This window comes from Halomonas salsilacus (assembly GCF_051216275.1).
Lineage (GTDB): Bacteria > Pseudomonadota > Gammaproteobacteria > Pseudomonadales > Halomonadaceae > Halomonas.
In genome coordinates, this window is sequence record NZ_JBPKAQ010000002.1 from 388,782 (window position 1) to 444,836 (window position 56,055).

Sequence of the window (56,055 nt, forward strand, 5' to 3'; positions counted from 1 at the left end):
GCGCCAAGCTGGCCGACTTCCAGGCCACCCGACGCCTGCTGGTGGAGCAGCGCGACAAGATCGCCGCGCTCTGAGCCACCGCTTCACTGGCTCCACCCCGCTCGGCGGGCCGCTGCCGCATCGGCTTTGGGTCTTGGCTCAGTTGGCCTTTCGCCAGCCGCCCAGCACCCGCTGATCGGGGCCGAAGAAGACCAGCCGGTCGTGGTCGATCAGGTAGCGGTAAGCGGTCTCCAGCATGCCGGAGACGCGGGCCGCGTCCTCGCCCTGGGGGCAGGCGCGCCGAGTGGTGGCCAGCTGCGAGAACTCGATGCGCTGGCTCTCGCCCAGGCGCACCCGCCCGTTCATCTCGTTGCAGCCGTCGCTGCCGGTGACCCGGCCATCGGAAGAGATGCGAAACCAGGCCGGCTCGGACAGCGAGAGCCGCTCATCGGTGCCCACCAGCAGCAGATTCCAGCGCTGCTCCACCACCGGCCCCGACAGGCTCGCCTCGCGTTCATCCAGTGGCGCATCGGGGCGCCCCCCACAGGCCGCCAGCAGGGTAGCGGCGGCCATCAACAGGCCCAGTTGGGCCACAAGCGTCGTCTTCATCTGCTGTCGATCTTCCTTGTCACGTGGCTGGCAACTCACCAGCTGCCGGTGTTTTCCATGGAGGCCCAGGGCTCCCGGGCGGGGAGCGCCTCCCCCTTCTGCAGCAGCTCCACCGAGATGCCATCGGGGCTTCTGACAAAGGCCATGTGGCCGTCCCGGGGCGGACGATTGATGGTCACCCCGCCCGCCTGGAGCTTCTCGCACAGGGCGTAGATATCCTCCACCCGATAGGCCAGGTGGCCGAAATTGCGTCCGCCGCTGTACTCTTCCGGGTCCCAGTTCCAGGTCAGTTCCAGCTCCGGGGCCTTGAGCTCGGCGGAACGCGTCTCGTCCTCGGGGGCGGCCAGGAAGACCAGGGTGAAGCGCCCCTTGTCATTCTCCCTGCGGCGCACCTCCTTCATGCCCAGCAGATCGCAGTAGAAGCGCAGCGAGGCGTCGAGGTCGCTGACGCGCACCATGGTGTGCAGATACTGCATGGCCAACTCCTTGTCGTTTATAGCGAAACTGTCTAGTGGAACGGGGCGTTACTGGCGCCCCTCGACTATCGCTGAGTCAGTTCGGATCAGGGATGTACTCGTTGAAGATCTCCGGCGTGCGGTCGTCCCGATGCCAGCCCAGCACCCGGTAGTCATCGACACGGCCGGTCTCCATGCCCGGTGAGCCGTGGGGCATGCCCGGCACGGCCAGACCCGCCACGTCCGGGCGCTCCTCCAGCAGGCGGTCGATGTCCGCCGCCGGCACATGGCCCTCGATCACATAGCCATCAACCATGGCGGTATGGCAGGAGGCGAGCTCGGGGGTGAGGCCCTGCTCGAGCTTGATCTCGCGCATCTCGCGGGTCTTGTGGCGCTCCACCGTGAAGCCCTCGGCCTCCAGGTGGTCGGCCCAGGCGCCGCAGCAGCCGCAGTTGGGGTCCTGGTACATTTCGACCACGGGCCGCTCTGCCCAGGCGGGGGCAGCCAGCAGCGCCAGCAGGGCGCCGGCGACCAGGGGGCTAACCATTCTCTTCATGACAGGCACTCCGCGGTGTAGGGTGATGGCACCATTGTCGGCATCGACAGGGCCCTTGCCAAGGGCCTGGATCAAGACAGCTCGCGACGGGGAGCCCCAGCATGAGCCACTACTGTGACCTGGCCCCGGGCCATCCGTTTCACGGACCCTACCACGACCACGAGTACGGTTTCCCGGTCGCCGACGACGAGGCCCTGTTCGAACGCCTGGCCCTGGAGATCAATCAGGCGGGGCTATCCTGGCTGACGGTGCTGAAGAAGCGCGTCGCCTTCCGGGACGCCTTAGACGGCTTCGCCATCGACCGGGTCGCCGACTATGGCGAGGCTGAACGGGCGCGGCTGATGGCGGACGCCGGCATCATCCGCAATCGCCTGAAGGTCGACGCGGTGATCCACAACGCCCGGGTAGTCCAGTCCCTGCGCGACGAGCACGGCAGTCTGCGCACCTGGCTCGACCACCACCATCCGCTGCGCCACAGCGACTGGGTCAAGCTCTTCAAGCGCACCTTCCGCTTCACCGGGCCGAAGATTACCGGCGAATTCCTGATGAGCACGGGCTATCTGCCGGGTGCCCACTGTGACGACTGCCCGGTGCAGGCGCGTATTCTCGCGGCTGCACCGCCCTGGGCTCAGACCCGAGAGGTGTAACGGGGAACTGTCACCCCGCGCATGGCATCATAGCCGGGCACTCTCTGCGAGGAACGACTCCCGATGGATTCGATTACCCAGGCCGCCCTGGGGGCCGCCATAGGCGGCGCCGTGCTGGGCTGCCGACTGGGCCGCAAGGCGGTGCTGATCGGCGCCGTGCTCGGCACCCTGCCCGACCTCGACGTGGTCATCGACTACGGCGACGCCGTGGCCAACGTCACCGAGCACCGCGGCTTCTCCCACTCGCTCTTCGTGCTGACCGGGGTGGCCACGCTCCTGGCACTGCTCTCGGCGCGCTTGGCCCCGGCTCGGGATATCACCCTGGGCCGCTGGTGGGCCTTCTTCGGCCTGTGCCTGCTCACCCACCCGCTGCTGGATGCCTTGACCACCTACGGCACTCAGCTCCTGTGGCCGCTGGACGTACCGCCCGCGGCATACCCCATCGTCTTCATCATCGATCCGCTTTACACCCTGCCGCTGCTGGTCGGCACCGGCGTGGCGCTGGCCACCGGCGACGGCCGACGCGGCCCGACCTGGGGGCTGGCGCTGGCCAGCGCCTACCTGGTGTTCGCCTTCGGTGCCAAGCAGCTGGTGGAGCATCGCCTGGAGCCGGTACTGGCCGAGCGGGGGCTTGCCGAGGCTCCGCGGCTGGTCCAGCCCACCCCCTTCAACACCCTGCTGTGGCGGGTCACGGTGGTGGACGGCGACGAGCACCACGAGCTGCTGGTGGGGGTGCTGGACGGCGACACCCCGCCGCTGGTGGAGACCTACCGCCGCGGCGCCGAGCTGGAGGAGGTGGCACTGGAGAGCCCGCGCGGCCGGCGGCTGGACTGGTTCGCCGGCCCCTTCCTGCGCTACGAGACCCGTGAGCTCGATGGGCGCAAGACACTGGTAGTGACCGACCTACGGCTGGGCTTTCCCGGCTTTCACCCCTTCGCCTTCACCCTGGCCACCCGCGAGGGGGACGCCTGGCAACCGGTCAAGGTCTCCGAACAGCTTACCGCCCCCTCGCGAGGCAACCGGGAGGCGCTGTCGCGGCTGGCCGGCCGTATCCTGACCCCGGAGCCGGCGCTCTGTACCAGCGCGTTCGTCGGCGCCGGCTGGGTACTCGACACCCCGGAGCGGTGCTGATCTGGAGCCGATGCCGAACAACGCAGCGGGGCGACCATCTGGTCGCCCCGCTGCGTGCAATGCTGTCAACTACCGCGATGGCGCCTGCCGGCTCAGAGGCGATCGGCCAGGCCGTCGATGGCCTGACGGGCCTCCTTGAGCGCCGCGGCACGCGTGCCCTCGCCCATGTTGAGCCCCTCGGCGAAGACAGTATCCACCTCGGTGATGCCCATCATCCCCAGCATCAGCTTGAGGTGCGGGGTCTGGGTGTCCTTCTCGGTGCCGGCATACTGGCCACCGCGTGCCGCCAGGATGACCGCACGCTTAGCCTCCACCAGACTCTGGGGGCCCTTCTCGGTGTAGCGGAAGGTCACGCCGGCGCGCATCACACGATCGAACCAGGCCTTGAGCTGGCTGGGAATGCCGAAGTTGTACATCGGCACCGCCAGCACCACCACGTCGTGGGCCATCAACTCATCGATCAGCTCATCGGAACGGGCGGCCAGCTCACGCTGCTCGGCGCTGCGCTTGTCGGCAGTCACCTGCCAGCTCCCAAGCTCCGCCAATTCCAGGTGAGGCAGCGCGTTGGCCACTAGATCGCGGTGGGTCACCTCGACGCCGTCGCGGCCCTGAGCCTGGGCGATGAAGTGCTCGGCCAGGCCCTTGGACTGGCCGTTTTCGCCGAGGATGGAAGAGGTAATCACGAGGGTACGAGTGGTCATGGCGATCTCCTTGAAGAGGAATCAGGACAATGACCGCCATGATAGATGGATTTTTTGCCATGAAAAGCGCAAAAATCCGCACCCCACTTTCGATAAAAACGAAAACCACCCCTTACGGGGTGATGCCCTGGCCGCAGCCGCGATACTGCTCGCCGTCAATACTCAGAGTGACCCTTGCCGGAAAGGGCTCGCCGCTCATGTCGTCCAGGCAGGCGCCGGCCTCGATGCGCAGCTCGAAGGGGGTGTCGCCGCGGCCGCTGGCCAGCACCACGCGGCCCGCCTCGTTGTCCAGGGCGGCGACTCGATAGGGCAGCGTCTGCTCACGGGTGCCGTAGTCCAGGGTGAGGGTCGCCTCGGGGCGATCATGGGCCAGATGCACCATCCAGCCCGGCTCGTTGCCGCGCCCCTGGAACATCACCCCGGGGCGCTGCTGGCGGGTGAGCGCCTGGCGTTGCATGTAGACCTGGCACTCCAGCCGCCCCCGGGGGGTCTCCACGATGGCCGAATCGCCCTTGTTCCAGAAGCTGACCTGGCTCCCCTCATAGCGAGCGCCGCTGGCCACCACAGCGGGCTGAAGCCGCCAGGCGCCGTGGGCCGACCAGAGGCGCAGCTCGTCGCCCTCCGGGAGGGCCGTGACCAGCGCCTGGTTCGGATGACACTGCCAGGAGGTGAAGGACTCGGCGCCGCCCGGAAAGAGCGTCGAGGGCAGCAGCGGGGCGTGTCCCTGCGGGGTGATCGGCGACGGCGAGGTGGCGGTGGCGCAGCCGCCCAGCAGCAGGGTCAAGCCGAAGGCGGCGGGGGCGAGAAGGCGGGACATGGCATCTCCTTGCGAGGGTCAGAGTTCCTTGATCCGCCGAGCATAGCAGCCGCCGGTGTCGGCCGCTGCCTGCCACGGCTCAACGCTGACGGAGCCCTTTTTCGCCACCCTGTTCCGCCACCGTTTTCCACAACACTAATTCCGACACCCTCCCCTCGGCCCGGCTCGCCGCCCTTGCGCCCCTTGCCGGCCTAGCCGAAGCGTCGGCGCAGCCGGTGCGCCGCCTCCATCATGTTGGTCAGGGCCGGCTCCACCTCCTCCCAGCGGCGAGTCTTGAGGCCGCAGTCGGGATTGACCCACAGCCGCTCCGCCGGGATGCGCTCGGCGGCCTTCTCCATCAACCCCACCATCCAGTCGACCTCGGGCACGTTCGGCGAGTGAATATCGTAGACGCCGGGGCCGATCTCGTTGGGGTAGGCGAAGTCCTGGAAGACATCGAGCAGTTCCATGTCCGAACGCGAGGTCTCGATGGTGATGACGTCGGCGTCCAGGGCGGCAATCGACTCGATGATGTCGTTGAACTCCGAGTAGCACATGTGGGTATGGACCTGGGTCTCGTCGCCCACCCCGGCTGCGGCCAGCCGAAAGCCATCCACCGCCCATCCCAGGTAGCCCGGCCACTCGCTCCTGCGCAGCGGCAGCCCCTCGCGAAGCGCCGGCTCGTCGATCTGGATGGCGCGGATGCCGGCCGCCTCCAGGTCGAGCACCTCATCACGCAGGGCGAGCGCGATCTGCCGACAGGTGGTCTCGCGGGGCTGGTCGTCTCGCACGAAGGCCCACTGCAGCATGGTGACGGGGCCGGTGAGCATGCCCTTCATGGGCCTGTTGGTGAGCGATTGGGCGTACTGGCTCCAGCGCACCGTCATGGGGCCCCGGCGGCTGACGTCGCCAACGATCACCGGCGGCTTGACGCAGCGCGAGCCGTAGCTCTGCACCCAGCCGAAGCGGGTGAAGGCGTAGCCGTCGAGCCGCTCGCCGAAGTACTCCACCATGTCGTTGCGCTCGGGCTCGCCGTGCACCAGCATGTCGAGGCCCAAGGCCTCCTGGCGCGCTACCGCGTGGGCGATCTCCTCGCGCATCCGTGCCTCGTAGGCGTCTTCGGAGAGCTCACCGGCCTTGTGGGCGCGGCGTGCGGCGCGGATCTCGTCGGTCTGGGGGAAGGAGCCGATGGTGGTGGTGGGAAAGAGCGGCAGGCCCAGCGCCCGGCGCTGGGCCAGGGCGCGCGTCGGGTAGGGGCTCGCGCGCTCGAGGTCAAGCGGTTCGATGCCCGCCAGGCGACCGGCCACGTCGGGGCGATGGAGGTGCGGCGAGTTCCGCCGTGCGTGCAAGGCCAGGGTCGCGGCCTCCAGGCGCTGACAGTCGACCTCGCGGGCACGACCGTCGAGCAGGTGCGCCAGGGTCACCGTCTCGTCGAGCTTCTGGCGGGCGAAGGCAAGCCAGCTCCGGAGTTCCGGGTCGAGCTCGGTCTCGCGCTCGAGATCCACCGGCACATGCAGCAGCGAGCAGGAGGGCGCGATCCATAACCGTTCGCCGAGCCGGATCCGCGCCTGGGCCAGGCGCTCGCGCAGCAGCGCCAGGTCGGCGCGCCAGACGTTGCGACCGTCGATGGCGCCCACCGAGAGCACCTTGTAGGCGGGCAGCCGGTCGAGCACCGCGGCGAGCTGCTCGGGGGCGCGCACCGCATCGATATGCAGCCCCGCCACCGGCAGGTTGGCGGCGAGGCTCAGGTTGTCACCCAGGCCGCCAAAGTAGCTGGCCAGCAGCAGCTTCACCGGGGCCCGGCCGAGCACGCTGTAGGCGGCCTCATAGGCCTGCTGCCACTCCCGGGGCAGTTCCTGCACCAGGGCCGGCTCCTCGAGCTGCACCCACTTCACGCCCTGCTCGGCAAGGCGCGCCAGCAGCTCGCCATAGACCGGCAGCAGGGTCTCGAGCAGGCTCAGGCGATCCAGGCCTGCGTCGCGGGCCTTCCCCAGCCACAGCCAGGTGAGCGGGCCAAGCAGGGTCACCTTCACAGCATGGCCCAGCGCCCGAGCCTCGGCCACCTGATCGAAGAGGCGCGAGCTGGCCAGCCGGAAGGCCTGGCCGGCGTGGAGCTCCGGCACCAGGTAGTGGTAGTTGGTATCGAAATACTTGGTCATCTCGCAGGCGGCGGCGGGCTCACCACTGGGCGCCCGGCCGCGAGCCATGCGGAAGGCGGTATCCAGGCCCACCTCGCCCATGGCCAGTTCGGCCCCGGCGGCGAAGCGCGCCGGCACCGCCCCCAGGGTCACCGAGAGGTCTAGCACCTGGTCGTAGAAGGCGAAGTCGCCCACCGTTACCAGGTCGAGCCCCGCCGCACGCTGGTCGTCCCAGTGGCGGGCGCGCAGATCGCGTCCCACGGCCTCCAGCGCCTCTCGGGACAGCGCCCCCTGCCAGTATGCCTCCATCGCGCGCTTGAGTTCGCGATCGGCACCGATGCGCGGATACCCGACAACATGAGAAATACTCATTGAAAAAACCTTTATGGATGAATTATCCAACAAAGTCTGGCTGGCCATGCAGGGTGAATCAAACTAAACTTCTTAATCTTTAAAATGAAAATGGCTCACTCAGCATGCTCGAACTGCGACACCTCCGAACCCTGGTCGCATTGCGCGACGCCGGCTCCCTCGTCGAGGCGGCGGAGCGGGTCCACCTGACCCAGTCCGCCCTCTCCCACCAGATCAAGGACCTGGAGGAGCGCCTCGACAACCCGCTGTTCGTGCGCAAGACCCGACCGGTGGAGTTCACCCGCGCCGGCCAGCGGCTGCTGATCCTGGCCGAGCAGGTGCTGCCGCTGGTGCGCATGGCCGAGCGCGACCTGGCGCGGCTGGCCGGCAACGAACAGGGCCGGTTGCACATGGCCATCGAGTGCCACAGCTGCTTCCAATGGCTGATGCCCAGCGTCGACCATTTCCGCGACCACTGGCCGGAGGTGGAGATCGACATCCCCGGTGGCCACCACTTCGACCCGCTCCCGGCCCTGGCCCGGGAGCAGCTCGACCTGGTGATCACCGCCGACCCCCAGCCACTGGCCGGCATCCACTACGAGCCACTGTTCCGCTTTGAGGGGCTGCTGGCGGTGGCCCGCCAGCATCGCCTGGCCGGCAAGGCGTTCGTGACCCCGGAGGCGCTGGCCGAGGAGACCCTGATCACCTACCCGGTGGAGCACTCGCGGCTGGATGTCTTCACCCAGTTCCTGGACCCGGCCGGCGTTCGCCCCAGGGAGATCCGCACCGCCGAGCTGACCATCATGATGATGCAGCTGGTGGCCAGCGGACGCGGGGTCAGCGCGCTGCCCAACTGGGCCCTGACCGAATACCTGGAGCGTGACTACGTGAAGGCGGTCGCACTGGGTGAGAAGGGGGTATGGAGCACGCTGTTCGCGGCGATCCGCGAGGAGACCCGCGAGGCCCCGTGGATGGAGGACTTTCTGCGCACCGCCCGGGAGACCTCCTTCGCGGTGCTGGAGGGGATCAAGCCGGCGTAGGTCCCCGGGCCTGGCCCTGGCCGGGGCGCTGGGGCAGCAGCAGGGTAAAGCGAGCACCACCGAGCTCGGGGCTCTCGTCCACCGCCACGCTACCCCCGTGCCAGAGCATCACCTTCTGCACGATGGAGAGCCCCAGCCCATAGCCACCCGAGCTACGGGTGCGGCTGTCGTCCAGCCGTGCGAAGGGCTTGAAGATCACCTGCCGCTCGCCGGCCGGCACCCCGGGGCCATCGTCTTCCACGTCGATTCGCAGCAGTCGGGGCTCGGCCTCCACGCGGATCACCACCCGACTGCGGGCGTGGCGGCAGGCGTTGGCCACCAGGTTCTGCACCGCCCGCTGCAGGTAGCGCGCTTCGGCCAGCGCCTCTACCTCAGGGCCCTCGGCGAGTGCGATGGTCAGGTGCCCGTGCAGCGGCGCCAGCGCGGCGATTACCCGCTCCACCATGGCCCGACACTCCACCAGGCTGGCCTGCATCTCGCGACCGTTGACTGCATCGCTGCCCAGACGGGCATAGGTGAGGATCTCGTCGACCAGGCCGTCCAGCTCCTCGATATCACCGTCGATGCCCTGCAGCTGGCGACGGATCGCCGGGTCGTCGGTCATGTCGTCGACCATCTGCACGGCGAAGCGGATGCGTGCCACCGGCGTACGCAACTCGTGGGAGACCGCCCGGATCATGTCCTGCTGGGCCCTCAGCAGCGCCTGCACCTGGGCGGCCATGCCGTTGAAGGCCATGCCCAGCCGGCCCAGGAAGTCGCCGCTCTCCACCTTGACCCGGGTATCGAGCCGGCCGGCGGCGATACGCGTGGCCGCCAGCTCCAGTCTTGCCATTCGCGCCTCGACGCCGCGCACGATCAGGTAGATGGTCGCCCCGAGCACCGCAAGCAGAATGAGCACCACCAGCAGCTGCAGCGAGCCCGGGACCGGCTCGAAGGCCTCCACCGGTCCGATGGTCATCCAACTGGCCTCGCCGCCGCCGGGCAGCGCCAGGTACATGGCCATGGCCCAGCGCCCGGGAAAGAGCCGGATCACCACCTCGCCATCGCCCAGGCGGCTGAGCTGATAGGGGTCCAGCCCCGCTGGCGGGGCATCGCCGAGCTCGACCGGGATGCTGCCCCCGACCACCCGCGACAGCCGTGCGCGACGTTCGCCGGGCGGGCTCTCGGTGAGCCACTCAGCGAGCAGCTCGGTGAGCCCGCGCAGCTGAGGCTCGCTGAGGCTGGCGAGATCCACCTGCAGCAGGTTCTCACCGCCGGGCAGCAGCTTCTGCAGGCGCCAGCCGCTCCCCTCGCGCTCCTGCACCAGCACCTTGCCGCGCTCCAGCCGCAGGCGGGTGAAGTAGCCCAGGGAGGTGGAGTGGGCGGGCAGCACGGAGGGGGTCAGGTCGAGACGGCGGGCCTGGGCCTCGAGCCAGTCGGCATGGGAATCGACCGGCAGGGCCTCCAGGCGCTGGGCGAGCAGCCGCATGGGCACCTCGGCGAGGAGCTCTCGATGGTGCTCGCGGCGCACCTGGTCGACCATGGCCACGCCCACCAGGGCGAGGCCGAAGGTCAGCAGCAGGGCAAGCGCCAGCAGCACATAGACGCGCAGGAAGGTGCTGTCGCCCAGGACCCGCCGCATGGCTCAGCTCTCCTTGACGAAGAGGTAGCCCTTGCTGCGCACCGTCTTGATGCGGTGCGGCTGGTTGGGATCGTCACCGACCTTGGGCCGGATGCGCGACACCCGCACATCGATGGATCGGTCCTGACCGTCGTACTTGATGCCGCGCAGTTGGGAGAAGATCTCCTCGCGGGTCAGCACCCGGCCGGCATTGCTGGCCAACAGCCACAGCAGGTCGAACTCGGCGCTGGTGAGATCGATGCGCTCGCCGTCCAGCCACGCCTCGCGGGTGGCACTGTCGATCTCCAGATTCCCGAAGGTGAGCCGCGGTTCCTCCGTGGTCGCCGCGGCCTCCGCGCTCTCGGCGCGACGCAGCAGCGCCCGCATGCGCGCCAGGAGTACCCGGGGCTGCACCGGCTTGGGCACGTAGTCGTCGGCGCCCATCTCCAGGCCCAGCACCTGATCCATATCGTCGGTGCGTGCGGTGAGCATCAGGATCGGCCCCGGATAATCGCCGCGCGCGCGCCGACAGATCGACAGGCCGTCCTCGCCGGGCAGCATCAGGTCGAGTATCACCAGGTCCGGCTGCAGCGCCAGGATCCGTTCCACGCCCCGGGCGCCGTCGGCCTCCAGAGTGACGCGGAAGCCGTTGGCCTGGAGGTAATCGCGGGTCAGGTCGGCCAGGCGTTCATCATCCTCGATGATCAGCACATGATCCTGTTCCCCGGGGTACAAGCTCTCGTCCATCCTCAAGTTCCATCCTGACGGGCAGGTGATCGGGAAGGCGGGGCCTGAGGCCATACCGCCATTGGCTAAAGGATACCCGAAATCCACCGGCGCGCCTGCCTGTCGTCATGCGGCGACGGCGATGTAGCGCCGCGAGGGAGAGTGGTTCCCCAGGAAGATCACAGCCCATCCACAGAGTTATCCACTTGAAGCCTTCCGCAACACACATTATCTTGTGTCTCCAGGTGATAATAGATACCACATCATGTGAAAGCGACCTTTGAGCCCCTTCCTTTCACAGGCGCTCTTCACCGCCAGTCAGCGCTGCTTCTCGACCATCAGACAGGGACAACGTCACCATGCCATCCCCTACCCCTCTGGATATGCCGTCCGTCACCTTCACCGCCCCGCGGCGCCTGCGTGTCATCAAGCGCACCGGTGACGTGGTGCCCTTCGATGCCGACAAGATCGCCGTGGCGATGCGCAAGGCGTTCATCGCCGTGGAGGGCGACAACGCCGACGCCTCCTCCCGGGTACGCGACGTCGTGCAACACGCCACCGCGGCCATCGAGCAGGCCTTCCTGCGCCGCCTGCCCGACGGCGGCACCCTGCACATCGAGGACATCCAGGACCAGGTGGAACTGGCCCTGATGCGCGCCGGCGAACAGAAGGTCGCCCGCGCCTACGTGCTCTACCGGGAGGCCCACGCCCGCGCCCGCGACGCGACCGGCGATATCACCAGGCCCCACCCCACCCTCAATGTCACCCTGGCCGATGGCACCAGGCGCCCGCTGGACCTTGGCCGCATCGAGACCCTGGTGCATGACGCCTGCGAAGGCCTCGACAACGTCGAGCCCGGCCGCATCGTCGAGGAGTCGCTCAGGAACCTCTACGACGGGGTCAGCGTCGACGGCGTCTCCCAGGCGCTGATGATGACCGCCCGCACCCTGGTGGAGAAGGAACCCGACTACACCTATGTCACCGCGCGCCTGCTGCAGGACAACCTGCGCCGCGAGGCGCTCGCCTTCCTAGGCATTGCCGAGGAGGCCACCTACCGAGAGATGGCCGAGTTCTACCGACCGGCCTTCGAGGCCTACGTGGCTCGCGGGATCGAGTATGAGCAGCTCGACCCCCGCCTGGCCGAGTTCGACCTCGCGCGCCTGGGCGAGGCCCTGGATCATACCCGCGACAACGCCTTTACCTACCTGGGACTTCAGACCCTCTACGACCGCTACTTCCTGCACCGCGACGAGGTTCGCTTTGAACTGCCCCAGGTGATGTTCATGCGCGTGGCCATGGGCCTGGCGCTCAACGAGTCCGATCGTGAGGCGCGAGCCATCGAGTTCTACGAGCTGCTCTCCCGCTTCGACTATATGGCCTCCACCCCGACCCTGTTCAACGCGGGCACCCTGCGCAGCCAGCTCTCCTCGTGCTATTTGACCACCGTGCCCGACGACCTGGATGGCATCTACAGCGCCATCCGCGACAACGCCCTGCTCTCCAAGTGGGCCGGTGGGCTCGGCAACGACTGGACCCCGGTGCGGGCGCTCGGCGCCTGGATCAAGGGCACCAACGGCAGGAGCCAGGGCGTGGTGCCCTTCCTCAAGGTGGTCAACGATACCGCCGTGGCCGTGAATCAGGGCGGCAAGCGCAAGGGGGCCGTGTGCGCCTATCTGGAGAGCTGGCACCTGGACATCGAGGAGTTCCTCGAACTGCGCAAGAACACCGGCGACGACCGCCGCCGCGCCCATGACATGAACACCGCCAACTGGGTGCCGGACCTGTTCATGAAGCGGGTCTTCGAGGATGGCGAATGGACGCTCTTCTCGCCCTCCAGCTGCCCGGATCTTCACGACCTCTATGGCGCCGCCTTCGAGCAGCGCTATGAGGCGTACGAGGCGATGACCCGCTCGGGCGAGCTTTCGCTGTTCAAGCGGGTGCGCGCCAAGGACCTGTGGCGCCGGATGCTGTCGATGCTGTTCGAGACCGGCCACCCCTGGATCACCTTCAAGGACCCCTGCAACCTGAGAAGTCCTCAGCAGCACGCCGGTGTGGTGCACTCCTCCAACCTGTGCACCGAGATCACCCTGAACACCTCGGCCGACGAGATCGCGGTGTGCAATCTCGGCTCGATCAACCTGGCCCAGCACGTGGTGGATGGCGTCTTCGATGGCGAAAAGCTGAGGCGCACCGTGCGCACCGCGGTACGCATGCTCGACAACGTCATCGACATCAACTATTACGCGGTGCCCCAGGCCAGGAACTCCAACCTCAGGCACCGCCCGGTGGGGCTAGGCATCATGGGCTTCCAGGACGCCCTCTATGCCCTGGACATCGCCTATGCCAGTGAGGAGGCCGTGGAATTCGCCGACCGCTCCATGGAGCTGGTCAGCTACCACGCCATCGAGGCCTCCTCCGACCTGGCCGCCGAGCGCGGCCGCTACGAGAGCTTCGAGGGTTCCCTGTGGAGCCAGGGCGTGCTGCCCATCGACTCCCTCGAGAGGCTGAAGCAGGAGCGCGGCGAGCAGTACCTGAAGGTGGACACCTCCGCCACCCAGGCGTGGGATCGCCTGCGCGGCAAGGTCACCGGTCAGGGCATGCGCAACTCCAACGTGATGGCCATTGCCCCCACCGCGACCATCTCCAACATCTGCGGCGTGACCCAGTCCATCGAGCCGACCTACCAGAACCTCTACGTGAAATCGAACCTCTCCGGCGAGTTCACCGTAGTCAACGCCTGCCTGGTGCACGACCTCAAGGCCCACGGCCTGTGGGACGAGGTGATGATCAACGACCTCAAGTACTACGACGGCTCGGTGCAACCCATCGAGCGCGTCCCTGCCGACCTCAAGGCCAAGTACGCCACCGCCTTCGAGGTGGAGCCGAAGTGGCTGGTGGAGGCCGCCGCGCGGCGCCAGAAGTGGATCGACCAGGCCCAGTCGCTGAACCTCTATATCCAGGGGGTCTCCGGCAAGAAGCTCGACGTGACCTACCGCATGGCGTGGCTGCGCGGTCTCAAGACCACCTACTACCTGCGCGCCCTGGGCGCCACCGCGGTGGAGAAGTCTACCGTGGCGCGTGGCAGCCTCAACGCGGTGAGCAATGCCGCACCGGAGCAGGCGCCGACCGCCAGTCCGGCCCCGGCGGCAGCCGAGCCGCGGGGCGTGGAGGACTTCCTGACCGGCAGGGCCGGCTCGGGCTCGCGGGCACCGAGTGCCTCGGATATCGACGAGTTGGGCTGTGAGGCCTGCCAGTAACGCCCCTACGCCATGAGAACACCGCCGGAGCGCAGCGAAGCTGGGCTCCCCACAGGACATCCGGACCATCACCGGGAGAAAGACAGATGCTGAACTGGAACGAATTCCACGAAGACGAAAGCGGCGTCGCCGAAGCGCCGGCCACTGCCCAGCCACCCAGGGCCGAACCAGCGCCGACCACCGAGGCAGAAGCCGAGAGCCGCGGCGGCTACCAGGTCGCCGAGGGCGACCGCCTGGAGCGCGCCCGCAAGTCGCTGGAGGCGCTTGACGTGGCCGCCGGCCTCGAGGAGCTGGAGATGGGCGCAGCGCGAATCCAGGTTGACGACAAGCAGATGATCAACGCCCGCGCCGACTTGAACCAGCTCGTGCCCTTCAAGTACGAGTGGGCCTGGCAGAAGTACCTGGACGGCAGCGCCAACCACTGGATGCCCCAGGAAGTGAACATGAACGCCGACATCGCCCTGTGGAAGCGCCAGGACGGTCTGACCGCGGACGAGCGGCGCATCGTCGAGCGCAGCCTTGGCTACTTCTCCACCGCCGATTCCCTGGTGGCCAACAACCTGGTGCTGGCTCTCTACCGGCTGATCACCAACCCGGAGTGCCGCCAGTACCTGCTGCGCCAGGCGTTCGAGGAGGCGATCCATACCCACGCTTACCAGTATTGCGTGGAGTCGCTGGGCATGGACGAGGGTGCTGTCTTCAACATGTACCGCGAGGTGCCTTCGGTGGCCGCCAAGTCCGCCTGGAGCCTCAAGCACACCCAGTCGCTGGCGCGCGCCGATTTCCAGACCGGCACCCCGGAGACCGACCAGGAGCTGTTGCGTAACCTGGTGGCCTTCTACTGCGTCACCGAGGGCATCTTCTTCTACTGCGGCTTCAGCCAGATCCTCTCCATGGGGCGGCGCAACAAGATGACCGGCGTGGCCGAGCAGTTCCAGTACATCCTGCGCGACGAGTCCATGCACCTGAACTTCGGCGTGGACATGATCAACCAGATCAAGATCGAGAACCCCCACCTCTGGACCCCCGAGTTCCAGGACGAGGTGACCCAGATGATCCTCGAGGGCACCGAGCTCGAGATCGCCTACGCCCGGGACACCATGCCCCGCGGCGTGCTGGGCATGAACGCGGCGATCATGGAGGAGTATCTCCATTTCATCGGCAACCGTCGCCTGGCCCAGATCGGCCTCAAGGAGCAGTATCCCGGCGCCCAGAACCCCTTCCCGTGGATGAGCGAGATCATCGACCTGCGCAAGGAGAAGAACTTCTTCGAGACCCGCGTCACCGAGTACCAGGTGGGCGGCGCCCTGAGCTGGGACTGACCCCCTCCCCATGATGTGCCCGGCCGTGTCGTGTCGCCGGGACGGACCGCATCGACGTACCGCATCGACATAAAAGGGCCGCCCGAAGGCGGCCCTGTTCGTCTCAAGCCAGCACCCTGGCTATCCCTTGGGTCCCATCAGTAACCAGATGATCAGCCCCACCAGCGGGAAGAACAGCAGCACGAGTATCCATATCAACTTGGCTACGCCACCGGCCGAGCTCTTGGCCACTTTGACGACGGCCCAGATCACGATGATCAACCAGATCAGGCCCAGCAGGCCACCTACTTCGATTCCCATTCGACGTCTCCTTGTCCATTCCCTGTCGGCGCAGTGCCGTTTCTCGAAATGTCGTTTATAGAGTTAGCACAGCGGCGGCGAAGCACACAATCGCGGTCTGTAGCGATTTGTCAGCCGCTGTAACCGAAATCGCTCAGTCGACCAGCAGGTGGCCCACCTTCACGTAGATCAACGCACCCTCCTCTTCGGTGAAGGGCGCATGGTGGCTCTGGTGGGGGCTGCGCAGCCAGCTGCCGGCCGGATAGGCCCCGTGCTCGTCGTGGAAGGTCCCCTCCAGCACCAGAATCTCCTCGCCGCCCCAGTGGGCGTGGGGCTGGAAGTGGGTGTTGGGTGCCCAGCGCACCAGGGCCACATGCTTGCCTTCGAAATCGTGAAGCGGGAGCACCTCGAGCCCCTCCACCAGCCCGGGATGCCACTCGGCCGCCCGGGTATCTATGACCCTCTGCTCGGTGTCTCCGGGAGAGAACTGGTGCAGCTTGACCAGAAGCGTCGCCCCCTGCTCGCCCACCCGGGGCGCATGGTGGGTGCCGATGGGGTTGCGCAGGTAGCTGCCCGCCGGGTAGGTGCCGTGCTCGTCGGCGAACTCCCCTTCCAGCACCAGGATCTCCTCGCCGCCACCGTGCTCGTGGGACGGGAAGGTAGTGTTGGGCGCATAGCGCACCAGCGAGGTGGCGCGCGCCACCTCATCGCCGATGCGGTCGAGCATCATCCGCTCGACCCCCCGCATGGGCGAATCGACCCAGCGGTAGTCCCCGGGGGTGACCACCACCCGCTGGTCGAAGTCGGCATTGAGTCGCATGACAATCTCCCGTATGGGCCCGATCAGGGCCCTGTCGTGTCGGTCGGACTCCCTGGGTCGGCTGGCGTTCCCGGCAACCGCCACCAGTCCGGCAGCCGTGACCACACCTCGCGATGAGCGAAGCGGTCATCCATCAGCACCAGGGTACCGCGATCCTCGGGGCCGCGGATCACCCGGCCGGCGGCCTGCACCACCTTGATCAGCCCGGGGATCCGGTAGGCGTAGTCGTCGCCGCAACCGAAGCGCGCCTGCAGCCGCGCCTTGAGGGCTTCGTTGAAGTCGTCGAAGGGCGGCAGCCCCAGGGTGGCGATGAAGGCGCCGATCAGCCGCTCCCCCGGCAGGTCGATGCCCTCGGCGAAGGCGCCGCCCAGCACCGCGAAGCCGATGCCCGCCCCGCCCGAGGTGAAGCGGGCCAGGAAGGCGTCGCGGTCGGGCTCACCCATGCCGCGCACCTGGGCCCAGACAGGGATCGACGGGTGCGCCTCGGCGAAGGCCGACCGCGCCCGCTCCAGGTAGGCGAAGCTGCTGAAGAAGGCCAGGTAGTGGCCGGGGCGGCGGCGATATTGGTCGGCCAGTTGGGCGACGATGGGTGCCACCGAGGCCTCACGGTCGCGCAACCGAGTGGAGATGTCGGTGCGTAGGCGCACCTCGAGCTGCTCGGCGGCAAACGGCGAGGCCACCGACTGCCAGACGGTCTTGGCCGGCAGTCCCAGCAGGTCCCGATGGTAGCCGGGCGGGGCCAGGGTCGCCGAGAAGAGCACCGCGGCATGGGCCGCCCGAAAGCGCGGGGCGAGGAAGTCCGCCGGCACCAGATTGCGCAGCCCCAGCACCGCACGGCCGCGCCCGTGGCGGGCCAGGTCACACAGCGAGTGGTCACCGAAGGTCTCCGCCAGGCGGGTGAAGGCCAGCGCCTCGAAGAGCAGCTCCTGCAACTCGGGGCTGGCCTGTTCGGGATACTCGCCCAGATGATCGGTGATGGCGCTGGCCGCCCCCTGCAGGGCGCCGACCATGGCGTCCGGCAAGCCGTCGAGCACGCGGTAGGCCAGGCGTCCCGCCTCACCTGTCTTTCTCGCGTCCGCCTCGGCGAGACCCGCCTCCCTGACCAGCGCCTGCCACTGCCGTGCCAGGCGCCCCAGCGGCCTAGCCAGCGCCGGCGCCGCCGAGCGGCGCAGGCGGGCCAGCCGACGCTGGTCGAGCTCGGCGCTGTACATGCCACGGGCTCGCTCCACCAGGTTGTGGGCCTCGTCCACCAGCAGGCCGACCCGCCAGCGGTTGGCCTTGGCCAGGCCGTGAAGCAGCGCATTGGCGTCGAACCAGTGGTTGACGTCCCCGACCACCAGATCGCACCAGCGCGCCAGCTCCTGACCCAGGTAGTAGGGGCAGACGCCGTGTTCGACCGCCACCCGACGCAGCGATTCGCGGTCGAGCCAGCCAAGGTCGACGGCCGCCTGGCGCGCCGCCGGCAGACGGTCGTAGAAGCCCGCCGCCAGCGGACAGGCCTCGCCATGGCAGGCCCGGCCGGGGTACTCGCAGGCCTTCTCACGGGCGGTCAACTCCAGTACCCGTAGCGGCAGCCTCTCCGGCACTTCCCCCGGAGCCTTCTCGTCGGGCAGCGCTCCCCCTTCATCGCCCGACCCCGCGCCTGGTTCGGCGCCCGAGCCCGCGGCTGGTTCGGCGCTCGATCCCGCGCCCAGCTGACGCAGCGCCTCCAGGGCAAGCGCACGACCCGGGGTCTTCATGGTCAGGTAGGCGAGGCGGTCGAGGCCGTGGCGGGGCATGGCCGTGAGCAGCGGAAAGAGGGTGCCCAGGGTCTTGCCGATGCCGGTGGACGCCTGGGTCAGCAGGCAACGGCCGGTGGCAGCCGCCTTGTAGGCGCCCTCGGCCAGCGCCCGCTGGCCGGGGCGGAAGTCCGCATGGGGAAAGGCGAGTCCCCGCAGGGCGACATCCCGCCGCTCGCGGTGGCACGCTTCCTGCTCGGCCCAGGCCCGATAGCGCCGGCACAGCGATGCCAGGAAGACCTCGAGCTCGGCGGCCTCGACGCGCTGCTCCAGGCGTGTCTCGCGCCCGCTGCCCACCTCCAGATAGACCAGCGCCAGGGTAATGTCGGGCAGGTTTCGCTCGGCGCACAGCAGCGCGCCGTAGGCCTTGGCCTGGGCCCAGTGCAGGGCTCGCTGGTTGTCGGCCATGCGCACGAGATCGCCGCGATGGGTCTTGACCTCCTCCAGGCAGTGGGCCTCGGGGTCATAGCCGTCGGCGCGGCCGCTGACACTCAGCCCCTCGATCTCGCCACTCAGCGCCACCTCGTGCTCATAGCCTTCCCTCCGTCGACGTGCCACCTCGGCGTGTCCGGCGATGCCCTCCTCGGCGCTGGGGGCGGGGGTGAACCGGTGATCGAGATCCCCCTCCCGAGCGGTGAAGTCGCACAGGGTGCGCACTGCCACACGATGGCACGGCGCTTCGCTCATGCCTCCTGCGCCGCCCAGCGCACCTGGCAGACCGCGGCGGGGATGCCCTGCTCATGGAAGAAGGCGAGCCAGCGGCGCTGGTTGTCCTGCAGGCGGTCGCCCGGCCCCTTCACCTCGATGAGCCGATAGCGCGGCTCCCCCCGTGGCGCCTCGGGCCTAAACTGGATCAGGTCCGGCAGGCCGGCCCGGTTGGCCTTCGGGTCGCCCAGCAGCCGCTCGCAGCAGGCGCGCAGATGGGTGGGTGACAGGCATTCCAGCGCCAGCTCGAGCAGCGCCTCGTCGAGCGCCCCCCAGTGCACGAAGGGATTGGCGAGCCCCTGCTTCTCCCGCCAGGTGGCCAGGATCGCCTGACGGTGGCGGCCGTCGTCCAGAAGCGCCAGGCAGCCATCGAAGAGCTCGCGGCGGCGGGCCACGAAGTCCTCCCGGTACAGGTCCACCGGGCCGCTGTGGAAGGGGTGGAAGAAGGCGCCGGGCAGCGGCGCGAAGAGCGCCTCCCAGCAGAGCAGGCCGAACAGCCCGGTGAGCAGGGTATTCTCCACGTAGGCCACCGGGGCCTCGTCGCGATGCAGGTGCTCGCACACCGCCCACTCCACAGGCTGGGGTCCCGGCAGGCAGAGCTCGATCCGCTCGGGGGTGGGCGCCACGTCCCGCGGCAACGCCGCCTGGCCCAGTCGACGCCGCAGCCGGGGGCGCAGCCGCGCCAGCGCCTGGGCCTCCGCTTCTCCCGGCGACGCCGTGGCCAGGGCCTCGGTCAATTCATGGGCATCGGCATGCCGCCCCTGGCGCTCCAGCAGGCGAAGGTGACGGATTCTCGCCTCCGGGCTGCCGGCATCCACCGGCCAGCCCGCCTCGCCATAGAGGGTCAGGGCGAGCTCGGCCTGCCCTGCCCGCTCGGCCTGGCGGCCCAGGGCCACGCCGAGCCGCTGTCGGCGCGCTGCGAGCCAGGCGTTGTCCGCCGGCACCGGGGGCAACGCGCCGGCCAGCGCTGCCACCGGCTCGTCGGCATCAAGCCGCTCGCGCAGCCGGTGCAGGGCCAGGTAGGCGTCCACCTCTTCGCGACGCTGGAAGGCCCGCGACTCGACGCTGAAGGACACCCGTTCGAAGCGCTGCACCCCGAGCTCCGCGAGCACGAACTCGGCCCAGTCCTGGCGCAGGTTGCCGAAGAACATCAGACGCAGCCGGTCGCAGGTGGCCATCACGGTCAGCCGCACCACCCGGTCTGGCGCCGCCGGCCACCACTCGGCCTGGGAACGTGCCTCGAGGCGCCTCGGTACCAGGGCTTCAAACAGTGCAGCCTTGCCCAGCGAGGCCGGCATCCCGGCGGCACGAACCTCCTCGGCCAGCGCAAGTCGCAACTCGGGCAGGCGCAACTGCGCAAAGAGTTCGTCCAGCGTCATCGTGGGGGCGCCATCGACCAGGCCGGCGGTCTCCAGCGGCGCGAGCGCCAGCTCGCTCTCGCCGATCTCCGGGTAGTCGAGGCGCGAGGTACGAAAGTGCTCGCCACGGCGCATCACCATGCGCACCAGCAGCGCCCGGGGGGCCCGGGGCAGCTCGTCGAAGGCGGCTAGAAAACGTCGTTCCTCCTCGCCCAGCAGGTCGCCGTGGCGCTCGACTACCCAGCCCAGCACGAAGGTGAAGTTCGTCAGGTAGTAGAAGGGATCGTCGAGGGAGGCGGCAACCGGCATGGCTTACAGCCCTTTGGCCAGTTCGGCGATCACCTGGGCGGCGGGCACCTCGCGACAGCGGCTGGCGTTCTGGCCGGCCCACAGCGGCGAGAAGTCGCCGAGCCCGAGGGCCTCGGCGGCGGCACGCAGCGGGGCGATGGCGGCAGTGGCCAGAGGGAAGGCGGGGGCGGTGTCGCTCATGGGCCCCAGTTCGCGCATCAGCCGGGTAACGATGCCGCGGGCCGGGCGGCCGCTGTAGAGGTGGGTGAGCGCCGTGTGGCGGGCGGCCTCGCTCATCAGCGCCCGGCGGTGAATGGCCGAGATGCTCGACTCGGGGCAGCACAGAAAGGCCGTGCCCACCTGCACCGCGTCGGCGCCCAAGGCCCGTGCCGCCGCCACGCCCCGGGCATCGGCGATGCCCCCGGCGGCGATCAGCGGCACGCCCACCGCCGCGCGCACCTGGGGCAGCAGGGCGAAGGAGCCCACCTGGGTGGTGAGTTCGTCGGTGAGGAACATGCCGCGGTGGCCGCCCGCCTCCAGGCCCTGGACGATGATGGCATCGGCACCATTGTCCGCGAGCCACTCGGCCTCGGCCACCGTAGTGGCTGAGGAGAGCACCACGGCGCCCCAGCCCTTGACCCGCTCGAGCAGCGCGGCCTCCGGCAGGCCGAAGTGGAAGCTCACCACCTCCGGGCGGAAGGGCTCGATTGCATCGCAGGCCGCTGCATCGAAAGGGCGCCGACCGGGACCCTCGGGCACGGCGTCGATGTCCAGACCGAACTCGGCATACCAAGGGGCAAGGGCCTCATGCCAGCGCGCCATGGCGGCGGGGTCCGGTTCGGGCGGGGCATGGCAGAAGAAGTTGATGTTGATCGGAGCGGAAGTGGCACTGCGGATGACGGTGAGCTCCTTGGCCATGGCCAAAGGCGACAGCATGGCGCAGGGCAGCGCGCCGAGGCCGCCGGCTCGGGCCACGGCGACGGCCAGCTCGCTGCCCTGGGCCCCGGCCATGGGAGCCTGGAGAATGGGTAGTGCCATACCGAGGGTGTCGTTCAGGCTCATCGTGTTTCTCCCGGATCGTTTGGGTCAGCGGCATCCCCATCAGGGCGCCAGGGCCGCTGGTTCCCCAGGGTATCGGCCGCGAAGGCGCCGCGCTCGCCGAGGGGCTTGGGCTCACCGGTGGTGGTATCGCGGTGGGTCTGACGTTCCATTTCACTGTTGATCTCGGCCCCCAGCAAGACAACGAAGGCCGATAGCCAGAACCACATCATCAACACCACTACCGCGCCCAGCGAGCCGTAGAGCTCGCCGAGGTTTGCCACATGGCGAACATAGAGCGACAGCCCGCCGGACCCCAGCAGCCACAGCAGGATCGCAATGACGGTGCCGACACTGACCCACTCCCAGCGCGCGGACGTTCGATTGGGACCGAAGCGATAGAGCAAGGCGATGGTGAACATCATCACCAGCAACAGCACCGGCCAGCGCAACAGCCCGATCTGGTAGGTTAAAGAATCGTCCAGGCCGAGCGTGGCGACGGCCAGCGGGAAAAACGCAACGATGGCGATCGTGATCAGGGTCAACATGATCAGGCCGACGGTCATGGCGGCGACCACCAGGGCCCGCTTGAGAAATCCGCGTGACCCCTTCTCGCCATAGACGGCGTTCAGGCCGGTGATGACTCCCTGCACCCCTTTGGAGGCGACGAACATCGCCACGATCAGACTGACAAGCGCCGTCAAGCTGAGGCCGGTACCGGTGCTCTCGCCAATCTTGCGGGCCTGCTCATCGATCAGGCTCGCAACATCGGGTGGCAAATGGCGGGATATCTCGCCGATCTGGCGAGTCATCTCGTGGGGGTCGAACGCCAGCGCCCACAGCGAGATGATCGCAGCGATGGCGGGAAACAACGAGAGCAGGGAATAGAAGGCGATGCCGGCTGCCAGCAGGGTGACGCGATCGCTGGCCAGCGACTGACGAACCCGCCACAGGATATCGAGCCAACCGACACCAGGGATTTGCTCAGGCTTTTCGGCGCGACGGCCGCGAGGTCGGTCGGTCATGAATACCTCAGTCAATGCGTGCCGGATGAAGGATCATGCGGGCGTCGCGGATCTCGATGTCGAAGCGGTTGAGGAAGCTCATGCCGAGCAGCGCCACCTCGCCTTCCATGCCGGGGCTGATGGAGCCGCGCACCTCATTCGCCGCGAAGCCACCGAGGCGCACCTCGTCGAGGGTAGTGAGATCGCCGCGCACCCGACCGTTGGCGGTGTTGAACCAGGCGCTGCCGGTCGCCTCCAGCCCCAACCGCTCGGCCAGCGCCGCGGAGACGGCCACGTAGGTGGCACCGGTATCGAGCAGGAACTCCACCGGCTCGCCGTTGATGCGCCCGGTGGCCAGGAAGTGCCCGGCCCGGTTGCGCTCCAGCACTACCGAACTCTCGCCGCTCACGGCGTTGACCAGATGGGCATTGGGGTTGCGCTGGTCCTCCAGGTAACCGTGGAACCACCAGGTCCCGGCGCCGATCAACAGCATCCAGAACAGCAACATCATGCCGAGCCCGGTGCGCCGGACCGCTCTGTTGTCATCGTTCATGGCACGCCTCCCCGGCCATTGATGATCACGCCCATACCCGCATTGACACCCGACACCCCGCTGTCTGTACTGAACGCCGTCCGCTCGCTTACCCGGTCAACCACAAGGATAACGCCCCATGCAGGACAGCACTCAATTTTCGACCCCCGCCAGCGCCCATCATTCCCTCGCTGCCGGCGCCTGCCTCGGCGCCGCGCTGTTGCTGGCCAGCATCGCCCATGCCGGGGACGGCCTGGTGGAGAAGCAGGTCTTCGAGATGGCTGAGTACACCACCCGCGGCGGCGAGACCATCGCCCCGCTGGCGGTGGGCTGGGAGGCCTACGGCACCCTCAACGAGGCCCGGGACAACGCCATCCTGATCACCCACTTCTTCTCGGGTACCAGTCAGGCAGCCGGCCGCTACGCCGAGGAGGGGCCGGCCGGCTACTGGGACAGCATCATCGGACCCGGCAAGCCGTTGGATACCGACGAGTATTACATCATCGCCTCGGATACCCTGGTCAACCTCAACGCCCATGACCCGAACGTCACCACCACCGGCCCGGCGTCGATTCGCCCCGAGACCGGCGAGCCCTGGGGCCTGGACTTCCCCGTGGTCACCATCGGCGACTTCGTCGACGTCCAGAAGGCCCTGCTGGAGAGCCAGGGCATCAAGCGGTTGCACGCCGTGATGGGGGCCTCCATGGGGGCGCTGCAGGCCTTTGAGTGGGCCAGCAGCTATCCCGAGCGGGTCGAGCGGGTGATCCCGGTGATCGGCGCCGGCGAGGCCGACCCCTGGCTGCTGGCCACGCTCGGCGCCTGGTCCGCGCCGATCCGCCTGGACGCCAACTGGAACGGCGGCGACTACTACGACGGTGAGCCGCCGCTGGATGGCCTTCGCGAGGCGCTCAAGCTGGTCACCCTCAACGCCAACCACTGGCAGTGGGCCAACGAGACCTTCGACCGCAGCTGGGCCGAGGAGGACGCCGACCCGGCCCGGGACCTCCACGCCCGCTACGCCATCGAGCAGACCCTGGACGACATCGCCGCGGCCCGTGCCGAGATTGCCGATGCCAACCACCTGCTCTACCTGGTGCGGGCCAACCAGACCTTCATGACGGGCTACGGCGAGGGCCTGGAGGCGGGACTGGCGGCCATCGAGGCGCCGACGCTGATGCTCTACAGCGAGGACGACCTGGTCTTCGCCCCCCAGAGCGTGCGACGCACCGCCGAGCTGGTCGCCGCCGACGGTACCCCGGTGGAACTGATTCCGCTTTCGGGTACCCGGGGCCACCTGGACGGCGTTCTCTCCCTCGACCAGGCCGGCGAGGCGCTGAGCGACTTCCTGGCGAGGTAACGGGACCACGGAGGCACTCTCCATGACGCGGTCACTGGGAGCCAGATTCGTCTACCCTCCCAGTGATCGCAGCACGAGATAGCACCCCGCGGCCAGCAGCCCGATGAAGAAGATACGGCGGAAGGCCGCCTCCGACAGCCGTCGCCGCAACTGCTGGCCCAGCCGCATGCCAAGAAGTGCAGGGGCCAGGGCCAGGGCGGAGAGGCCCAGCAACTCGGCGGAAAGCAGGCCTTCACCGCCCATGGCCAGTCCCAGGCTCAGGGTGGCCAGGGTGAAGAGAATCCCCATGGCCTGAATCAACTGGTTCCGCGGCAGGCCCAGAGATTGCAGGTAGGCGACGCCGGGGAACACCGAGGAGCCGGTCATGCCGGTCAGCAGGCCATTGCCCAGGCCGCTCGCCACCCCGGCCCGGCGTTCATCGGCGACCGGCAGCCTGACGTTGATCTGCACGAGATTGAGCAGCGCATAGCCGATGATCAGCCCTCCCAGCAGCAGCGACAGCCAGCGGGCATCGACCCGGGCCAGCACCATCACCCCGGGCCAGACGGCTACCACGGAGCAGAGCAGGAAGGGCCAGAGCCGACGCAGGCTGTCCCTGAGATAACCGCCCACCAGCGCCTGCCAGAGGTTGGTGACGATGGTCGGAACCAGCAGCAGCGCCATGGCCGACTGCAGCCCCAGCGTCGCGGTCAGCAGCGCCAGCGACACCGTCGGCATGCCCATGCCGATGATGCCCTTGACCCCGCCGGCCAACAGGAAGGTAGCGGTGACGAGCAGGAGGATCAGCGGGTCGCCCATCACGGACGTCCCTCAGCGGCCATTACGCGCCTCCCACTCCACCGCCGCCTGCTGGCCCCGAGCCTGGTCGACAAACAGGCAGATCAGGATGGCGGCGATGAACAGCGCCGCGCAGAGCAGGATCGAGGCCTGCAGGCCCACCACCGTCTGCAGCAGACCCAGAGCCACGATCCCGAACACCCCGGCCAGCTTGTTGGCCAGGCCCCAGAAGCCGAAGAACTCGGCGGCCTTGCGCCGCGGCGAGAAGAGCCCCACCAGGGCGCGGCTGGCCGACTGGCTGGAGCCCAGCGAGAGCCCCGCCAGGCAGCCCACGAAGAGGAAGAGGTGCTGGGCCTCCCAGGCTAGCCCGAAGCGCTCGTTGAGGAAGGCGGTGACCTCCGGCGTGGCCCAGATGGCGATGATCGCCGCCACCCACAGGACCAGGGTGAACAGGTAGGTCACCTTAGTGCCGATGCGATCCTGGAGGAAGCCGAAGCCCAGCGCCCCCGCGGCGGCGGTGATCTGCACGATGATGAACATAAAGTTTCGGATCGACTCGTCCCAGCCGATCACCTGGGCGCCGTAGATGAAGGCGAAGGCGATGATGATGTAGACCCCCGCCATGGAGAACAGCAGCGATACCAGGAAGATGCCCAGGTCGCGGAAACGCCGGAGCTCATGCAGGGTGGTGGAGACCCGTTCCCAGGCGATCTCCCGATAGGGCTTGCCCGGTGGCTGGGGCGTGCCGTACTCCTTGACCCACAGGAAGGTGGGAATGGCGGTGACCAGGAAGAAGGCCGCCGCGAAGGGGCCCACCCAGCGAATGCGCTCGAAGTTCTCGGCGGTGGCCTCGCCCAGCGCCACCAGGGTGAAGCCCGCGGCGAATAGCCCGCCCACGTAGCCCAGCGCCCAGCCAAAGCCGGAGATCTTGCCCAGGTCCTCCGGCGGGCCCAGGTCGGGCAGGAAGGCGGCGATGAAGGACTCGCCCATGGAGTAAGCATAGTTGGAGACCACGATCAGTAGCAGGCCCAGCACCACATAGCCCGGCGCCACGAAGTAGAGCATGGCGGTGGTGGCCACGGTGGCCAGGTAGCTGACGAACAGGAAGCGCTTCTTGGCGGCCTGGTAGTCCATCACCGCCCCGCACAGGGGGCCGGTCACCACCACCAGCAGGTAACTGACCGCCAGGGCCAGGCTCCAAAGGAAGTTGGCCAGCCGGTAGCCGTCGTCGCGGTCGCCGACGATCACCGTGGTGAACAGCTCGCCGAACACCACGGTGATGATCAGCAGGGTGTAGGCCTGGTTGGCGAAGTCGAACATCGCCCAGCCGAAGATCTCCTTGCGCGAGGCACGGATCCGCGGCGTCGTGTCGCTGGTCAGGGGGGGCATGGGTCTTTCCTTGCGGGTCAAGACGGCAAGCCTATCAGCATGCGCCGCGGGCGCACCATCCAGGGCCACCGAGGGGTGCGACGCGCCTCAGCGGCAGAGCCGGAAGCCGCGCATGCCGAAATGAAAGTGGTCGGCATGGGCAGCATTGTAGTCGGGCCCCAGCACGTTGCCGAAGAGGTCGCAGGCGCCGTCACGGGCCTGGCGGAGGAACTCGCCCCGTTCGCCCTCCTCGTCCCAGTGGTCCAGCAGGCGAATCTCGCGGCCGTCGGCCAGGTGGAAGGCGGCCACATCCAGCGCCTCGGCGGTGGCATGCTCGCTGAGCCGACCCTCCTTCCGCCCATAGACATTGCGGCAGGCAAAGCTGCCCAGGTGCTCCACCCTCGCCACTTGGCTGCCCAGCACCGCTTCTGCGGCGGGCTGCAGCCGCTGCCGCTCGTAGATCGTCCACGCCAGCGCCAGCGGACACCGGGCCGCGAAGCTGGCATTGAAGTCGACGCCACTGCCCTGGACACGCACTACGTTCTCCAGCGGGCAGCCTTCGACCGGCTCGTGATCGTCCAGCGGTGTATAGCGAAGGCCACCCTCCGGCACCGCCTTCAGCACCGACAGGCAGCCCTCGCGATCGTCGGCCAGGCGTCGCAGCTTCCACCGCGTCAACGGCGTCAAGGGGTCATCGACATGGAGGGGCACAGCGGGATGCCAGTGGTGCGGAATCGCGGACTCGAAGCGCCACCAGGCCAGCGTCATGGCGCCGGCCAGCAGCAGAAGGATCAGCAGTCCGCGCATCGACCCGACGAGCGCCTAGACGAGATCACGGGGAATAATCTCGTCCCAGGTTCGCGCATAAATACGAGTATCGCCCTCCCAGGCATCCAGGGTGGCGCGAATCCGGAAATTGTCCGAGTCGCTGGTCAGCCGGGTGCGGGTCAGGGTATGCACTTCCCAGTCGCCACGCTTGAAGCTGCGCTGCCATTCCGTCCAGCCGCTGACGCTGTCGTAGTTACCGTAGGAGTACTGATAACGCTCGGTGACCCGGGCGGCGATCTCCAGATCGATGTCATCGATCCGGTAGCGTCCCTCGTCGTTGATCACCTCCAGGGTGGTGCGATCATTGGCCATGTCGCGGATCACCTGCCAGGTCTCCTGGGTCGGCTGCAGCAGGGTCTTGGCCAGCGGCGGCGCGCCCTCGGGCTCGGCGAAGGCCGGCAGTGAGGCTTCCTCCGCGGGTCGCGGCGCCCGCACCGGCAGCACCAGGCGGCTCTGCGCCGGCCAGACGGTGATGCGCGCAGGCTGCGGGGCCGGCCAGGCCAGCGGCCAGTAGCTGGTGGAGAGCGACAGGCGAATGGCGTGGCCGGGGGCGAACTGCTGGGCGATGTGCTTGAGCGGGATTCGCACCCGGTAGCGCTTCCCCGGCGCCAGGGGTTCGGGAAACTCGTCGCTGTTGCGGTGGGTGAGATTGAGCAGCCCGAAGGAAACCCGTGTGGCCTTGTCGTCTTCGGCGATGTCCGAGAGGCGCAGCGCGACCATGGCCACGGGCTGGTCGGCGGCGAGTTCGAGCTCGACCATCGGCGACCCGCAGATCTCCAAAGGTGCGTCCAGGCGAGGTGTCTGAAAGATCAGCGAACCGCCATCCTCGTCACGCTGGTCATGGGGCAGGTCCGGCGGGGCGTTGTAGGAGCACCACTTGCCGGCATAGAGCCCCACCGAGAGCGGCGAGCGAATGTCCAGCGTCGCATCGTCGTCCTTGCCGTCGGCTTCGGGAAAGAGGTCATGGCCGGCGGTGAGTCGGAACGAGCTGGGCAGGATGTTCGGCGATGGCCACTCCGGCTCGGCGACCCAGCGTCCAGGGCGCTCCTTGTAACGCGCCGAGGGCGGCACCGACTCCTGCATCCACAGGCGCAGCATCGGTTCCTCCATGATGCCGGTCTCCTCCCCCTTCAACCACTGGTCCCACCAGCGCAGCGACTCCTGCAGGAAACCGATCGCCGGGCCCGGCACCCCCAGGTGGGGGTACTTGTGGGCCCAGGGCCCCACCAACCCCTTGCGCGGCACGTCGATCCCTTCCAGAAGGCGGAAGACGGCATTGCAGTAGCCGTCGGCCCAGCCGCTGATGGCGTAGACCGGGCACTGGATAGCCGAGTAGTCCTCGCACACCGAACCGTGCTTCCAGTAGTCGTCGCGGCGCTGGTGCTCCAGCCACTGGGCGAGCCACAGACCACTGCCGTCCAGCCGCTCCAGCCACATCTCGCGCCAGCGCTCCCCCACCAGGTCGGGATCCGGCGGGCAGGCGTTGCCATCGAACATGGTCGAGGCCCAGGAGAGGTTGTCGCCCAGCAGGCAGCCGCCCATGTGGTGGATGTCGTCGGCGTAGCGATCGTCGGTGAAGCATATCGCAATCACCGCCTTGAGCTGCGGGGGACGCAGGGCGGCGATCTGCAGGCCGTTGAAGCCACCCCAGGAGATGCCGATCATGCCGACGTCACCGGTGCACCAGGGCTGGGCCTCGAGCCAAGTGAGGATCTCCAGGCCATCCTCCAGTTCGCTGGGCAGGTACTCGTCGGTGAGCACCCCGTCGGACTCCCCGGTGCCGCGGATATCGACCCGCACCCCGGCGTAGCCGTGGCCGGCCCAGTAGGGGTGCATCTGCACGTCGCGCTCGGCGGTGAGGTCGCGCTTGCGATAGGGGAGATACTCGAGAATGGCCGGCACAGGATGGCGGACGGCATCCACCGGGCGCCAGATCCTGGCCGCCAGGTGGGTGCCGTCCGCCAGGGGAATCCAGGTCTCCTCCTCCTGCACTTGGCGGGGAAAATCGCTGACGATACGCATGGGCCTGTCTTCCTTTTACGTGTGGTCTTGCGTGTCGCTTACGGAAACCTCAGCCCTGGATGTCGTCGAACTCGAAGGCCAGGCGTGCCACCAGCCGGTCATAATCGGCCAGTAGCTGCTNGCCTGTCTTCCTTTTACGTGTGGTCTTGCGTGTCGCTTACGGAAACCTCAGCCCTGGATGTCGTCGAACTCGAAGGCCAGGCGTGCCACCAGCCGGTCATAATCGGCCAGTAGCTGCTCGGCCGATGACGCGCCCAGATAGATATCCGCCAGCGCAAAACTGTAGGCGTCCTGTTCGGGCAGCGTGGAGAGGCGCTGACCCTCGACCACCTGCACCTCAATCATGCAGCCGGGGAAATCGGCCTCCACGGCGGCGAGTTCCTCGCAGGTGGGCACTCGGGTTACCACCGCATCCGTGAAGAACACCCGATGGAAGAACTTGGCCGCCATGGGAAACTGGCCGTCGCGATGGGGCATCTCGGGCCGCTGCCCCAACCCCAGGTCGACGGTGATCTGCTGGTGACTGACGCCATCGACCTTCGCGAAGAGATCGCAATGGGACTGGGCGATGCGGGTATTGATTTCCAGCAGCCAGATGCGTCCCTGCACCTCGTCCCAGAAGTACTCGACGTTGAAGGCAGAATTGTCGTAACCGATATGGCGCATGACGGTATCGGTCAGCTCGACCATGGTGGCCTGGATATCGTCGGGCAGCCCGGAAGGGTAGCGGTAGTGGAAGAAGCTCAGCACCTTCGGGTAACGCAGCGAGTCGACGATACCGTAGCTGACCACCTCGCCCTCGAAGACATAGCCCTCCAGCGTGCACTGCCAGCCGCCGATGATTTCTTCGGCCATGCAGAAGTGGCCGTCCACGGCGGCGATTTCCGGGGGCAGGCGGGCATGCTCGAGCACCGTGTTGAAGGGATCGGCGATGGTGCCGATGGAGTCACGCAGCTGCGCGATGGCCTGATAGAAATCTTCCGGGGTGTCGATGCGAAAGCCCAGCCGCGAGCCGGACGACTTGATTGGCTTGACGAAGAAGGGGAAATAGAGCCCTGCCTCGCCGATACGCATCATCGCCTCGTCATCGAAGGGATCGAAGGCAGTGAACTTGGGGATATGGTCGGGGATCACCTCGCGCTGGACTCGGCGACTCCAGTACTTGTGCTCGCACTTGAGCAGACTTTCCAGCGAGGTGCTGCGGATACCGAAGCGTTCGCAGAGAATCGGCAGCATGGTCGAGACCGGAAAATCCATGTAGCCGACGATGGCATCGATGGCGCCGTCGAAGGCCTCGAGTTCGACCGTGGCCTCCTCGAGCATGGAGGCGATATCGAAGATCTCGGTATCGTAGACGGCTTCCGGCGCGATAAGTCCATGAAAGCGCCAGTTCTCGGCACCGCGCAGCGTCTCGAGTCGCGCCCGATTCAAGTCGTTGAGCCCTATCACGAAGATATTCTTGCTGTCCGTCATCATGAGTTTCCTTGGGTCGCTTTCGGGAAATGCGATGGTGCAAGATCACTATACTTGTTCAGCGTAGCCCAGTAGCAGAGAACCAGACCGAACCGTACTGGAGACATCGCCATGAGCAGCCGCGACGAATTCGTCAAAGAAATGAAGGATAGGCTCGACGAGTGGAATGCCGAGATCGACGAGTTGAGCGCCAAGGCCCGCCAGGCCAGTGACGAGGCCAGGGTCAAGTACCAGGAAGACATCGAGCGGCTGAAGAAGCATCAGGCGGAGACGCAGGAGAGGCTCGATGAGCTTCAGCATGCCAGCGAAACGGCCTGGGATACCGTCCGCAAAGGCATGGAGGACTCCTGGGACCTGATGCGCAAGGCCTTCCGGGACGCTTTTTCACATTTCAAGTGAGCCTCGCTTCAAGCAAGTCTCATTTCAACCAAGCCTTATTTCAGGTAGGCATTGTTCCCGCTGCCTTCCCGGAGCCGCTCGATGGAGGCACTACCCTGCCGTGACAGATCGGCCAGGCGGTCGATCTGCTCGTCCAGCCGGGGCAGGGCCTCCTGCCGATAGGTCGAGAGATCGTCGATCGCGCCCATTACCTCGCCGAAGGCCTCCTCGAGCACCTGCATGTCGAGCATCGCGCCGGACGCCCGCTTCTGGATGTCCACGCCTTGCTGACGCAAGGCCTTGGCGGTTCCGCCGATCATCTGGGACGTCGTGGTATTGAGGGCCTCGATACGATCGAGCACCAGGCGCTGGTTGGCCATGGCCATGGCCACGGTGACCGCCACGGTAAGCGCAGAGACCGTCACGTTGATGGCACGGTCCACCCCGCGCATCAATTCCCGGTTATTGCGGATGATGACTTCCAGCGCCAGCACGCCCTGCTGGCTCACCGCCAGTTGCTGTTGTAGATCGACGATGCGCTGGCGCAGCGGGAAGAGCAGTTCCTCCTCCAGGAAGCGACGTCGGGGATCGTCGGCATCGCGAGCCGCGATATCGTCCTTAAGGCGGTTATCGATCAAACGCCCCAGGGCGATCTGGCGGTTCAGCTCGCGCAGGATATCGCCCAGGGCCTTCTGGTCGTCGCTCAGGGTGAGGTTGTCGCGATGCAGCATATCGCGGCCACCTTCCAGGTCGCCAATGATGGCGTCCAGCGCCTGCTGGGCATTCTCGAATTTCTGGAAGTAGCGCTGCAGGCGGCTGTCGACACCGGGAATCATCGAAAGGAAACGATCCAGGACACTCGGCGCCAGACGATGGCGAGAAGGATTGAGCCCGTCCATGCGCCCTCGCAGATCGACGAGCGCCTTGGCCACCGGACCACCCTCGTCGCCCTGGTGAGCCAGCTTGCGCAGCGGCGTCTGCAACATGGCACTGCGATGGGCGGCCTGCTGTTGCAATTCCAGACCCATCTCGTCAACGGCACGCCGCTGACGCATTACCGCGTCTTCGTCACTCTCGCCACCTTCGGCGAGTACCTCCGCGACGAAACGGTCGGCCATGGCTTCGAGCTCGGGATCGATGTCCCGCTCGTCGGGACCGGCCAAATCAGCCCGGGTAGTCTCCAGTTGGCCGGCAATTTCCTCCACCGGCGGTAGCGAGAGGCGACGGTCGCCATCGAATTGCTGGGTCATGGGCACCTCCTGGGTGATAAAAAACCCGTCATGAAAACCATCGTGAAAGCCGTCACGGCATCACCGGCCGACGGATCAATCCTTGCGAGCGTAACGATCGGCACCCTCGACGAAGCGGCGCAGGTCCTCCAGCGCCTTCTCGGCGGTGACCGAAGCTTGGGGGCGGGCCGTCTCGATCTGCGCCATGGCGACGGCGGTGTCGTCGAGCACGGTCAGCGCCGATTCGATACGGGCGGAGTGCGCATCCAGCCGCTGTTCGGTTTCTACTAGCAGATCCAGGCGCCGCACCAGGGCGGCGCGCTCCTCCTCACTCAACCGCTTGCCTTCGCGTGACAGCCGACGACGCACGAAGTTGCCATCCACACTGACCACGCCTCGCGCCTGTGACTCCATGGTGTGCAGGGTATCCACCGCACCGAGACAGACCTCGGCCACCAGGCCGCGTGAGCGCTCGAAGGCCAGTTCGCCGCTGTGGAAACGGCTGCCCAGCACGTCCAGCACATGGCGATAACGGCTGTACAGGCGGTCGGCTTGGATCGCCAGGTCGGGACGATTGACATCCAGCAGGCCCTGCTTGGCCCGACACATCGCCAACACCAGGTCGTCGGCGCCCTGTGGGGGCTTTGCCGGATCGAGCACGGCAAGGCCAGCCTCATGGGCCTCGCGTTCCTGTTGGGCGCGCTGACGCCGCGATTCGGCCGCTGCCAACGCCTGTCGACGCCCCTCCCGACGGCGAGCCAACCACCCACGCAGGGTTCGCTCGACGGGCAGCGCCACGGGAATGGCCACGATGCCCGCCAGCCAGCCAACAAGGCTCGGGCCGAAGCCGCCCCATAGGGAGGTCAGCCAGAGCAACATGCTGATGAAGGGAACCACCAGGCCGTAGCGGACCCAGACCTGCCAGCGGGAGGGGGATTCGAAGGCCAGCGCCAGGCGCGGGTTGGCCAACCCCACCAGCAGCCAGGGTAGGCAGGTCATGAAGAGACCATAGGAAAAGCCCTGCAAGAATCCCAACATGGGGATCGGTATCCTTCATCCGGCGGGGGGAGCTTCGAGTGTAGAGCAACCGGTCGAGCGAGACGACCGTCGTGGGTATGATTGACGTCAGCCCCTGAAGAACGGGAGCAGCAGGGTCAACAGCAACGCCACCCCTCCCACCACCAGCGCCACGATCACGGCGACATCCACCAGACGATCGAGCCAGCGATCGAGCCTGGCACCGCCAGGCAGACGGATACCGCGCCGTGGCTGGCGCCGTCTGGAGGCCCCGCGGCGGGGGCCGCGGGCGCTGGGCATGAGCGACATGGTCGAAGTCCGTTTTTACCATTTCTCTGAGCTTACGGCTTGCGCTGCCGCCAGGCCAGTGGTGGCGGCCCAGGACGGGCCGCGCTACATGCTTTCGCGGCGATTGATGCGACGGTTGACCACATTGGGCGCCCGACGCAGGCGCTCCTCCTCACCCAGCAGCTCCGCCTCGAAGGCGTCGGCGCCCACCGGGGTCTCGCCGTGGCGACGGTAGAGCTGGGTGAGCATCGCCTTGCGGTCGGCGCGCAACTCGCGCACCAGCACGATCACCATGCCGTAGAGGATGAAGGTGAAGGGCAGCGCCGCGAGCACCGAAGCCGACTGCAGCCCGGCAAGGCCGCCGGCGGCGATCAGCGTCAGGCAGATGGCGGCGATCAGCACGCCCCAGATCACCCGCTTGTAGAGCGGCGGGTTGATGGAGCCATTGTCGGTCATCTGGGCCACGATGTAGGAGGCAGAATCCGCCGAAGTGACCAAGAAGATGAAGATCAACAGCATCGCCACCACCGAGAGCAGGCCGCTGAAGGGCATCAGGGCGAACATCTCGAATAGTGCCACGGTGATGTTGGCCTGGGTGGCCGCGGCCAGGCCCACGTCGCCATTCAACTCCATGTGGATGGCCGCACCGCCGAACACACCGATCCACAGGCAGGCCAGCAACGGCGGCACCACCAGAACGCCGAACACGTACTCCTTGATGGTGCGCCCGCGGGAGACCCGCGCCACGAAGGTCCCCACGAAGGGCGACCAGGCGATCACCCAAGCCCAGTAGAAGATGGTCCAGCTGCTCGCCCAGGCGTTGTCGCTGTAGGGCGAGATGCGCAGGCTCATGCCGATGAAGTTCTGCAGGTAGTCACCGAGCCCCAGGGTGATGGTCTCGAGGATGGCCACGGTAGGGCCGGTCACCAGCACGTAGAGCATCAGGCCGATGCATAGGATCATGTTGAGGTTGGAGAGGCGCTTGATGCCCTTGTCCAGGCCCGACCAGGTGGAAGCCATGTAGGCCAGGAACATCACCGAGAGAATCAGGAACTGCCAGAGCACGCTCTCCGGCACGCCGAATACGGCGTTGAGGCCGCCGTTCATCTGCAGCACGCCCAGCCCCAGCGAGGTCGCCACCCCCATCACCGTGGCCACCACGGCGAAGATATCCAGGGCCGGGGCATAGCGGCGCGCGCTGGGGTGCTTGGCGGTCACCGAGGAGAGCACCGAGGAGACCAGCCCGGCCTGGCCCTTGCGGAACTGGAAGTAGGCGATGATCAGGCCCACCACCGCGAAGGCCGCCCACTGGTGGATCCCCCAGTTGAAGTAGCTGTACTGGATCGCATAGCGGGCCGACTCGGTGGTTTCGGCGGTCACATCGCCGTAGGGGGGATCGATGTAGTGGAACATCGGCTCGGCCATGCCGTAGAACACCAGGCCGACGCCGAAGCCGGCCGCCAGCAGCATGCTGACCCAGGAGAAGAAGCTGTAGCTCGGGGTGCTGTCCTGGGGGCCGAGGCGAATCTTGCCGTACTTGCTGAAGGCCAGGCCCAGCAGAAAGATCACGAAACCAAAGACCGAGAACAGGTAGAACCAGCCGAACAGCCGGGTGACCCCGGCCAGGGCGGCGCTGGCGACGCTGCCGAAGCCCTCGGGGAACGCCGCCCCTACGGCCACCAGCGCCAGGATGATGAGTGCAGAGACGGTAAAGACCGTCTTACCTCCGTGGTCTGCCATGCAAGCGCCCTTCTGTGCAGGATTTGTACAAGAAGCACCCTATCAGCTTGTGCCCGCATTTTCATGGCGATGTGCTTGCTCGCCCCAGCGCCCTTCTCGGCCTGGCCGGCGATACGGCATATCGATCTCGGGGGATTGCACGGCGGTCTGGCGGTCCCCATGGTAGGCTTCATCAGCAGGCTAACTTTCTGGAGGTCCCATGCCCCGTCTCGCCGACACGCCCCTCTCCGTCCTCGACCTGGCCCCGATCCGCGAGGGTGGCAGCGCGGCGGACAGCTTCCGGGAGAGTGTCGCCCTGGCACGGCTGACCGAGCGCCTGGGCTTTACCCGCTTCTGGCTCGCCGAGCACCACGGCATCGAAGGCATCGCCAGCGCCGCCACCGCCGTGCTGATCGGCCACGTGGCCGGCGCCACTAAGCGCATCCGGGTGGGCAGCGGTGGCATCATGCTGCCCAACCACCCGCCGCTGGTGATCGCCGAGCAGTTCGGCACCCTGGAGTCCCTCTATCCCGGGCGCATCGACCTGGGCCTGGGCCGCGCGCCGGGCTCCGACGGCGCCACCATGGCCGCCCTGCGCCGGGACCCCTACGCAGGCGTGGAGGACTTCCCTCAGCGCCTCGCGGAGCTGCAGGGCTTTCTCGGCGACGAGCAGCCCGGCCAGCGGGTGCGTGCCGTCCCCGGCCAGGGCACGAAGGTGCCGCTCTGGCTGCTCGGCTCCAGCGGCTACAGCGCCCAGCTGGCGGCCCGTCTCGGCCTGCCCTTCGCCTTCGCCGCCCAGTTCGCCCCCGGCTACCTGTTCGAGGCGCTGCGCCTCTATCGCGACAACTTCCGCCCCTCGGCGGTGCTGGAGAGGCCCCACGCCATGGTCGGCCTGCCGGTGATCGCCGCCGAGAGCGACGCCATGGCCGAGTACCTGGCCACCACCGCGCGGCAGAAGTTCCTGGGCATGATCCGCGGTCAGCGCACCTGCGCGAAGCCGCCGGTGGAGCACCTGGAAATGACACCCATGGAGGAGAGACAATTACAGCAGTTCCTGGGTGCGGCCATCGTCGGTGGCCCCGAGACCGTAGGCGAGGGACTCGAGAGCTTCCTGGAGCAGACCGGCGCCGATGAGCTGATGCTCAACACCGATGTGTTCACCCTGGAGGACCGCCTGAGGAGCTATGAGCTCGTTGCCGAGGCATGGCGTTCATGACCCAGGACGACGCCTCACGGCCGCGCCTGGGCCACCTCCTCGAAGGCGTCCGACGCATGGCCCCGCTGTCGCTGTTCGTGATCGTCTTCGGATTGGCCTTCGGCGTCGCCGCCCTGCAGCAGGGGCTCTCCGGCCTGGAGACGCTGCTGATGAGCGGCCTGGTGTTCGCCGGGGCCGCCCAGTTCGCGACCCTCGAGCTGTGGGGCGACACCATCCCGCTGGTGCCCCTGGTGGCCATCACCCTGGCGATCAACGCCCGCCACCTGCTGATGGGTGCGGCCTTCTACCCCCACCTGCGCGACCTGCCCGCCGGCCGGCGCTACGCCAGCCTGATCCTGCTCAGCGACGCCAACTGGGCCATGGCCATGGGTGGCGGTTCCACCGCGGCGCGGCTGGGCATCCTGGTCGGCGGCGGCCTCGCCCTGTGGACCACCTGGATGATCGGCACCGGCCTGGGCGTGGCCTTCGGCAGCGGCATCGGCGAGCCCGAGCGCTTCGGGCTGGACGCCATCATGGGGTGCTTCCTGCTGGCCATGCTGGTAGGCGACAAGCGCGACCTCTGGGTGCTGCTGCCCTGGGGCGCCGCGGCCCTGGCCGCCCTCGCCTCGATGGCCTGGCTGCCGCCCCACGCCCACGTGATCGTCGGGGCCCTGGCCGGCGGACTGGTGGGCCTGCTGCTGCCTCCCGCGCGCCAGGAGGCCACGCCATGACCCTGACGGCCGCGAACGGCGGCGTGCTGCTGGCCATCGTGATCATGGCGCTGACGACCTACCTGACCCGCGCCGGCGGAGTCTTCGTGATGGCCCGGGTTCCCATTGGTCCGCGCGTCGAGCGCTTCATCAACGCCATGGCCGGCTCGGTGCTGGTGGCGGTGATCACCCCCATGGCGGTGAGCGGCGACGGCGGCGCCCGGGTGGCGCTGGTGGCTACGGCAGTGGTGATGCTGGCCCTGCGCAAGCCGTTGCCGGCCATCACCGCCGGCATCCTGACCGCCGCGCTGTGGCGCCTGGCCGTATCCTGACCCATCATCGGAACGAAGCGCCCCGACCGTTTTCCAAGGGGGTCAGCCCCTGTAGGCGCGCCGCTTGCGGCGGCGGCCTGCTCCGTACCCGACCGGAGAGATCCATGAACGATTCCCGAGGCCCCCAGCGGGATCCCCGCCGAGACCCCCAGGACAACCCCGCCTGGCGTGCCGCCCAGGCGTGGCAGCAGCGCGCCAGACAGACCCAGGGCAGCGGCCTTCTCGGCGGCCTGAAGATGCTGCTGGCCTGGCTGCTGTTCGGCGCCATGATGATCGTCGCCCTGGTGCTGGGGCTGTTCTTCCTCCTGCTGGGCTGGGCACTGATGCCGCTGCTGCGCTACCGGCTGAAGAAGCGCATGGAGCAGATGCGTGCAGACCAGGCCGAGGACGTGGGCAGCGGCTCCCACGCCCAGCAGGCGCACTACCGTGAGACCCGCTACCGCGAGACCCACAGCGCCGACGGGCGCTATCGAGAGCAGCAGGTGCTGGAGGGGGACTTTGAGGTCAAGGGTGATGAGATCGAGGGCAACGCAACCAGGGACAGTGAACTCAAGGACAGTGAACTCAAGGACAGTGAGCGCCGCCGCGACTGACGCTTGCCGTCAGCCTGGCTGGCGCATCACCGCCTCCAGGGCGGCGCGATAGCCCTGGCTGCCGAGCCCGGCGATCACTCCGTCGGCTCGCATCGAGACGTAGGAGTGATGCCGGAAGTTCTCGCGCTGGTGGACGTTGGAGAGGTGCACCTCGATCACCCGCCCCTCGAAGGCGTTGAGGGCATCGAGAATCGCCACCGAGGTATGGGTGTAGGCTGCCGGGTTGATGATGATGGCGTCGGTGTCGTCCAGCCGCGCCGCCTGGATCCAGTCGATCAGTTGGCCCTCGTGGTTGCTCTGCCGGCAGGCGATCGCCCACCCCTCCAGCGCCGCCCGCTCGAAGAGCCCGTTGTCGATGTCCTCGAGGGTCTCGTGGCCATAGATTTCCGGCTGGCGTGTGCCCAGCAGGTTGAGGTTGGGGCCATGCAGTACTAGTACCTTTCGCTGACTCATCAGACAGTCTTCCGCACCGTGTAATCCGAGTATTCAAGAGCGCCATCCACGCGCCTCTCCCCTACCCGACGATTGTGTGTCGCCGCCCCAGGGGTTGCAAGGCAGGTAGCCGAACCCGCTTCCGGGCCACCAAGGGACTAACGTTCGACCCCGCTTCTCGACACTGAAAAATCCAATCTGGTCAGATTCGCCCCCGCACCCGCTGTGAATTACTGCTGGCCTTACCGACAATGCGTGTCAGCAAGGCTACAGCGGAATCTCATATCGCCCGGCTTCATGCCCGGGAGCCCATGAGCCGCCAGTAGCGCCAAGGCCGGCCTCCGGCAACGGGGCCTTGAATTGAGACATGGCATGTTGTCATGACTTCACCTTCAACAAATCCAACAGGTGACCCGATGGATAAGACACGCTTAGCAGGAAAGAACTGCCTGATTACCGGTGCAGCACGCGGCATGGGTGCCGCTGTGGCCGAGCACTATGCCGCCCAGGGCGCGAATGTCTGCGTGGCAGACCTCAACATCGAGGGCTGCGAGGAGGTCGCGCAGCGCATCAACGGCAAGGATGGCGGCAAGGCCATCGCGGTCAAGCTCAACGTGACCGAGAGAGACCAGGTGAAGGCGGCCGTCCAGGCCACCGTCGAAGCCTTCGGCAGCCTCAACGTCATGGTCAACAACGCCGGCATCAACAAGCCGCTGATGTTTCTCGATATCACCGAGGAGAACTGGCACCAGATCATGGATGTCAATGCCCTGGGCTGTCTGTTAGGCATGCAGGAAGCCGCCAAGCAGATGATCGCGCAGGGCAAGGAGAACGGACCCTACAAGATCCTCAACGTGGGTTCCATCCTGTCGCGCCAGGCCTTCGATGATGTGGTGCCCTACTCCTGTAGCAAGCACGCCGTACTGGCCATGATCAACGGGGGTGCCAAGGCGCTGGTCGACCACAACATCACCGTCAACGGCTACGGCCCCGGTGTCGTGCGCACCGAGCTCTGGGAGCAGCTCGACAAGGACCTGGTCAGCATCGGCAAGTTCGACAAGCAGGGCCAGTCCATGGACCAGCTCGCCGAAAAGATGATCCTGATGAAGCGTTACTCCTACCCGGAAGATGTGGTCGGCACCGCCTCCTTCCTGGCCAGCCAGGAATCGGACTACATGACCGGCCAACTGCTGATGATCGATGGCGGCATGATCATGCAGTGATAGCACCGTCAACCCGGCCGATGGATCAGTAGTATCCCTTGTCGCGCATCACCCGATCGGCCCTGTCCTGCGCCATGGACAGGGCCTTCTTGATGGAGCGGCGCCCGTCGAGTACCTCGAAGATCTCGTTCCCGGCGATGGTGATCAGGTCGGTGATACCCGGCACCGGTGGGCGCGGCCAGGCCTGCAGGAGATCCTTTCTCGCCATTTCATCGACGGTTTGTATCAGCGGCGACAGCGCCGAGACCTCCGGGTCCTGGCTGACGCTGAAGCGAGACGTGACCAGGCTACCGTTCAATATATAGAGCTTGGACATGCTTCGGCACGTCAGGTGGCGCAAGGCCGCCCAGGCGGATTCCACTCGCTCTTCCGACAGGTTGGCGGGAATGGCCAGGGAGTAGCCACCGATGGGAACGAAGGGGCGACCGTGGTTACCGACGGTGTGGGGAAGATAGCCGGTGTTCTGCCAGGCCGGCGATGCCTCGTTGAGTTCGAACAACGGGGCAAGCGACGTGTAGGTGTAAGCCATGCCGACCTCACCCGCCGCATAGGATCTGGCACGCTCGTACCAGGACATCTGCAGGATAGTAGGAGGCGAATACGGCAGGATATCCAGCATGTATTCGCAGGCACGGAAGGCGGCATCCGACAGGAACATGGGGCGCAGCTGATCCCCCGCCGCATGCTCGAACTCATAGCTTCCATCGATACGTGGAAGGTTGATGAGCGGCTGACCGAATTTCGCCATCAGGAAGGCAAGGGTATGACCCAATGGCGTTCCCCTGGCCGCATTCCAGGCGATGCCATAGAGCCCCTTGCCGGGATCGTGAATCGCCTTGGCTACCCTGATCAGTTGCTCCGTGGTCGTCGGGGGTCTCAGGCCGGCGCTATCCAGGATGTCCTTGCGATAGCACAGGAGCTCCGGCGTGGTCTGCACCGGTAGACCGTACTGCTTTCCCGCATGGCGGGAACTCTGGATGGCCACCGGGTGGAAGTCGGATAGATCGTACCCATCTCGTTCGATGAAGGGGTCCAGGGGCAACAGCATCTCCTGTGACGCCAACTCTCCGAACCAGGGAAGGTTGCAGGTGATGACGTCATAGCGAGAGTGAGCAAAGCCCGCATTGGCCAGAATCTCCTCGCGCAGGCTGTCGATCGACTTCGCCTTGTTACTGACGCTGACCCCGAAGATCACTTCAAGCTGGCGCTTGAGGTTATGCATCGCCATGAAGGTGGGATCGGCGTGCATCAGGACCCTCAGCCCTCCCTTGAGATCAAGACGTTGAGACAGCACGGCGGGTGGTGATATGACGTCGGAGGACTGGTAGGGCCCGTCCAGGACAATCCGGCTCGTCGCGTCGGATGTCGGGTCCAGCCCCAGGGTATCTCCCAACAGGGCCTTGATCCGGGCTGCATAGTTCTCCCACTCCTCGATCATCCTGCGCGAGGGGTGCAGCGAGACCGTCTTGCCCGACTTCGTCCTGGGGCGGGAAAGGATCAGCCCGCGACTGATGATGCTCTCTATCCCGCGTTTGGCGGTGCCATAGGTGAGCCCGGAGGAATCCGCCAGCGAGGTGGGCGTGGTGAGCCGGCCGGCCAGGTGGTTGCGCATGACGTGAATCATCATGCGCATCTCCCGGTAACCGTGACTCATGCTGAGGGCGTCCTCGGTCTCCGCCTCGTACTTCTCGATGAAGTCGATGAAGCGTGCGAGTTCCGTGTTGGAGAGCTTCGGCATCGGCGTCTCGGACAGCCTGTCGTAGGGGCCCTCCGGATGGCTCTCGTCGAGAAGCTCGTTCATGTTCGCCTCATGTCAGGGATAGGGTAATGCACCAAGATAGCGCCGCCTGCCACACGAGTGTACACGCAGCGCCAACGCGGCTACCCCCAGCCGTCGACGATCAGCCGAATACCCAGCAAAATCAGGAGTATCAGGATGACGCGGAAGAAGAGCTCACCGCTCAGCCGCTTCTGTATGACCAGCCCCAGACGCACCCCCAGCCAGGCCATCGGGATCAGCAGCAGCGCAACGGTGAGGTTCTCGACGTTCAGCAGGCCGAGCATGCCATAGGGCACCAGCTTGACCAGGTTGGTGGCGGCCAGGAAGACCACCGCGGTCGCGAGGAACTGCTCCCGGGTGAGCCGGCGCTGCAGCAGGTAGACATTGAGTGGCGGCCCCCCGGCATGGGCGATGAAGCTGGTGAAGCCGGCGATACCGCCACACAGTCCGCCGATCCAGGTCGGCATGACCCGGCCACGGAAGGGCTTGAGCAGCCCCCACAGGCCGAAGAGGATCGAGAACACTCCCAGCAGCACCTTGAGAAGGTCCTCGTCGACGAGGCCATAGGTCAGGTAGCCGATCGCCACCCCCAGCACCGCCGGAGGAAACATCAGCCACAGGACGGCCCCCACCCGGTGGCGCCACCATGCCTTGAGGCTGAACATATCCATCACGATAAGAAGCGGCAGCATGACGGCCACCGCGAAGGCCGGGCTGGCCTTCAGCGAGATCAGCGGTACCGCCACCACCCCGACGCCGCCGGCGAAGCCCGATTTCGAGATGCCCGTAATCAGCACGGCGAGGATGATCAACACAATGAACTGCCAGTCGTACACCATGCGGGCCCCTGCTCTCTGAGCGCATATAAAAAAAGGGGCCGTGGCGATCACGGCCCAATCGGAGGATGGTATTGTCTCCCCTGAGGGGGATGCTTTATGGGGAGCCAGGGAGTCGACTCCCGGAAGACGGGATTACAGCACCTCGCAGACCTCCTCGAAGGTGAAGCGATCCTGGCGGGGGAAGAGCGCCGAGGCATCGCCGTACCCCAGGTTGCAGAGGAAGTTGCTCTTCACCTTGCCGTCGGGGAAGAACTCCTCATCCACGGCCGCATTGTTGAAGCCCGACATCGGCCCGGCATTCAGCCCAATTGCACGGGCGGCAAGAATGAAGTAGCCCCCCTGGATGGAGCTGTTCCTGAATGCCGTCGTGTTGATGAAGTCCGTCTTGCCCTCGAACAGCGACTTGGCATCCTTGTTGTGGGAAAACATGCGCGGAAGGTGCTGGTAAAACTCGGTATCGTAGCCCAGCACGGCCACCACGGGCGCCTTCATGGTCTTCTCCTGGTTGCCGGGCATCAGTGCCGGCTTGAGGCGCTTCTTGGCCGCCTCGCTCTTCAGGAAGAGCACACGAAGGGGCTGGCAGTTCATGGAGGTCGGGCCGAAATGCATCAGCTGGTACAGCTCGTGCAGCTTCTCATCGCTGACATCCTGATCCGTCCACACGTTGTGGGTGCGCGCCTCGGTGAACAGGGTCTCGATCGCATTTTTATCGATAACGGTCATGTTGCTTTCCTCTTTCTGGATGGTTCTTGATGGATGGTTCTTGATGGATGGTTTCGTCTTGCTGAATGGTGTTGGCGGAATGGTGTCGTCTTGCGATGGGACTAGATGCTCGCCTTCAGGCCGAAGTCGTAGGTCAGATGGCGGAAAGGAACGTCCATCGACCGTCCATCCGGTGCTCGTCCCGGCGGCAGCAGCTCATACTCCCTGACCAGGGAATCCTTGACCCCAAAGACGGCGTCGGAGTCGAGATAGGGGTCGTCCTCGGCAAAGATCTGGGTCACCAGGGTCTCGAAACCCTCGGCCATCAACATGAAGTGCACATGGGCGGGTCGGTAGGGATGTCGACCGGTGATCTCCAGCATCTTGCCGACCGGGCCATCGGTGGGGATCGGGTAGGGTGAAGGGGTCACCGTCCAGAAGGCATAGCGCCCTTGGTCGTCGGTGGTGAACCTGGCCCGCAGCGAGGCGCTCTCGAGTTCCTTCTGGACGTCGTAGAACCCTTCGCTGTCCGACTGCCAGACATCGATCACGACCTTGGCCAGTGGCTCGCCACGACCGTCATGCACCCGCCCCTCCACGAAGAAGGGCTCTCCCTCGACGTTCCAGTCGATCGATTCGCCCTGTGCGACCTCGGGCGGGTCGGCCACATAGAAGGGGCCCAGCACCGTGCTTTCCGACACCATGGGGTCCGAGGTCTGATGATTGATGGCGTCGACCAGCATCGTCACGCCCAGGGTATCGGAGAGCAGGATGAACTCCTGACGCTTGTCGTCGCACATCTGGCCGGTGCGGGTCAGGAAGTCGATGGCCTGGGTCCACTCCTCTTCGGTGGGTTCCACGTCACGGATGAAGGCATGCAGGTGGTTAACCAGGCTGTTCAGCACGCTTTTCAGGCGCTCGTCACTGCAGCCGGCGAACTGTTCGATCACGGCATCCGTGATGTTCACGGCATTCAGGTTTCGCATGTCATCATCCCCTGGCGCCGGCGGCGCCCTCGATGGCCGGCAACCCGGAAAGGCGCTCGGTGTGATGGATAGTGGCGATGTAGTCTTCCTCGCCGTGACCCGTGCCGATCAGCGAGCTGTAGGCCTCGCGCATCTGGGCGGCCAGGGGCACCGAGACACCGTCCCCGTGGGCACAGGCGAGTATCAGGTCGAGGTCCTTGGCCATCTGGGCGGCGGAGAAGGTGGACGTGAAGTCACGATCCTTGAGCGGCTGGGTCTTGTACTTGACCATCGGCGAGCCCACGGCGCTGTCGGCCATCAGGTCCAGCATCGCCTCCCACTGGATGTTGCCCTTGCGGGCCATCGCCAGGGCCTCGCCCATCATCCCCGCGCTCACCGCGATCATCAGGTTGATCGCCAGCTTGGCGTAGCGAGCCTGCTCGTCGTCACCGAGCCAGTACTGGGCCTTGGTGAAGGTGGCCATCACCGGCGCGGCATCATCCAGCGCCTCGCGCGGGCCGGAGACCATGGCCGACAGGGTGCCGGACTCGGCAGCGACGGGATTTCCCGACACCGGGCTGCGCAGGTAGGCGATGCCGCGCGCCTTGGCGGCCGCGGCCACCCTGGCGGAGGCCTCGATGCTGACGGTGCTGGTCTCGATCAGTACGCTGCCGGGGGCCATCTTCTCGACCAGTTTGCCGGCGTCAAGGCAGAGACCCAGCAAGGCCCGGTCATCGGGGATCGAGACAAACACCAGCTTGCAGCCCGCCACGGCTGAAGCCAGGTCCTCGCAGGGGGTGATCCCGGATTCAGACGCCAGCCTCATACGCTCACTGCTCAGGTCAAAGCCGTGAACTCGATGGCCGGCCTTCGCGATTCTTGCCGCCATCGGCAAGCCCAGCTTGCCGAGACCGACCCAGGCTACTTTGGTCGTCGTTGTCATTGTGATATCTCCTCGTGTTGCCGCGCCTGTAGCTCGGCATAGATGCGGCGACCGGAGGCCTCCAACTGGCTGATACCCTCCTCGACGCCTGCCAACAGCCTGCCGTTACGCTTTTGGAATTCACCCGCCACCATGACGCTGTCGACGTTGGCGAGACTGGCCTGCATGACGACGGTCGAGACCGGGTCGCTGACCGGCTGCATGTTCAGCAGGCCGCTGTCCAGCAGCACGATGTCGGCCTGCTTTCCCGGGGTCAGGCTGCCGATGCGCGCCTCCAGGCCCAGGGCGCGCGCGCCATCGAGGGTGATCCACGCCAGCGCCTCGCGGGTGCGGATGGTCGAGGTGACGGGAATGGTCCCCTGCTCACGGCGCGAGGTGTCGTTGTCCAGGGAGCGCTGCATACCCAGCGCCATGCGGGCGACCGTGAACATGTCACCGGAAATCACCGACTCGAGATCCACCCCCAGCGAGACCACACCGCCGTGCCGGCGAACCTGGCCGGTGATCGGGAAGCCATGCCCCTGGGTCATCTCGTTCTCGGGAGCGATGGAAAAGGTCACGCCCTGCTCGCAGAAGCGTGAGAGCTGACCGTCGTCCAGGCTCTGCCCGTGCACGATGTTGATATCCGGCCCCAGCAGCCCCTGCTCCTCGATCACGTCCCAGCCGCCAGGACTGACGGCCTTGCCGCCGCCCTGATGCATGGAGGCTACCAGCCCGAACTCCTTGGCCAGCGCGAAGTCCTCCAGGCTGACCTCCAGCGTGGAGTAGTGGGGGCCCAGGATGGCCATCCCCAGGGTCACCCGGGCGTCGGGATCGTCGAGTTCCCCCTTGAGCAGCCGTTCGACCTCGCCGCGGGGATGGGGGATCTCGCTGAAGTGCGGCTGGCCCGGCTTGGGGTCCGGCTTGGGCGAGCCATGGAAGAACAGCGCACGGATGCCGGACGCCTTGAGCCCGCGCACCGCCGCATCAGTATGCTCGGGGGTGGGGTTGTTGTGGCACCAGTCCCCCAGGGTAGTGGTACCGCAGTTGAGCTGATTGAGCGCTCCCATGCGAGTGGCGATATAGATGTCATCGGGGGTGAAGAGCGTCGCCAGGCCGCGATGCACATGGCCGAAATACTCGAGCAGCGTCCAGTTGGCGGCGACGCCGCGCAGGGCGGTCTGCCAGGTGTGCATATGGGCGTTGACCAGTCCGGGGATCAGGATGCCGCCCCGGCAGTCGACCACCTCGGCCCCCTCCGTTGGGAGGTCATGGCCCACGGCCAGGATCCGGTCATCTTCCACCAGCACCTGGCCATCGCGCAGTTCACCGAGTTCGGGGTCCATGGTCACGACGGTGGCATGGGTCAGCAGGGTCTTCATCGGCTCGCTCCCTCCTCGCTGGCCGGCCGGCGACCGACCAGGGCATGGCTCAGCAGGCGATGGATGCCCTCGGCCTCGACCTCGCGAGGATTCCAGTAGGGGTTCCGGGTGGCGATCTCGGTAGCACGCTCGACATCACTCTGCTTGAAACCAATCGCCTCCAGCGCCGTGGGCGCGCCGACCGCCCGGGCCAGGTCGAAGAGCCCGGCGGCGGGATTCTCGCAGTCCAGCGCCCGGGCGATGCGCAACATCGCCTCGGGGGCCGCCGGGGCGTTGTAGGCCACCGCATGAGGCAGCACGATGGTGTGGGTCTCGGCATGAGGCAGGTCGAAGGAGCCGCCCAGGGTGTGGCAGAGCTTGTGGTGCAGCGACATGCCCACCGCGCCCAGGCAGCTACCGCACAGCCAGGCGCCATACAGGGCGTCGGAACGCGCCTCGGCGTTGGCCGGGTCTGTGGCGATCACCGGCAGGCTCCTGGCCAGCGCCGCGATGCCCTCCTCCGCCATCAGCGAGATCACCGGGTTGCGATCGCGGGCGTAGAGCGCCTCCACCGCATGGGCGATGGCATTGATGCCACTGGTGCCGGACATCCCCGCGGGCAGCGAGAGGGTCAGGTCGACGTCATAGATTACCGTCTCGGGCAGCACGTCCAGGGTGCGCTGGGTGGTCTTGATACCGTCGCGCGTCTCGCCGAGGATCGGCGTCATCTCGGAGCCGGCATAGGTCGTCGGGATGACCACCTGGGGCAGCCCGGTGCGCAGCGCGATGGCCTTGCCCAGGCCAATGGTCGAACCGCCACCGATGGCCACGGTGCAGTCAACACTCAGCTCCTTGACCACCCGCATGGCATCCTCGGTGATCTCGACCGGCGTGTGCATGGCCGCCTCGGCATACAGGCCGACCCCACGCGCTCCGAGTTGCTCCAGCACCGCGCGTGCCTGGTCCTGCTGCTGGGGGGTCGCCAGCACCAGGGCTCGACGGCATCCAAGCTGCTCGATTTCCCCAGCGAGGCACGACAGGGTTCCCTGGCCGAATACCACACGCGATGGCAGGCCATGATAGACAAAGGGTTGCATGGTTCTGTCCTCAGACATTGAAGGTGCATGTCGGCGCCCCGCTGGGCGCCGCGAGGGCGGCAGGCAAACCCGCCTAGCCGGTAGCTACCGCCGGCGATGGCTTACCCATTCCGGTAATTGCCTGCACCAGCTCGTCCTCGCTGACACTGTCGCCGTCGAACTCGGCGGTGACCCGGCCGTCGTACATGGCGATGATGCGATTGCTCAGGCCGAGCACTTCCGGCATCTCCGAGGAGATCACCAGCACCGCGTAGCCCGACTTGGCGAGATCCTTGACCAGGGCGTGAATCTCCGCCTTGGAGCCGACATCGATCCCGCGGGTCGGCTCGTCGAGGATCAGCAGCTTGGGATGGGTATGCAGCCACTTGCCGATGACGATCTTCTGCTGGTTGCCGCCACTCAGGTTGCCGACCTTCTGGCGCCAGCTGGGCGTCTTGATCTTCATCGCCTGGTGGTACTTGTCGTAGACGCTGCGCTCGGCTGCGCCCTGCATGAAGCCCATCGAGGAGACGGTGCTCAGCCCGGCCAGGGTCATGTTGTCCCGGCAGTTCATGCCCAGAATCAGCCCCTGGTCCTTGCGATCCTCCGGGACCAGAGCGATACCTGCGGCCACGGCGTCGTGGGTGTTGCGAAAGTTCACCACCTCACCATCCAGCACCACCTCACCCGCCAGGGGAGTGCGTAGCCCGAAGATGGTCTCGGCCACCTCGGAGCGGCCCGCCCCCACCAGGCCGTACATGCCGACGATCTCGCCCTTGCGGACGTTGAAGCTGACATCCTCGAAGATCCGCTTCACCGTGAGGTTGCGCAGCTCGAGCATGTTCTCGCCGAATTCGGTGGGCTTGCTGGCATGGTCGAGTTCCAGGCTGCGGCCGATCATCATCCGCGTGACCTCGTCCTCGTGGGTGTCGCAGGTATTCACCGTGCCGGTGTACTCGCCATCACGTAGCACCGAGATGCGATGGGAGAGGTAGAAGATTTCGTCCATGCGGTGCGAGATGTAGACGATCCCCACCCCCTGCTCGCAGAGCGAGTGGATCACGTCGTAGAGCACCGGCTTCTCGTGGTCGGTCAGCGACGCCGTGGGCTCGTCGAACACCACTACGCGGGGGGTGAAGACCAGCGCCCGGCCAATTTCGACCATCTGCTTCTTGGCGATCGACAGCGAGCCCACCAGGTCATCGTGATGGAAGCTGCACTTGAGGGTCTCGAGGATCCTGTTGGTGTCCTCGCGCAGCTTGCGCCAGTCGACCCGGTTGCCCCACTTCTTCGGCAGGCTGCCGAGGAAGATGTTCTCGGCCACCGTCATCTCCGGCACCAGCGACTGCTCCTGGTGGATCAGTACTACCCCGGCGCGCTTGGCATGCTTGGGATTCTCGAAGGCCATCTCCTCACCCCCGAGCACGATCGTCCCCTCGTTGGCCTGGTGCTTGCCCGCCAGCACCTTCATCAGGGTCGACTTCCCGGCACCGTTCTCGCCGAGAAGGGCATGGACCTCGCCGGGGCGAACATCGAAGTCGACCTTGTTGAGTGCCACCACCCCGGGAAAGCGCTTGGTGATGCCTTCGAGCTTGAGGACCGGGTCGGCATCGATCGGCTGGCGTTGGCCAGTGCTGGCTTGGACGGAAGTCATATCCGCACCTCCTTGGTCGACGGCACATTGAGTTTCTTGTCGATGATCAGCACCGAGATCAGGATCACGCCGAGCACGACCAGCACATAGAAGGCCGGCACCTGCATCAGATTCATGCCGTTGCGCAGGATGCCGATGGCCAGTACGCCCCCCAGGGTGCCGACGATGCTGCCGTAGCCGCCGGTGAGTTTGGTGCCGCCGAGCACCACCGCGGTGATGGTCCACAGCTCGTAGTCACGCCCGAGGTTTGGGGTGGCCGCGCCCATCTGGCTGGCCAGCAGGACCCCGGCCAATGCGGAAAAGAATCCGACAATGATGAAGTTCATCGTCATGTGGCGGCCCATGCGGATGCCGGCATCGATGGAGGCCTCGGGGTTGCCGCCCACGGCGAAGGTATTGCGGCCATGGCCGGTGCGGGTCAGCACCAGATGCATCACCAGGGTGCAGAGCAGGAAGATGATCGCCAGCACCGGGAACGGACCGATGGTGCTGGCACCGAAGTCCGCGAAGGCAAAGTTCATCGAGTAGAAGGACTGCTCGCCGGTGTAGAGGAAGATCAGCCCGCGGATACCCAGCATGGCGCCGAGCGTGACGATGAAGGCGTTGACCCCGGTCTTCCACACCACCAGGCCGTTGATCGCCCCGAGCACGATGCCCGACGCCAGCGCCGCAATGATCGCGATGGTCAGTCCGTAGTCCTGAAGCCCCACCGCCAGTGAAGCCGCCAGCCCGAGAATCGCGCCAACCGACAGGTCGATGTTGCCGTTGATCATCACCAGGGTCATGCCGAGTGCGATCAGGCCGATGGTCGAGGTCTGGATCAGGATATTGGTGATGTTACCCAGCGACAGGAAGTACTCCGACATGAAGCTGAAGAAGATGAAGATGGCGATGACGAAGAGCCAGATCGGCTGGATGGCCGTCTTGCCGCGGAAGAAACCTTTGAGTGAAATCATGCGTGATGCCTCCGCGTCATGAGTGGGTCGTCAGCAAGCGCTTGCGCTTGTTGGCGAGGTCCAGCCAGACGGCCAGGATGATGATGACCCAGGTCACGATCCACTGGGTGTAGTAGGGGTAGCCCATCAGCAGCAGGCCGTTCTGAATGAAGCCGAGGATCAACACACCGATCACCGTCTTCCAGATGCTGCCGGCGCCCCCGAGCAGGCTGGTTCCGCCCAGGATGATGCCGGCGAGTACCAGCAGCTCGTAGCCCTGGCCCACGTTGTTCTGGGAACCCATGACCCGAGAGCCGAGCACCAGGGCGGCACAGGCCACGCAAAAGGCCGAGATCAGGTAGGTGCTGAATACGACCCAGTTCTTGCGAATACCCGAGTAGACGGCCGCCATGGGGTTGCCACCGACGGCGAAGATGCGCCGACCGTAGCTGGTACGGGACATGACGATCTGCACCACGATAGCCAATAGCCCGAAGAGCAGGATCGGAACGGCAATACCTGCCACGTATCCGCGACCGAAGAAGGCGAACCAAGTACCGTCCTGGTTGGCGATATCCACGTTCTGTCCACCGCTGTAGATCAACACCAACCCCTGTATGACGGAGAGCATGGCCAGCGTCACGATCAACGAGTTGAGGCGCATCAGACCGATCAGGAAGCCGTTCACGGCGCCGAGAAGCAGGGTAAAGGCGAACATCACCAGGATGGCATTCATCGGTCCGATCTTGTCGTGAAGATCGACCACCAGCACGGTGGAAAATGACAGCATCGAGCCCACGGAAAGATCCAGGTTTCCACCGATGATCACGACCGTCACGCCAACGGCGATGATGCCGATGATCGACGCCTGCCGAACGACGGTCATGATGTTCGACTGGGAGAGGAACTGCTCGGAAAATAACGAGAAGACGAACATGCTTAAAAGAAAGAACACCAGGATACCCTGGGCGGAGAGAAAGCTGAGAATTCCCGCGCGACTGATTCTTCCCTTCAAGAACTGTTGTTTGGTTTGTTCTGCAGAAGCCATGTTAATCACCTGTCGTGGTATGGCCTTGCGCAAGGAGTGATTGCGCCCAGGCCAGTCCTGAGGCCCGGAGCACTCGTCGCTTACGCGAATCCTGCCCCGGGCAGCACACCGTTTCGTCAGAAGACGGGACGGTCGAACTCTTCCAGGTTCTCGGCGGTGATCTTCGGGGTCTCGAAGAAGTTCATCTTCGGCACTTCCTCGCCGGCGAGCACATCCAGGGCTGTCTGCAGGGCCGCTTCGGCATCATCCACCGGGGACTGGTAGATGGAGCCGTAGTATTCGCCGCGCTCGATGGCGTCATAGCCTACGGCGAAATTGGTGGCGCCGATGAATACGATCTCTTCAGCCCGTCCTGCACCCTTGGCGGCATTCAGGGCGCCAACACCCATGTTGTCGTCACCGGAATAGACGCCGTCGATACGATCATATTTGGTCAGGAAGTCTTCCATGACACGCTGGGCACGCTCTCGGTTCCAGTTGCCCGGCTGGGTTTCCATCAGCTCGACATCCGGACACAGTTCGGCAAGACGCTCCTCGAAGCCCCCTGCCCGCTCCATGGCCGTCGTGTAGCCCGGCTGTCCGGAAATCTGCACGATCTGACCCTCACCCTCCAGGGCATCGCACATCATCTCGGCCGATGAGGTGCCTTGCTGAACGTTGTCCGGTCCGGAAAAGGCGGCGATGAAATCAAGTCCCGCTTCGGCAATCTTTGAGTTGGTCACGACGACCGGGATGCCGGCATTATGGGCTTGGCGAATGGCGGGAATGACCGCTTGTCCATTGGTTGGCCAGATGATAATGGCGTCAACCTGTTGCTGCACGAGGTCCTGCATCTGGCCGATCTGGCGCGCCACATCTCCCCCGGCATCCAGCACCACGATATCGATATTACCAGCGGCCTCTGCGGCTTCCACGAAGGCTCTTTCATAGGTCGTCTGGTAGCTGTCGACGCCGACATTATTCTGGGTGATACCGATCCGATAGGAGGTGTCGGCGTGGGCGATACTCGAGGTAATGGCTATGACACTGGCTGCTAGCGCTGTCTTGTAGAACATCTCGTCACCTGTTGTTGTAATGACTGTTGTAATGACTGTTGTAATGATTTGTTGTAATGAACATCCGGCATTACTCGGCTGACAAGGACGTTTGCCTGTCAGGGTGATTGCAGCTTATGGGCTGGAGGGAACTCGCGGCAACGAGGCGGGAAGGGAGAAATGACCATTCTGGTTATTTTCTCCATGGCGTTTCAGCGGCGAAGCGACACGAGACAGGCCCCGGCCATGGAGACGGTCGGGACGCATATCACGACTGAGGGCTGCCAGGGCAGGCGCGGGGTTGGTGGATGGGGCGTATCCCGCCGAAGGTCAGGACGTCGGCGTCTGCGGCTCCAGCAGCCGTTGCCAGGCCTCGATCACCACCCGGCGGTGATCCTCGAAGGCGTCATTGCACCCACGCACAGGCTCGCGGGTCAGCGAGGCGCGATGGGCGGCGCTGCGCAGGGCCAGGTAGGCGTCGCGCAGACGCTGGCACTCCCGGGCCGGCAGGCGCTCAGTGGCCTCCAGAGTCTCGAGGATGCGCATGTTATCGCTCCACTGCAGCAACTCCGGCGTCTCGTGGCCCATGGCCAGCACCGCGTACTGGCACAGGAACTCGATATCGACCATGCCACCCGGGTCGTGCTTGAGGTCGAACTCCCCCTCTTCGCTCTTGCCGCCCAGGTGGTCGCGCATCTTGTGGCGCATCTTGACCACTTCCTCGCGTAGCGCCTCTCTCTCCCGCTCGCGACCGAGAATCTCGCCACGAATGGCATCGAAGCCCCCGGCCAGGCGCGCATGGCCGGCCACCACTCGGGCACGCACCAGCGCCTGGTGCTCCCAGGTCCAGGCATCGCGGCGCTGGTAGTCGGCGAAGGCGTTCAGCGAACTGACCAGCAGCCCCGAGTTGCCGGAGGGGCGCAGCCGCATGTCCACCTCATAGAGGGTGCCGGCGGGCGTCACCGCGGTGAGCAGGTGGATGATGCGCTGCCCCAGGCGGGTGAAGAAGACCCCGTTGTCCAGTGGGCGTTTGCCATCGGTACTGCCCTGGGTGGCACCGTCGTGGATGAACACCAGATCCAGGTCCGAGCCGTAGCCCAACTCGATTCCGCCCAGCTTGCCGTAGCCGACCACCAGGAAGGCCGGCTCGACACCGGCACGGGCACCGTCGGCCAGCTCAGGGAAACCGTGCTTGCGGGTCAGGTGCTTCCAGGCCATGGCCAGCACCGCCTCGAGGATCACCTCGGCGATGTAGGTAAGGTAGTCGCTCACCTTCATCAGATGGCGGGTGCCGGCGATGTCGGAGGCCGCCACATGCAGCACCTGGGCGTGCTTGAAGACCCGCAGCGACTCGAGCTGGGCCTCCTCGTCCTCCTCGGGAAGGCGCGCCAGGGTCTGGCGCAGCTCGTCGGCCAGCAGCGCCTTGTCGGCGGGGGTATAGAGGGTCTCCGGGGTCAGCAGCTCATCGAGCAGGATCGGGTAGCGGGCTAGCTGCTCGGCGATCCAGGGGCTCCCCGAGCAGAGCGTCATCAGGTGGCCCAAGGCGTCAGGATTCTCGCGCAGCAGCGCCAGGTAGGCGGTGCGCCGCAGCACCGACTCGACCAGCGGCAGCACGCGTTCCAGCGCGGCATCCGGCGCCTCGCTCTCCACCACGGCATCCAGCAGCATCGGCACGAGCGCCTCGAGCCGCTCGAAACCGATGCGCTGCATGCCCTGCACCTGGCGGGAATGATAGAGGGTGGCGATTCGGCGACCCGCCGCGGCGGAGTCGTCAAACCCGGCCTCCTCCAGCAGCTCGGCCACCTCCTCCTCATCGAGTTCGCCGCGCCACAGCGCCCGCCACTGTTCCAAGGGAATACCGCCGGCCTCCTCCTGCGCGGCCTCCACCACCTCCTCCTCGGGGTCGGCGATCACCGCATCGAAGTGCTGGCGGACCCGGGCCCGCACCTCATCGAGCCTGGCCATGAGCGCCGGCCAGTCCTCCATGTCCAGCGCAAGTGCGACCCGTTCACGGTCGAGGTCGTCGTCGGGCAGGCTCTGAGTCTGGCGATCCTCCAGAGCCTGAAGGGCGTGTTCGAGATCACGCAGAAAGGCGTAGTCGGGCGTCAGCTCGTCGACAACCTCGGCGGGCAGCAGGCCCAGCGCCGGCAGCCGCTCGAGCGCCGTCTTCAGCGAGGTCACCTGCAGCTCAGTGTCGCGGCCGCCACGGATCAGCTGGAAGGCCTGCACCACGAACTCCACCTCGCGGATGCCGCCGGGGCCGAGCTTGATGTTGCCCTCCATGCCCTTGCGGCGCACCTCCCGGTTGATCATCGCCTTGAGTTCGCGCAGCGACTCGATGGCGCCGAAGTCCAGGTAGCGGCGATAGACGAAGGGTCGCAGGCTGGCCAGCAGCTCGCCGCCGGCGCCGAGATCCCCGGCCACGGGGCGCGCCTTGAGCATGGCGTAGCGCTCCCACTCGCGCCCCTGGTCCTGGTAGTAACCGGCCAGGGACGAGAAGCTGCCCACCAGGGGGCCGCCGTCGCCCAGCGGGCGCAGCCGCATGTCGACCCGGAAGGCGAAGCCGTCGGCGGTCACCGCGTCCAGGGCGCCGATCAGCCGCTGACCCAGCTTGGTGAAGTACTCCTGATGTTCCAGGGACGTGCGCCCCCCTTCGGTCTCGCCCTTCTCGGGGAAGGCGAAGATGAGGTCGATATCGGACGAGAGGTTGAGCTCACCGGCGCCGAGCTTGCCCATGCCCAGCACCACCAGGCGCTGCTCGCTTCCGTCGCGACGCAGGGCGGGCCGGCCCCAGCGCGGCTCCAGGAAGCGCTCGAGCCAGCCCAGGGCACTTTCCAGGCAGGTCTCGGCCAGCCGCGACACCGCCGCCGCCGTGGCCCACATGTCGATGCCCTCGGGGCGGGTGAGATCGCGCCACACGATGCCGACCATGCGCGCGCGGCGAAAGCGGCGAATGGCGGCCTGCATGGCGGCCTCGTCCTCGGCCGACTCCAGGCGCTCCTCGAGCCAGCTGCGCAGGCTCTCGGCGTCGGGGGTGATATCCAGCTCACCGCTGGCATCCAGATGGAGCAGCCACTCCGGGTAACGCACCAGGGTCTCGGCCACGAACTCGGAGATCGCCAGCACCCGGGCCAGTTGCTCACGACGGGATACACAGAGCCCCAGCCAGTCCTCCAGCGGCGACTCCCGCCCGGCCATGTCGGCGAGGTTGTCGGCCTGGGCCAGGGCCTCCACCAGTCGCTCACGGCTGCGCGCAAGTGTCGCCTTCAGGGGCTCGGGAATGTCGATCAACGGCAGGAAGTCATCGGGCAGTGGCATGGGGATCTCGCATCGGGGTGGCGAATGCCCTCAGCATAGCGAAGCCCGGGCACCAAGGGCACCCGGCACGATGGTGGAATCAGCCGAGCAGCTTCTGGCCGGCCAGCAACAGCCAGGTTAGCCCGACCAGGGCCAGCGACACCATGACCGCCGCGGAGCCCAGGTCCTTGGCACGCCCGGAGAGCTCGTGATGCTCCGGGCCAATGCGGTCCACCACGCACTCGATGGCGCTGTTGACCAGTTCCACCACCAGCACCAGCAGGCAGCTGCCGATCAGCAGGATCCACTCCACCGGGCCCTGGCCGATCCACCAGGCCAGCGGCAGCAGCAGCACGCAGAGGGCCAGCTCCTGGCGGAAGGCCGACTCGTG

51 protein-coding genes (2 of these 51 running past the window's edge) are annotated in these 56,055 nt (G+C 66.4%); 13 read left to right on the forward strand and 38 right to left on the reverse strand.

Annotation, left to right across the window (positions count from 1 at the left end; genetic code table 11):
- Window positions 1–74: the 3' end of a valine--tRNA ligase gene (locus ACR80S_RS05265; protein ID WP_435402723.1), read on the forward strand. Its footprint begins 2,917 nt before the window's first position; the window shows 74 of its 2,991 coding nt (coding positions 2,918–2,991); its start codon lies beyond the left edge, outside the window; its stop codon occupies window positions 72–74.
- Between the two features lie 64 nt (window positions 75–138).
- Here ACR80S_RS05265 and ACR80S_RS05270 read toward each other — a convergent pair whose 3' ends face one another.
- From ACR80S_RS05270 to ACR80S_RS05280, 3 genes are all read right to left on the reverse strand, one after another.
- Window positions 139–588 (reverse strand): META domain-containing protein, encoded by a 450-nt coding sequence (locus ACR80S_RS05270; RefSeq protein WP_435399482.1) that lies wholly within the window; start codon window positions 586–588, stop codon window positions 139–141.
- A 35-nt stretch (window positions 589–623) separates the two neighbouring features.
- Window positions 624–1,064, reverse strand: coding sequence for a lactoylglutathione lyase (gene gloA, locus ACR80S_RS05275; protein WP_435399483.1), 441 nt, complete (start codon window positions 1,062–1,064; stop codon window positions 624–626).
- 76 nt (window positions 1,065–1,140) lie between these two features.
- Window positions 1,141–1,599 (reverse strand): DUF411 domain-containing protein, encoded by a 459-nt coding sequence (locus ACR80S_RS05280; RefSeq protein WP_435399484.1) that lies wholly within the window; start codon window positions 1,597–1,599, stop codon window positions 1,141–1,143.
- 101 nt (window positions 1,600–1,700) lie between these two features.
- On the opposite strand from ACR80S_RS05280, the gene ACR80S_RS05285 reads away from it, so the two are divergent.
- Entirely contained in the window at window positions 1,701–2,246 is a 546-nt protein-coding gene (locus ACR80S_RS05285; RefSeq protein WP_435399485.1) for a DNA-3-methyladenine glycosylase I, read from the forward strand.
- Window positions 2,247–2,309: 63 nt separating this feature from the next.
- On the forward strand, window positions 2,310–3,377 hold the full coding sequence (locus ACR80S_RS05290) for a metal-dependent hydrolase (protein WP_435402724.1): 1,068 nt from the start codon (window positions 2,310–2,312) through the stop codon (window positions 3,375–3,377).
- A gap of 92 nt (window positions 3,378–3,469) precedes the next feature.
- On the opposite strand, the gene ACR80S_RS05295 is transcribed toward ACR80S_RS05290, so the two are convergent.
- The 3 genes from ACR80S_RS05295 to metE form a co-directional block, all read right to left on the reverse strand.
- Window positions 3,470–4,078, reverse strand: a complete 609-nt coding sequence (locus ACR80S_RS05295; RefSeq protein ID WP_435402725.1) for an FMN-dependent NADH-azoreductase — start codon at window positions 4,076–4,078, stop codon at window positions 3,470–3,472.
- A gap of 112 nt (window positions 4,079–4,190) precedes the next feature.
- Complete coding sequence (locus tag ACR80S_RS05300; RefSeq protein ID WP_435402726.1) at window positions 4,191–4,895, reverse strand: MliC family protein; 705 nt, start codon at window positions 4,893–4,895, stop codon at window positions 4,191–4,193.
- A 191-nt stretch (window positions 4,896–5,086) separates the two neighbouring features.
- Window positions 5,087–7,384: a 5-methyltetrahydropteroyltriglutamate--homocysteine S-methyltransferase gene (gene metE, locus ACR80S_RS05305; protein ID WP_435402727.1), complete on the reverse strand. Its 2,298-nt coding sequence runs from the start codon at window positions 7,382–7,384 to the stop codon at window positions 5,087–5,089.
- A gap of 104 nt (window positions 7,385–7,488) precedes the next feature.
- Between metE and ACR80S_RS05310 the strand changes: the two genes are divergently transcribed.
- Window positions 7,489–8,403, forward strand: coding sequence for a LysR family transcriptional regulator (locus ACR80S_RS05310; protein ID WP_435402728.1), 915 nt, complete (start codon window positions 7,489–7,491; stop codon window positions 8,401–8,403).
- Here ACR80S_RS05310 and ACR80S_RS05315 read toward each other — a convergent pair.
- Together ACR80S_RS05315 and ACR80S_RS05320 are read right to left on the reverse strand one after the other, a co-directional pair.
- Entirely contained in the window at window positions 8,390–10,024 is a 1,635-nt protein-coding gene (locus tag ACR80S_RS05315) for an ATP-binding protein (RefSeq protein ID WP_435399491.1), read from the reverse strand. The genes ACR80S_RS05310 and ACR80S_RS05315 overlap by 14 nt on opposite strands.
- Before the next feature lie 3 nt (window positions 10,025–10,027).
- Complete coding sequence (locus tag ACR80S_RS05320; protein ID WP_435399492.1) at window positions 10,028–10,750, reverse strand: winged helix-turn-helix domain-containing protein; 723 nt, start codon at window positions 10,748–10,750, stop codon at window positions 10,028–10,030.
- 338 nt (window positions 10,751–11,088) lie between these two features.
- On the opposite strand from ACR80S_RS05320, the gene ACR80S_RS05325 reads away from it, so the two are divergent.
- Window positions 11,089–13,986: a ribonucleoside-diphosphate reductase subunit alpha gene (locus ACR80S_RS05325; protein WP_435399493.1), complete on the forward strand. Its 2,898-nt coding sequence runs from the start codon at window positions 11,089–11,091 to the stop codon at window positions 13,984–13,986.
- An 86-nt stretch (window positions 13,987–14,072) separates the two neighbouring features.
- The gene (locus ACR80S_RS05330; protein WP_435402729.1) at window positions 14,073–15,308 is read left to right on the forward strand and encodes a ribonucleotide-diphosphate reductase subunit beta; all 1,236 of its coding nucleotides are present in this window, start codon (window positions 14,073–14,075) and stop codon (window positions 15,306–15,308) included.
- A 120-nt stretch (window positions 15,309–15,428) separates the two neighbouring features.
- Here ACR80S_RS05330 and ACR80S_RS05335 read toward each other — a convergent pair whose 3' ends face one another.
- The 7 genes from ACR80S_RS05335 to ACR80S_RS05365 all read right to left on the reverse strand — a co-directional run bounded on the left by ACR80S_RS05335 (window position 15,429) and on the right by ACR80S_RS05365 (window position 23,131).
- Window positions 15,429–15,608 carry a PLDc N-terminal domain-containing protein gene (locus ACR80S_RS05335; RefSeq protein WP_435399495.1) on the reverse strand — a complete coding sequence of 60 codons (180 nt, stop codon included), beginning with the start codon at window positions 15,606–15,608 and terminating at the stop codon, window positions 15,429–15,431.
- 133 nt (window positions 15,609–15,741) lie between these two features.
- Window positions 15,742–16,407: a cupin domain-containing protein gene (locus tag ACR80S_RS05340; RefSeq protein ID WP_435402730.1), complete on the reverse strand. Its 666-nt coding sequence runs from the start codon at window positions 16,405–16,407 to the stop codon at window positions 15,742–15,744.
- Window positions 16,408–16,430: 23 nt separating this feature from the next.
- Window positions 16,431–18,872, reverse strand: a complete 2,442-nt coding sequence (locus ACR80S_RS05345) for an ATP-dependent DNA helicase (RefSeq protein ID WP_435402731.1) — start codon at window positions 18,870–18,872, stop codon at window positions 16,431–16,433.
- Window positions 18,869–20,557 (reverse strand): VRR-NUC domain-containing protein, encoded by a 1,689-nt coding sequence (locus tag ACR80S_RS05350; RefSeq protein WP_435402732.1) that lies wholly within the window; start codon window positions 20,555–20,557, stop codon window positions 18,869–18,871. The genes ACR80S_RS05345 and ACR80S_RS05350 overlap by 4 nt, the downstream gene beginning before the upstream one ends.
- Window positions 20,558–20,560: 3 nt before the next feature.
- Complete coding sequence (locus ACR80S_RS05355) at window positions 20,561–21,598, reverse strand: NAD(P)H-dependent flavin oxidoreductase (RefSeq protein ID WP_435402733.1); 1,038 nt, start codon at window positions 21,596–21,598, stop codon at window positions 20,561–20,563.
- A complete protein-coding gene (locus tag ACR80S_RS05360) occupies window positions 21,595–22,599 on the reverse strand; it encodes a YihY/virulence factor BrkB family protein (protein ID WP_435399500.1) in 1,005 nt (334 codons plus the stop codon). Before ACR80S_RS05360 ends, ACR80S_RS05355 begins: the two co-directional genes overlap by 4 nt.
- Window positions 22,600–22,606: 7 nt before the next feature.
- A complete protein-coding gene (locus ACR80S_RS05365) occupies window positions 22,607–23,131 on the reverse strand; it encodes a retropepsin-like aspartic protease family protein (RefSeq protein ID WP_435402734.1) in 525 nt (174 codons plus the stop codon).
- 118 nt (window positions 23,132–23,249) lie between these two features.
- Between ACR80S_RS05365 and ACR80S_RS05370 the strand changes: the two genes are divergently transcribed.
- Window positions 23,250–24,467, forward strand: coding sequence for an E22 family MetX-like putative esterase (locus ACR80S_RS05370; protein ID WP_435402735.1), 1,218 nt, complete (start codon window positions 23,250–23,252; stop codon window positions 24,465–24,467).
- A gap of 51 nt (window positions 24,468–24,518) precedes the next feature.
- Here ACR80S_RS05370 and ACR80S_RS05375 read toward each other — a convergent pair whose 3' ends face one another.
- The 5 genes from ACR80S_RS05375 to ACR80S_RS05395 all read right to left on the reverse strand — a co-directional run bounded on the left by ACR80S_RS05375 (window position 24,519) and on the right by ACR80S_RS05395 (window position 30,935).
- The gene (locus ACR80S_RS05375; protein WP_435399503.1) at window positions 24,519–25,265 is read right to left on the reverse strand and encodes a sulfite exporter TauE/SafE family protein; all 747 of its coding nucleotides are present in this window, start codon (window positions 25,263–25,265) and stop codon (window positions 24,519–24,521) included.
- Between the two features lie 12 nt (window positions 25,266–25,277).
- A complete protein-coding gene (locus ACR80S_RS05380) occupies window positions 25,278–26,633 on the reverse strand; it encodes an MFS transporter (RefSeq protein ID WP_435399504.1) in 1,356 nt (451 codons plus the stop codon).
- An 87-nt stretch (window positions 26,634–26,720) separates the two neighbouring features.
- The gene (locus ACR80S_RS05385; protein ID WP_435402736.1) at window positions 26,721–27,419 is read right to left on the reverse strand and encodes an extensin-like domain-containing protein; all 699 of its coding nucleotides are present in this window, start codon (window positions 27,417–27,419) and stop codon (window positions 26,721–26,723) included.
- A gap of 15 nt (window positions 27,420–27,434) precedes the next feature.
- Window positions 27,435–29,462 (reverse strand): CocE/NonD family hydrolase, encoded by a 2,028-nt coding sequence (locus ACR80S_RS05390; RefSeq protein WP_435402737.1) that lies wholly within the window; start codon window positions 29,460–29,462, stop codon window positions 27,435–27,437.
- Between the two features lie 168 nt (window positions 29,463–29,630).
- Window positions 29,631–30,935, reverse strand: a complete 1,305-nt coding sequence (locus tag ACR80S_RS05395) for an ATP-grasp domain-containing protein (protein ID WP_435402738.1) — start codon at window positions 30,933–30,935, stop codon at window positions 29,631–29,633.
- Window positions 30,936–31,046: 111 nt separating this feature from the next.
- On the opposite strand from ACR80S_RS05395, the gene ACR80S_RS05400 reads away from it, so the two are divergent.
- Window positions 31,047–31,334: a sll1863 family stress response protein gene (locus tag ACR80S_RS05400; RefSeq protein ID WP_435402739.1), complete on the forward strand. Its 288-nt coding sequence runs from the start codon at window positions 31,047–31,049 to the stop codon at window positions 31,332–31,334.
- A gap of 35 nt (window positions 31,335–31,369) precedes the next feature.
- Here the strand turns inward: ACR80S_RS05400 and ACR80S_RS05405 are convergent, their stop codons facing one another.
- The 4 genes from ACR80S_RS05405 to ACR80S_RS05420 form a co-directional block, all read right to left on the reverse strand.
- Window positions 31,370–32,563, reverse strand: a complete 1,194-nt coding sequence (locus ACR80S_RS05405; protein WP_435402740.1) for a toxic anion resistance protein — start codon at window positions 32,561–32,563, stop codon at window positions 31,370–31,372.
- 75 nt (window positions 32,564–32,638) lie between these two features.
- On the reverse strand, window positions 32,639–33,580 hold the full coding sequence (locus tag ACR80S_RS05410; protein WP_435402741.1) for a cobyrinic acid a,c-diamide synthase: 942 nt from the start codon (window positions 33,578–33,580) through the stop codon (window positions 32,639–32,641).
- An 87-nt stretch (window positions 33,581–33,667) separates the two neighbouring features.
- Window positions 33,668–33,868, reverse strand: a complete 201-nt coding sequence (locus tag ACR80S_RS05415) for a hypothetical protein (protein ID WP_435402742.1) — start codon at window positions 33,866–33,868, stop codon at window positions 33,668–33,670.
- An 84-nt stretch (window positions 33,869–33,952) separates the two neighbouring features.
- Complete coding sequence (locus tag ACR80S_RS05420; RefSeq protein WP_435399512.1) at window positions 33,953–35,587, reverse strand: BCCT family transporter; 1,635 nt, start codon at window positions 35,585–35,587, stop codon at window positions 33,953–33,955.
- Between the two features lie 199 nt (window positions 35,588–35,786).
- Between ACR80S_RS05420 and ACR80S_RS05425 the strand changes: the two genes are divergently transcribed.
- The 4 genes from ACR80S_RS05425 to ACR80S_RS05440 all read left to right on the forward strand — a co-directional run bounded on the left by ACR80S_RS05425 (window position 35,787) and on the right by ACR80S_RS05440 (window position 38,396).
- Complete coding sequence (locus ACR80S_RS05425) at window positions 35,787–36,782, forward strand: LLM class flavin-dependent oxidoreductase (RefSeq protein WP_435402743.1); 996 nt, start codon at window positions 35,787–35,789, stop codon at window positions 36,780–36,782.
- Window positions 36,779–37,492 (forward strand): AzlC family ABC transporter permease, encoded by a 714-nt coding sequence (locus ACR80S_RS05430; protein WP_435399514.1) that lies wholly within the window; start codon window positions 36,779–36,781, stop codon window positions 37,490–37,492. Before ACR80S_RS05425 ends, ACR80S_RS05430 begins: the two co-directional genes overlap by 4 nt.
- A complete protein-coding gene (locus ACR80S_RS05435) occupies window positions 37,489–37,803 on the forward strand; it encodes an AzlD family protein (RefSeq protein ID WP_435399515.1) in 315 nt (104 codons plus the stop codon). Before ACR80S_RS05430 ends, ACR80S_RS05435 begins: the two co-directional genes overlap by 4 nt.
- 104 nt (window positions 37,804–37,907) lie before the next feature.
- Window positions 37,908–38,396: a hypothetical protein gene (locus ACR80S_RS05440; protein WP_435402744.1), complete on the forward strand. Its 489-nt coding sequence runs from the start codon at window positions 37,908–37,910 to the stop codon at window positions 38,394–38,396.
- A 9-nt stretch (window positions 38,397–38,405) separates the two neighbouring features.
- Here the strand turns inward: ACR80S_RS05440 and aroQ are convergent, their stop codons facing one another.
- Window positions 38,406–38,849: a type II 3-dehydroquinate dehydratase gene (gene aroQ / locus ACR80S_RS05445; protein ID WP_435402745.1), complete on the reverse strand. Its 444-nt coding sequence runs from the start codon at window positions 38,847–38,849 to the stop codon at window positions 38,406–38,408.
- A gap of 395 nt (window positions 38,850–39,244) precedes the next feature.
- Between aroQ and ACR80S_RS05450 the strand changes: the two genes are divergently transcribed.
- Complete coding sequence (locus tag ACR80S_RS05450) at window positions 39,245–40,051, forward strand: SDR family NAD(P)-dependent oxidoreductase (protein WP_435402746.1); 807 nt, start codon at window positions 39,245–39,247, stop codon at window positions 40,049–40,051.
- Window positions 40,052–40,076: 25 nt separating this feature from the next.
- Here the strand turns inward: ACR80S_RS05450 and ACR80S_RS05455 are convergent, their stop codons facing one another.
- The 13 genes from ACR80S_RS05455 to ACR80S_RS05515 form a co-directional block, all read right to left on the reverse strand.
- A complete protein-coding gene (locus ACR80S_RS05455) occupies window positions 40,077–41,852 on the reverse strand; it encodes an ABC transporter substrate-binding protein (protein ID WP_435399519.1) in 1,776 nt (591 codons plus the stop codon).
- Between the two features lie 80 nt (window positions 41,853–41,932).
- Window positions 41,933–42,670, reverse strand: a complete 738-nt coding sequence (locus ACR80S_RS05460) for a sulfite exporter TauE/SafE family protein (RefSeq protein WP_435399520.1) — start codon at window positions 42,668–42,670, stop codon at window positions 41,933–41,935.
- A 132-nt stretch (window positions 42,671–42,802) separates the two neighbouring features.
- Entirely contained in the window at window positions 42,803–43,393 is a 591-nt protein-coding gene (locus ACR80S_RS05465; protein WP_435402747.1) for a malonic semialdehyde reductase, read from the reverse strand.
- A 101-nt stretch (window positions 43,394–43,494) separates the two neighbouring features.
- Complete coding sequence (locus tag ACR80S_RS05470) at window positions 43,495–44,358, reverse strand: intradiol ring-cleavage dioxygenase (RefSeq protein ID WP_435399522.1); 864 nt, start codon at window positions 44,356–44,358, stop codon at window positions 43,495–43,497.
- A 4-nt stretch (window positions 44,359–44,362) separates the two neighbouring features.
- On the reverse strand, window positions 44,363–45,280 hold the full coding sequence (locus tag ACR80S_RS05475) for an NAD(P)-dependent oxidoreductase (RefSeq protein ID WP_435399523.1): 918 nt from the start codon (window positions 45,278–45,280) through the stop codon (window positions 44,363–44,365).
- Window positions 45,277–46,641, reverse strand: a complete 1,365-nt coding sequence (locus ACR80S_RS05480; protein ID WP_435399524.1) for an amidohydrolase family protein — start codon at window positions 46,639–46,641, stop codon at window positions 45,277–45,279. Before ACR80S_RS05480 ends, ACR80S_RS05475 begins: the two co-directional genes overlap by 4 nt.
- A complete protein-coding gene (locus tag ACR80S_RS05485) occupies window positions 46,638–47,717 on the reverse strand; it encodes a maleylacetate reductase (RefSeq protein ID WP_435399525.1) in 1,080 nt (359 codons plus the stop codon). The genes ACR80S_RS05480 and ACR80S_RS05485 overlap by 4 nt, the downstream gene beginning before the upstream one ends.
- 73 nt (window positions 47,718–47,790) lie before the next feature.
- Window positions 47,791–49,350, reverse strand: coding sequence for a sugar ABC transporter ATP-binding protein (locus ACR80S_RS05490; protein WP_435399526.1), 1,560 nt, complete (start codon window positions 49,348–49,350; stop codon window positions 47,791–47,793).
- A complete protein-coding gene (locus tag ACR80S_RS05495; RefSeq protein ID WP_435399527.1) occupies window positions 49,347–50,306 on the reverse strand; it encodes an ABC transporter permease in 960 nt (319 codons plus the stop codon). The genes ACR80S_RS05490 and ACR80S_RS05495 overlap by 4 nt, the downstream gene beginning before the upstream one ends.
- 16 nt (window positions 50,307–50,322) lie before the next feature.
- Window positions 50,323–51,240 carry an ABC transporter permease gene (locus ACR80S_RS05500; RefSeq protein ID WP_435402748.1) on the reverse strand — a complete coding sequence of 306 codons (918 nt, stop codon included), beginning with the start codon at window positions 51,238–51,240 and terminating at the stop codon, window positions 50,323–50,325.
- A 209-nt stretch (window positions 51,241–51,449) separates the two neighbouring features.
- Window positions 51,450–52,388, reverse strand: coding sequence for a sugar ABC transporter substrate-binding protein (locus ACR80S_RS05505; protein WP_435399529.1), 939 nt, complete (start codon window positions 52,386–52,388; stop codon window positions 51,450–51,452).
- A 309-nt stretch (window positions 52,389–52,697) separates the two neighbouring features.
- Window positions 52,698–55,685, reverse strand: a complete 2,988-nt coding sequence (gene glnE, locus ACR80S_RS05510; protein ID WP_435402749.1) for a bifunctional [glutamate--ammonia ligase]-adenylyl-L-tyrosine phosphorylase/[glutamate--ammonia-ligase] adenylyltransferase — start codon at window positions 55,683–55,685, stop codon at window positions 52,698–52,700.
- Between the two features lie 79 nt (window positions 55,686–55,764).
- Window positions 55,765–56,055: the 3' portion of a diacylglycerol kinase gene (locus ACR80S_RS05515; RefSeq protein WP_435399531.1), read on the reverse strand. It continues 81 nt past the right edge of the window; 291 of the gene's 372 nt are visible here — the last part of the coding sequence; the start codon falls outside the window, past its right edge; the stop codon is at window positions 55,765–55,767.

Excerpts from the sequence above, each read along its gene's own strand:
- ACR80S_RS05280 (WP_435399484.1), bottom strand. The coding sequence starts at position 1,599 with ATGAAGAGAATGGTTAGCCCCCTGGTCGCCGGCGCCCTGCTGGCGCTG.
- ACR80S_RS05480 (WP_435399524.1), bottom strand. The coding sequence starts at position 46,641 with ATGAAGACCCTGCTGACCCATGCCACCGTCGTGACCATGGACCCCGAA.
- ACR80S_RS05355 (WP_435402733.1), bottom strand. The coding sequence starts at position 21,598 with ATGAGCCTGAACGACACCCTCGGTATGGCACTACCCATTCTCCAGGCT.
- ACR80S_RS05415 (WP_435402742.1), bottom strand. The coding sequence starts at position 33,868 with ATGTCGCTCATGCCCAGCGCCCGCGGCCCCCGCCGCGGGGCCTCCAGA.
- ACR80S_RS05425 (WP_435402743.1), top strand. The coding sequence starts at position 35,787 with ATGCCCCGTCTCGCCGACACGCCCCTCTCCGTCCTCGACCTGGCCCCG.
- ACR80S_RS05485 (WP_435399525.1), bottom strand. The coding sequence starts at position 47,717 with ATGCAACCCTTTGTCTATCATGGCCTGCCATCGCGTGTGGTATTCGGC.
- ACR80S_RS05345 (WP_435402731.1), bottom strand. The coding sequence starts at position 18,872 with ATGAGCGAAGCGCCGTGCCATCGTGTGGCAGTGCGCACCCTGTGCGAC.
- ACR80S_RS05430 (WP_435399514.1), top strand. The coding sequence starts at position 36,779 with ATGACCCAGGACGACGCCTCACGGCCGCGCCTGGGCCACCTCCTCGAA.
- ACR80S_RS05410 (WP_435402741.1), bottom strand. The coding sequence starts at position 33,580 with ATGTTGGGATTCTTGCAGGGCTTTTCCTATGGTCTCTTCATGACCTGC.
- ACR80S_RS05370 (WP_435402735.1), top strand. The coding sequence starts at position 23,250 with ATGCAGGACAGCACTCAATTTTCGACCCCCGCCAGCGCCCATCATTCC.
- ACR80S_RS05310 (WP_435402728.1), top strand. The coding sequence starts at position 7,489 with ATGCTCGAACTGCGACACCTCCGAACCCTGGTCGCATTGCGCGACGCC.
- ACR80S_RS05390 (WP_435402737.1), bottom strand. The coding sequence starts at position 29,462 with ATGCGTATCGTCAGCGATTTTCCCCGCCAAGTGCAGGAGGAGGAGACC.
- ACR80S_RS05405 (WP_435402740.1), bottom strand. The coding sequence starts at position 32,563 with ATGACCCAGCAATTCGATGGCGACCGTCGCCTCTCGCTACCGCCGGTG.
- ACR80S_RS05460 (WP_435399520.1), bottom strand. The coding sequence starts at position 42,670 with ATGGTGTACGACTGGCAGTTCATTGTGTTGATCATCCTCGCCGTGCTG.
- ACR80S_RS05495 (WP_435399527.1), bottom strand. The coding sequence starts at position 50,306 with ATGATTTCACTCAAAGGTTTCTTCCGCGGCAAGACGGCCATCCAGCCG.
- ACR80S_RS05300 (WP_435402726.1), bottom strand. The coding sequence starts at position 4,895 with ATGTCCCGCCTTCTCGCCCCCGCCGCCTTCGGCTTGACCCTGCTGCTG.
- ACR80S_RS05365 (WP_435402734.1), bottom strand. The coding sequence starts at position 23,131 with ATGAACGATGACAACAGAGCGGTCCGGCGCACCGGGCTCGGCATGATG.
- ACR80S_RS05450 (WP_435402746.1), top strand. The coding sequence starts at position 39,245 with ATGGATAAGACACGCTTAGCAGGAAAGAACTGCCTGATTACCGGTGCA.
- aroQ (WP_435402745.1), bottom strand. The coding sequence starts at position 38,849 with ATGAGTCAGCGAAAGGTACTAGTACTGCATGGCCCCAACCTCAACCTG.
- ACR80S_RS05395 (WP_435402738.1), bottom strand. The coding sequence starts at position 30,935 with ATGACGGACAGCAAGAATATCTTCGTGATAGGGCTCAACGACTTGAAT.
- ACR80S_RS05420 (WP_435399512.1), bottom strand. The coding sequence starts at position 35,587 with ATGGCAGACCACGGAGGTAAGACGGTCTTTACCGTCTCTGCACTCATC.
- ACR80S_RS05295 (WP_435402725.1), bottom strand. The coding sequence starts at position 4,078 with ATGACCACTCGTACCCTCGTGATTACCTCTTCCATCCTCGGCGAAAAC.
- ACR80S_RS05330 (WP_435402729.1), top strand. The coding sequence starts at position 14,073 with ATGCTGAACTGGAACGAATTCCACGAAGACGAAAGCGGCGTCGCCGAA.
- metE (WP_435402727.1), bottom strand. The coding sequence starts at position 7,384 with ATGAGTATTTCTCATGTTGTCGGGTATCCGCGCATCGGTGCCGATCGC.
- ACR80S_RS05325 (WP_435399493.1), top strand. The coding sequence starts at position 11,089 with ATGCCATCCCCTACCCCTCTGGATATGCCGTCCGTCACCTTCACCGCC.
- ACR80S_RS05270 (WP_435399482.1), bottom strand. The coding sequence starts at position 588 with ATGAAGACGACGCTTGTGGCCCAACTGGGCCTGTTGATGGCCGCCGCT.
- ACR80S_RS05350 (WP_435402732.1), bottom strand. The coding sequence starts at position 20,557 with ATGCCGGTTGCCGCCTCCCTCGACGATCCCTTCTACTACCTGACGAAC.
- gloA (WP_435399483.1), bottom strand. The coding sequence starts at position 1,064 with ATGCAGTATCTGCACACCATGGTGCGCGTCAGCGACCTCGACGCCTCG.
- ACR80S_RS05335 (WP_435399495.1), bottom strand. The coding sequence starts at position 15,608 with ATGGGAATCGAAGTAGGTGGCCTGCTGGGCCTGATCTGGTTGATCATC.
- ACR80S_RS05470 (WP_435399522.1), bottom strand. The coding sequence starts at position 44,358 with ATGCGAAACCTGAATGCCGTGAACATCACGGATGCCGTGATCGAACAG.
- ACR80S_RS05465 (WP_435402747.1), bottom strand. The coding sequence starts at position 43,393 with ATGACCGTTATCGATAAAAATGCGATCGAGACCCTGTTCACCGAGGCG.
- ACR80S_RS05340 (WP_435402730.1), bottom strand. The coding sequence starts at position 16,407 with ATGCGACTCAATGCCGACTTCGACCAGCGGGTGGTGGTCACCCCCGGG.
- ACR80S_RS05400 (WP_435402739.1), top strand. The coding sequence starts at position 31,047 with ATGAGCAGCCGCGACGAATTCGTCAAAGAAATGAAGGATAGGCTCGAC.
- ACR80S_RS05490 (WP_435399526.1), bottom strand. The coding sequence starts at position 49,350 with ATGACTTCCGTCCAAGCCAGCACTGGCCAACGCCAGCCGATCGATGCC.
- ACR80S_RS05435 (WP_435399515.1), top strand. The coding sequence starts at position 37,489 with ATGACCCTGACGGCCGCGAACGGCGGCGTGCTGCTGGCCATCGTGATC.
- ACR80S_RS05285 (WP_435399485.1), top strand. The coding sequence starts at position 1,701 with ATGAGCCACTACTGTGACCTGGCCCCGGGCCATCCGTTTCACGGACCC.
- ACR80S_RS05455 (WP_435399519.1), bottom strand. The coding sequence starts at position 41,852 with ATGAACGAGCTTCTCGACGAGAGCCATCCGGAGGGCCCCTACGACAGG.
- ACR80S_RS05290 (WP_435402724.1), top strand. The coding sequence starts at position 2,310 with ATGGATTCGATTACCCAGGCCGCCCTGGGGGCCGCCATAGGCGGCGCC.
- ACR80S_RS05360 (WP_435399500.1), bottom strand. The coding sequence starts at position 22,599 with ATGACCGACCGACCTCGCGGCCGTCGCGCCGAAAAGCCTGAGCAAATC.
- ACR80S_RS05380 (WP_435399504.1), bottom strand. The coding sequence starts at position 26,633 with ATGCCCCCCCTGACCAGCGACACGACGCCGCGGATCCGTGCCTCGCGC.
- ACR80S_RS05320 (WP_435399492.1), bottom strand. The coding sequence starts at position 10,750 with ATGGACGAGAGCTTGTACCCCGGGGAACAGGATCATGTGCTGATCATC.
- ACR80S_RS05315 (WP_435399491.1), bottom strand. The coding sequence starts at position 10,024 with ATGCGGCGGGTCCTGGGCGACAGCACCTTCCTGCGCGTCTATGTGCTG.
- ACR80S_RS05375 (WP_435399503.1), bottom strand. The coding sequence starts at position 25,265 with ATGGGCGACCCGCTGATCCTCCTGCTCGTCACCGCTACCTTCCTGTTG.
- glnE (WP_435402749.1), bottom strand. The coding sequence starts at position 55,685 with ATGCCACTGCCCGATGACTTCCTGCCGTTGATCGACATTCCCGAGCCC.
- ACR80S_RS05475 (WP_435399523.1), bottom strand. The coding sequence starts at position 45,280 with ATGACAACGACGACCAAAGTAGCCTGGGTCGGTCTCGGCAAGCTGGGC.
- ACR80S_RS05440 (WP_435402744.1), top strand. The coding sequence starts at position 37,908 with ATGAACGATTCCCGAGGCCCCCAGCGGGATCCCCGCCGAGACCCCCAG.
- ACR80S_RS05385 (WP_435402736.1), bottom strand. The coding sequence starts at position 27,419 with ATGCGCGGACTGCTGATCCTTCTGCTGCTGGCCGGCGCCATGACGCTG.
- ACR80S_RS05505 (WP_435399529.1), bottom strand. The coding sequence starts at position 52,388 with ATGTTCTACAAGACAGCGCTAGCAGCCAGTGTCATAGCCATTACCTCG.